At 68.8% G+C, this 56,893-nt stretch carries 54 protein-coding genes (2 of these 54 only partly in view); 17 read left to right on the top strand and 37 right to left on the bottom strand.

Features of this window, described 5'->3' with window-relative positions; genetic code table 11:
- A protein-coding gene (locus ACFYO1_RS05035; protein WP_387227302.1) for a protein kinase crosses the window boundary here: on the bottom strand, positions 1–310 show its start. It extends 1,508 nt beyond the left edge of the window; only the first 310 of its 1,818 coding nucleotides appear in the window; it begins with the start codon at positions 308–310; the stop codon falls past the left edge of the window.
- Positions 311–583: 273 nt separating this feature from the next.
- Here ACFYO1_RS05035 and ACFYO1_RS05030 point away from each other — a divergent pair, with 273 nt between their 5' ends.
- Complete coding sequence (locus ACFYO1_RS05030) at positions 584–1,486, top strand: hypothetical protein (protein WP_387227300.1); 903 nt, start codon at positions 584–586, stop codon at positions 1,484–1,486.
- Positions 1,487–1,493: 7 nt separating this feature from the next.
- Here ACFYO1_RS05030 and ACFYO1_RS05025 read toward each other — a convergent pair whose 3' ends face one another.
- Positions 1,494–2,159: a response regulator gene (locus ACFYO1_RS05025; protein WP_387227298.1), complete on the bottom strand. Its 666-nt coding sequence runs from the start codon at positions 2,157–2,159 to the stop codon at positions 1,494–1,496.
- Positions 2,160–2,201: 42 nt separating this feature from the next.
- On the bottom strand, positions 2,202–3,407 hold the full coding sequence (locus ACFYO1_RS05020) for a sensor histidine kinase (protein WP_387227296.1): 1,206 nt from the start codon (positions 3,405–3,407) through the stop codon (positions 2,202–2,204).
- Positions 3,408–3,574: 167 nt separating this feature from the next.
- Between ACFYO1_RS05020 and ACFYO1_RS05015 the strand changes: the two genes are divergently transcribed.
- From ACFYO1_RS05015 to ACFYO1_RS05005, 3 genes are all read left to right on the top strand, one after another.
- Entirely contained in the window at positions 3,575–4,369 is a 795-nt protein-coding gene (locus ACFYO1_RS05015; protein ID WP_387227295.1) for a hypothetical protein, read from the top strand.
- Between the two features lie 164 nt (positions 4,370–4,533).
- A complete protein-coding gene (locus ACFYO1_RS05010; RefSeq protein WP_387227293.1) occupies positions 4,534–5,829 on the top strand; it encodes an alpha/beta-hydrolase family protein in 1,296 nt (431 codons plus the stop codon).
- 34 nt (positions 5,830–5,863) lie between these two features.
- Complete coding sequence (locus ACFYO1_RS05005; RefSeq protein WP_387227291.1) at positions 5,864–6,307, top strand: SRPBCC family protein; 444 nt, start codon at positions 5,864–5,866, stop codon at positions 6,305–6,307.
- A 152-nt stretch (positions 6,308–6,459) separates the two neighbouring features.
- Here the strand turns inward: ACFYO1_RS05005 and ACFYO1_RS05000 are convergent, their stop codons facing one another.
- Positions 6,460–7,047, bottom strand: coding sequence for a TetR/AcrR family transcriptional regulator (locus tag ACFYO1_RS05000; protein WP_387227288.1), 588 nt, complete (start codon positions 7,045–7,047; stop codon positions 6,460–6,462).
- Between the two features lie 110 nt (positions 7,048–7,157).
- Here ACFYO1_RS05000 and ACFYO1_RS04995 point away from each other — a divergent pair, with 110 nt between their 5' ends.
- Positions 7,158–8,003, top strand: a complete 846-nt coding sequence (locus ACFYO1_RS04995) for an SDR family NAD(P)-dependent oxidoreductase (RefSeq protein WP_387227286.1) — start codon at positions 7,158–7,160, stop codon at positions 8,001–8,003.
- Positions 8,004–8,425: 422 nt separating this feature from the next.
- Here the strand turns inward: ACFYO1_RS04995 and gatA are convergent, their stop codons facing one another.
- Both gatA and gatC read right to left on the bottom strand, forming a co-directional pair.
- Complete coding sequence (gene gatA, locus ACFYO1_RS04990; protein ID WP_387227285.1) at positions 8,426–9,901, bottom strand: Asp-tRNA(Asn)/Glu-tRNA(Gln) amidotransferase subunit GatA; 1,476 nt, start codon at positions 9,899–9,901, stop codon at positions 8,426–8,428.
- On the bottom strand, positions 9,898–10,197 hold the full coding sequence (gene gatC / locus ACFYO1_RS04985) for an Asp-tRNA(Asn)/Glu-tRNA(Gln) amidotransferase subunit GatC (RefSeq protein ID WP_378719791.1): 300 nt from the start codon (positions 10,195–10,197) through the stop codon (positions 9,898–9,900). Before gatC ends, gatA begins: the two co-directional genes overlap by 4 nt.
- Before the next feature lie 572 nt (positions 10,198–10,769).
- Here gatC and ACFYO1_RS04980 point away from each other — a divergent pair.
- Positions 10,770–11,420 carry an amino acid-binding protein gene (locus ACFYO1_RS04980; RefSeq protein ID WP_379287915.1) on the top strand — a complete coding sequence of 217 codons (651 nt, stop codon included), beginning with the start codon at positions 10,770–10,772 and terminating at the stop codon, positions 11,418–11,420.
- Positions 11,421–11,955: 535 nt separating this feature from the next.
- Here ACFYO1_RS04980 and ACFYO1_RS04975 read toward each other — a convergent pair.
- From ACFYO1_RS04975 to ACFYO1_RS04965, 3 genes are all read right to left on the bottom strand, one after another.
- On the bottom strand, positions 11,956–12,483 hold the full coding sequence (locus ACFYO1_RS04975) for a GNAT family N-acetyltransferase (protein ID WP_387227282.1): 528 nt from the start codon (positions 12,481–12,483) through the stop codon (positions 11,956–11,958).
- A 118-nt stretch (positions 12,484–12,601) separates the two neighbouring features.
- Positions 12,602–12,949, bottom strand: coding sequence for a hypothetical protein (locus ACFYO1_RS04970; RefSeq protein WP_387227279.1), 348 nt, complete (start codon positions 12,947–12,949; stop codon positions 12,602–12,604).
- 40 nt (positions 12,950–12,989) lie between these two features.
- Positions 12,990–14,234, bottom strand: a complete 1,245-nt coding sequence (locus tag ACFYO1_RS04965) for an ATP/GTP-binding protein (RefSeq protein WP_387227276.1) — start codon at positions 14,232–14,234, stop codon at positions 12,990–12,992.
- Between the two features lie 215 nt (positions 14,235–14,449).
- On the opposite strand from ACFYO1_RS04965, the gene ACFYO1_RS04960 reads away from it, so the two are divergent.
- Positions 14,450–14,797: a hypothetical protein gene (locus ACFYO1_RS04960; protein ID WP_387227274.1), complete on the top strand. Its 348-nt coding sequence runs from the start codon at positions 14,450–14,452 to the stop codon at positions 14,795–14,797.
- Positions 14,798–14,851: 54 nt separating this feature from the next.
- Here ACFYO1_RS04960 and ACFYO1_RS04955 read toward each other — a convergent pair whose 3' ends face one another.
- From ACFYO1_RS04955 to ACFYO1_RS04930, 6 genes are all read right to left on the bottom strand, one after another.
- Positions 14,852–15,886 (bottom strand): S-adenosylmethionine:tRNA ribosyltransferase-isomerase, encoded by a 1,035-nt coding sequence (locus ACFYO1_RS04955; protein WP_387227272.1) that lies wholly within the window; start codon positions 15,884–15,886, stop codon positions 14,852–14,854.
- Positions 15,883–16,578 (bottom strand): SDR family NAD(P)-dependent oxidoreductase, encoded by a 696-nt coding sequence (locus ACFYO1_RS04950; RefSeq protein WP_387227270.1) that lies wholly within the window; start codon positions 16,576–16,578, stop codon positions 15,883–15,885. Before ACFYO1_RS04950 ends, ACFYO1_RS04955 begins: the two co-directional genes overlap by 4 nt.
- 57 nt (positions 16,579–16,635) lie before the next feature.
- Positions 16,636–18,765 carry an NAD-dependent DNA ligase LigA gene (gene ligA / locus ACFYO1_RS04945; protein WP_387227268.1) on the bottom strand — a complete coding sequence of 710 codons (2,130 nt, stop codon included), beginning with the start codon at positions 18,763–18,765 and terminating at the stop codon, positions 16,636–16,638.
- A 110-nt stretch (positions 18,766–18,875) separates the two neighbouring features.
- Positions 18,876–19,910, bottom strand: a complete 1,035-nt coding sequence (locus ACFYO1_RS04940; RefSeq protein WP_387231685.1) for a methionine synthase — start codon at positions 19,908–19,910, stop codon at positions 18,876–18,878.
- Positions 19,911–20,121: 211 nt separating this feature from the next.
- Entirely contained in the window at positions 20,122–21,246 is a 1,125-nt protein-coding gene (gene mnmA, locus ACFYO1_RS04935) for a tRNA 2-thiouridine(34) synthase MnmA (protein WP_387227266.1), read from the bottom strand.
- Positions 21,246–22,475 (bottom strand): cysteine desulfurase family protein, encoded by a 1,230-nt coding sequence (locus tag ACFYO1_RS04930; protein ID WP_387227264.1) that lies wholly within the window; start codon positions 22,473–22,475, stop codon positions 21,246–21,248. The genes mnmA and ACFYO1_RS04930 overlap by 1 nt, the downstream gene beginning before the upstream one ends.
- A gap of 339 nt (positions 22,476–22,814) precedes the next feature.
- Between ACFYO1_RS04930 and ACFYO1_RS04925 the strand changes: the two genes are divergently transcribed.
- Positions 22,815–23,162 (top strand): DoxX family protein, encoded by a 348-nt coding sequence (locus tag ACFYO1_RS04925; RefSeq protein ID WP_387227262.1) that lies wholly within the window; start codon positions 22,815–22,817, stop codon positions 23,160–23,162.
- Between the two features lie 71 nt (positions 23,163–23,233).
- Here the strand turns inward: ACFYO1_RS04925 and ACFYO1_RS04920 are convergent, their stop codons facing one another.
- The 3 genes from ACFYO1_RS04920 to ACFYO1_RS04910 all read right to left on the bottom strand — a co-directional run bounded on the left by ACFYO1_RS04920 (position 23,234) and on the right by ACFYO1_RS04910 (position 26,596).
- Positions 23,234–24,271, bottom strand: a complete 1,038-nt coding sequence (locus ACFYO1_RS04920) for a lysophospholipid acyltransferase family protein (protein ID WP_387227260.1) — start codon at positions 24,269–24,271, stop codon at positions 23,234–23,236.
- Entirely contained in the window at positions 24,268–25,095 is an 828-nt protein-coding gene (locus tag ACFYO1_RS04915) for a GNAT family N-acetyltransferase (RefSeq protein WP_387227258.1), read from the bottom strand. Before ACFYO1_RS04915 ends, ACFYO1_RS04920 begins: the two co-directional genes overlap by 4 nt.
- Before the next feature lie 208 nt (positions 25,096–25,303).
- Positions 25,304–26,596 (bottom strand): NAD(P)/FAD-dependent oxidoreductase, encoded by a 1,293-nt coding sequence (locus ACFYO1_RS04910; RefSeq protein ID WP_387227256.1) that lies wholly within the window; start codon positions 26,594–26,596, stop codon positions 25,304–25,306.
- A 111-nt stretch (positions 26,597–26,707) separates the two neighbouring features.
- On the opposite strand from ACFYO1_RS04910, the gene ACFYO1_RS04905 reads away from it, so the two are divergent.
- Positions 26,708–27,565 (top strand): LysR family transcriptional regulator, encoded by an 858-nt coding sequence (locus ACFYO1_RS04905; RefSeq protein WP_150405406.1) that lies wholly within the window; start codon positions 26,708–26,710, stop codon positions 27,563–27,565.
- A gap of 95 nt (positions 27,566–27,660) precedes the next feature.
- On the opposite strand, the gene ACFYO1_RS04900 is transcribed toward ACFYO1_RS04905, so the two are convergent.
- The 7 genes from ACFYO1_RS04900 to ACFYO1_RS04870 all read right to left on the bottom strand — a co-directional run bounded on the left by ACFYO1_RS04900 (position 27,661) and on the right by ACFYO1_RS04870 (position 33,875).
- Positions 27,661–28,422: an ABC transporter permease gene (locus ACFYO1_RS04900; protein WP_387227254.1), complete on the bottom strand. Its 762-nt coding sequence runs from the start codon at positions 28,420–28,422 to the stop codon at positions 27,661–27,663.
- Positions 28,419–29,426 carry an ATP-binding cassette domain-containing protein gene (locus tag ACFYO1_RS04895; RefSeq protein WP_387227253.1) on the bottom strand — a complete coding sequence of 336 codons (1,008 nt, stop codon included), beginning with the start codon at positions 29,424–29,426 and terminating at the stop codon, positions 28,419–28,421. Before ACFYO1_RS04895 ends, ACFYO1_RS04900 begins: the two co-directional genes overlap by 4 nt.
- Positions 29,427–29,496: 70 nt before the next feature.
- Complete coding sequence (locus ACFYO1_RS04890) at positions 29,497–30,099, bottom strand: PadR family transcriptional regulator (RefSeq protein ID WP_387227251.1); 603 nt, start codon at positions 30,097–30,099, stop codon at positions 29,497–29,499.
- 126 nt (positions 30,100–30,225) lie between these two features.
- The gene (locus ACFYO1_RS04885; protein ID WP_387227249.1) at positions 30,226–31,380 is read right to left on the bottom strand and encodes a hypothetical protein; all 1,155 of its coding nucleotides are present in this window, start codon (positions 31,378–31,380) and stop codon (positions 30,226–30,228) included.
- A complete protein-coding gene (locus tag ACFYO1_RS04880) occupies positions 31,377–31,946 on the bottom strand; it encodes a DUF4365 domain-containing protein (RefSeq protein WP_387227247.1) in 570 nt (189 codons plus the stop codon). The genes ACFYO1_RS04885 and ACFYO1_RS04880 overlap by 4 nt, the downstream gene beginning before the upstream one ends.
- Before the next feature lie 150 nt (positions 31,947–32,096).
- A complete protein-coding gene (locus tag ACFYO1_RS04875) occupies positions 32,097–33,053 on the bottom strand; it encodes an electron transfer flavoprotein subunit alpha/FixB family protein (RefSeq protein WP_387227245.1) in 957 nt (318 codons plus the stop codon).
- Positions 33,054–33,089: 36 nt separating this feature from the next.
- On the bottom strand, positions 33,090–33,875 hold the full coding sequence (locus ACFYO1_RS04870; protein WP_387227243.1) for an electron transfer flavoprotein subunit beta/FixA family protein: 786 nt from the start codon (positions 33,873–33,875) through the stop codon (positions 33,090–33,092).
- Between the two features lie 327 nt (positions 33,876–34,202).
- On the opposite strand from ACFYO1_RS04870, the gene ACFYO1_RS04865 reads away from it, so the two are divergent.
- The 3 genes from ACFYO1_RS04865 to ACFYO1_RS04855 are packed head-to-tail and all read left to right on the top strand — an operon-like array spanning position 34,203 to position 37,806.
- Complete coding sequence (locus ACFYO1_RS04865) at positions 34,203–34,976, top strand: class I SAM-dependent methyltransferase (RefSeq protein ID WP_387231683.1); 774 nt, start codon at positions 34,203–34,205, stop codon at positions 34,974–34,976.
- Positions 34,973–36,550 (top strand): 1,4-alpha-glucan branching protein domain-containing protein, encoded by a 1,578-nt coding sequence (locus tag ACFYO1_RS04860; protein WP_387227241.1) that lies wholly within the window; start codon positions 34,973–34,975, stop codon positions 36,548–36,550. The genes ACFYO1_RS04865 and ACFYO1_RS04860 overlap by 4 nt, the downstream gene beginning before the upstream one ends.
- Positions 36,547–37,806, top strand: a complete 1,260-nt coding sequence (locus tag ACFYO1_RS04855; RefSeq protein ID WP_387227238.1) for a glycosyltransferase family 4 protein — start codon at positions 36,547–36,549, stop codon at positions 37,804–37,806. The genes ACFYO1_RS04860 and ACFYO1_RS04855 overlap by 4 nt, the downstream gene beginning before the upstream one ends.
- Here the strand turns inward: ACFYO1_RS04855 and ACFYO1_RS04850 are convergent.
- The gene (locus tag ACFYO1_RS04850; RefSeq protein ID WP_387227237.1) at positions 37,803–38,348 is read right to left on the bottom strand and encodes a DUF1697 domain-containing protein; all 546 of its coding nucleotides are present in this window, start codon (positions 38,346–38,348) and stop codon (positions 37,803–37,805) included. The genes ACFYO1_RS04855 and ACFYO1_RS04850 overlap by 4 nt on opposite strands.
- Entirely contained in the window at positions 38,345–39,091 is a 747-nt protein-coding gene (locus ACFYO1_RS04845; protein WP_379287958.1) for an acyltransferase, read from the bottom strand. Before ACFYO1_RS04845 ends, ACFYO1_RS04850 begins: the two co-directional genes overlap by 4 nt.
- Before the next feature lie 318 nt (positions 39,092–39,409).
- Between ACFYO1_RS04845 and ACFYO1_RS04840 the strand changes: the two genes are divergently transcribed.
- The gene (locus ACFYO1_RS04840) at positions 39,410–40,705 is read left to right on the top strand and encodes a PQQ-binding-like beta-propeller repeat protein (protein WP_387227234.1); all 1,296 of its coding nucleotides are present in this window, start codon (positions 39,410–39,412) and stop codon (positions 40,703–40,705) included.
- Here the strand turns inward: ACFYO1_RS04840 and ACFYO1_RS04835 are convergent.
- From ACFYO1_RS04835 to ctaD, 10 genes are all read right to left on the bottom strand, one after another.
- The gene (locus tag ACFYO1_RS04835; protein ID WP_387227231.1) at positions 40,689–41,885 is read right to left on the bottom strand and encodes a class I SAM-dependent methyltransferase; all 1,197 of its coding nucleotides are present in this window, start codon (positions 41,883–41,885) and stop codon (positions 40,689–40,691) included. The two genes, ACFYO1_RS04840 and ACFYO1_RS04835, sit on opposite strands and share 17 nt — an antisense overlap.
- Positions 41,886–42,905, bottom strand: coding sequence for a class I SAM-dependent methyltransferase (locus ACFYO1_RS04830; protein WP_387227229.1), 1,020 nt, complete (start codon positions 42,903–42,905; stop codon positions 41,886–41,888).
- Between the two features lie 191 nt (positions 42,906–43,096).
- Complete coding sequence (locus ACFYO1_RS04825; protein WP_387227228.1) at positions 43,097–43,873, bottom strand: enoyl-CoA hydratase-related protein; 777 nt, start codon at positions 43,871–43,873, stop codon at positions 43,097–43,099.
- Between the two features lie 30 nt (positions 43,874–43,903).
- Complete coding sequence (locus ACFYO1_RS04820; protein WP_387231681.1) at positions 43,904–44,674, bottom strand: NUDIX hydrolase; 771 nt, start codon at positions 44,672–44,674, stop codon at positions 43,904–43,906.
- A 110-nt stretch (positions 44,675–44,784) separates the two neighbouring features.
- Positions 44,785–45,618 (bottom strand): ABC transporter ATP-binding protein, encoded by an 834-nt coding sequence (locus tag ACFYO1_RS04815; protein WP_150405390.1) that lies wholly within the window; start codon positions 45,616–45,618, stop codon positions 44,785–44,787.
- 61 nt (positions 45,619–45,679) lie between these two features.
- On the bottom strand, positions 45,680–45,847 hold the full coding sequence (locus ACFYO1_RS04810) for a transmembrane 9 family protein (protein ID WP_150405389.1): 168 nt from the start codon (positions 45,845–45,847) through the stop codon (positions 45,680–45,682).
- 163 nt (positions 45,848–46,010) lie between these two features.
- A complete protein-coding gene (locus ACFYO1_RS04805) occupies positions 46,011–46,817 on the bottom strand; it encodes an aminoacyl-tRNA hydrolase (RefSeq protein ID WP_387227225.1) in 807 nt (268 codons plus the stop codon).
- Entirely contained in the window at positions 46,817–47,263 is a 447-nt protein-coding gene (locus ACFYO1_RS04800; RefSeq protein ID WP_387227222.1) for a protease inhibitor I42 family protein, read from the bottom strand. Before ACFYO1_RS04800 ends, ACFYO1_RS04805 begins: the two co-directional genes overlap by 1 nt.
- Before the next feature lie 104 nt (positions 47,264–47,367).
- Positions 47,368–48,588 (bottom strand): phosphoserine phosphatase SerB, encoded by a 1,221-nt coding sequence (serB, locus tag ACFYO1_RS04795; protein ID WP_387227220.1) that lies wholly within the window; start codon positions 48,586–48,588, stop codon positions 47,368–47,370.
- A 121-nt stretch (positions 48,589–48,709) separates the two neighbouring features.
- Complete coding sequence (gene ctaD / locus ACFYO1_RS04790; RefSeq protein ID WP_150405386.1) at positions 48,710–50,452, bottom strand: cytochrome c oxidase subunit I; 1,743 nt, start codon at positions 50,450–50,452, stop codon at positions 48,710–48,712.
- A gap of 265 nt (positions 50,453–50,717) precedes the next feature.
- Here ctaD and ACFYO1_RS04785 point away from each other — a divergent pair, with 265 nt between their 5' ends.
- From ACFYO1_RS04785 to ACFYO1_RS04770, 4 genes are all read left to right on the top strand, one after another.
- Positions 50,718–51,521, top strand: coding sequence for a VOC family protein (locus ACFYO1_RS04785; protein WP_387227218.1), 804 nt, complete (start codon positions 50,718–50,720; stop codon positions 51,519–51,521).
- A 144-nt stretch (positions 51,522–51,665) separates the two neighbouring features.
- Positions 51,666–52,760 (top strand): ABC transporter substrate-binding protein, encoded by a 1,095-nt coding sequence (locus ACFYO1_RS04780; protein ID WP_387231679.1) that lies wholly within the window; start codon positions 51,666–51,668, stop codon positions 52,758–52,760.
- Positions 52,761–52,907: 147 nt separating this feature from the next.
- On the top strand, positions 52,908–53,363 hold the full coding sequence (locus ACFYO1_RS04775) for an AMP-binding protein (RefSeq protein WP_387227216.1): 456 nt from the start codon (positions 52,908–52,910) through the stop codon (positions 53,361–53,363).
- Between the two features lie 199 nt (positions 53,364–53,562).
- On the top strand, positions 53,563–56,893 hold the start of the coding sequence (locus ACFYO1_RS04770; RefSeq protein ID WP_387227215.1) for an amino acid adenylation domain-containing protein. The gene runs 10,076 nt beyond the window's last position; only the first 3,331 of its 13,407 coding nucleotides appear in the window; the start codon lies at positions 53,563–53,565; the stop codon falls past the right edge of the window.

Below are 56,893 nucleotides of genomic sequence, written 5' to 3'. Positions count from 1 at the left end.
GGTTGTGCGGGTTCACCGTGGCCGCGTCCACCCCGTCGACGTACTGCATGGAGATCCACAGCTGGTCGTCCTCGGTGCCGCGGTCGTAGACCGCGACGATGTTCGGGTGATCGAGCTGCGCGGCCAGATCGGCCTCGCGCTCGAACCGGGCCCGCACCTCGGTATCGGTGAACAACTCCCGGTTGAGCAGTTTCAGTGCGGTTTGCCGTGGCAATCGGGGATGCCGGGCCAGATAGACCGAACCCATGCCACCCTGACCGAGCAGCTTCTCGATGGTGAATCCGGCAAAAACCGCACCGCTGGTCAGCAACACATTCCCTTCAGGTCCACCGCGGCCCCCGGAAGTCACGTCCGAGCGCGTCGTACAGAGTTTGGAGCATAGCCGGTAACCCCGTGGCCACGCGGTTTCGAATTCTCGGGGGAAATCGGTGAAACTATGGAAGAGACATCATGGTCACGTCAACGAAGTACGGCGTGTTCATAATGGCCTCACGCCCGGTTGCCGATCGGGTCGACCCGATGAGCTAAATTTTGCACCGCCGACTGACAGCGATGACACGCACAATGGTGGTGGGGAGGACGCGTGGTGAAGTCGACGGGAACAGGTTCTGGCCTGCGCGGTGTGCTGCGCGGCACGGCCCTGGTCGCACTGCTCGGCCTGACCTCGTGCGCTCTGCTCCCCGGCGATCACGACAAGACCGATCGGCCCGCGGTCATCGTGGACACCGCCGGATCGTTCCGGCCCGGCCTGTCGGTGTCCATCCCCGACTCGCTGGCCGCCGACTTCACCCAGCTGCAACCCACCCTGGCCGGCCAGGTCGGCCTGGCTATCATGCCGGTCGGCGGCGGCCGGATGACCATCTTCGGCGACTGGACCAGCGGCATCGCCTGGTCCACGATCAAGGTCCCGCTGGCCATCGCGGCGCTGCGGCACGACTCGGACATGAGCATCTTCGAGGACGCCGAGGCCGCCATCACGGTCTCGGACAACGATGCGGCCGAAGAACTCTGGCAGTCGCTCGGCGACGGTCTGCAGGCCGCGCAGGCGGTGCAGGACGTGCTCGACGAGGGCGGCGACTCCACCACCGGGGTGGCCGGTCCGCGAACCAAGTTGGACTACACGGCTTTCGGGCAGACCGAATGGACCCTGGCCAACCAGGTGCGCTTCGCCTCCCGGCTGCCTTGCCTGCCACAGACTTTCAAGGTCACCGAACTGATGTCGGAGATCACGCCCGACCAGTCCTGGGGGCTGGGCACTTTGGCGGGCTCCGCGTTCAAGGGCGGCTGGGGACCGGACGACGACACCGGCATCTATACGGTCCGGCAGTTCGGTGTGGTGCCGACGCAGTCCGGCATGGTCGCCGTCGCCCTGGCGGCGCAGGCCGATTCGGGCACCTACGACGACGCCACCGCCATCCTGACCCGGATGGCCGTGCTGCTCGGCCGGCATCTGAGCGAGCTGCGCGGCGGAACCTGCTCGCACTGACCGGGTTTCAGCCCGGCGTGACCAGCCCGGACTCGTAGGCCAGCACCACCGCTTGCGCGCGGTCGCGCAGGTTCAGTTTCGAAAAAACCTTGGAGACATGCGTTTTCACGGTCTGCTCGGCGACGAACAGCGATTCCGCGATCTCGGTGTTGGACATGCCCTTCGCGATCAACTCCAGGACCTCGCGCTCGCGCGGCGTCAGCGTGGCCAGCGCGGGCGCGGGCTTGGCCCGGGCGGCGGAGCGGCGGCGGGTGACATCGGCGATGAGCCGGCGGGTGACCGTCGGAGCGAGCAGCGCCTGCCCGTCGGCAACCACGCGGACCGCGCGCACCAGTTCCTCGGCGGGCGCGTCCTTCAGCAGGAAGCCGCTCGCGCCCAGGCTCAGCGCCTCGTACACGTAATCGTCGATGTCGAACGTGGTGAGCATGAGCACCCGCACCGGCGGGTCGAACCCGGCGGCCAGGATGAGCCGTGCCGCGTCGAGCCCGTTCATCTCCGGCATCCGCACGTCCATCAGGACCACGTCCGGCCGCAGCCGCTTGGCCTCGGCCACCGCCGACTTGCCGTCCGGCGCGTCCCCCACCACGCTGATGTCGGGCTGGGCGGCGAGCAGGGCGCCGAAGCCCTGCCGTACCATCGCCTGGTCATCGGCGATCAACACGGTTATTGCCACGGACCTACCCTAAGGGGGCCTGCGCCCGCACAGCGAGACGGCTCAGTTACCGGCTTGACCCAGCAGCGCGGGGTCGAGGGTCACCGACTGGCTCAGCGGAATCCGCGCGTGCACCTCGAAGCCGCCGTCGGCGCTCGGGCCCGCGGTCAGCTCGCCGCCGACCGCCAGCGCCCTGGCCTGCATGCCCGCGATGCCGTGCCCGCCGTTGCCGACCGGGCGCGCGACCGTGGCGGTGGCGTCGTTGCGGACGATCAGCTCCACGATCGGCCCGACCCGCAGATGCACCTGGACCGCGGCCTCCGGCGCGTGCCGTGACGCGTTCGACAGCGACTCCTGGGTGATCCGGAACAGCGCGAGGCCCGCGGCGTCGGGCACGGTCTCCAGTTGGCCGTCGATCGTCCAGGCGATCCGCACACCGGCGCGCAGCGCGCCCTCGAACAGGGCCGGCACGTCGACGGCCTTGGGCTGCGGCGCGTGCTCGGGCGCCTGACCGTCGCTGCGCAGCACGCCCAGCATGCCCCGGATCTCGTTGAGCGCCTCCCGGGCGGTGGCGCCGATGGACTCGAATTCCGCACGGGCAGCCGGGGTTACGCCCTCGACCCGATAGGGGGCGGTCTGGGCCTGCACCACGACCAGCGACATGTGGTGCGCCACCACGTCGTGCAGGTCGCGGGCGATGCGGGCCTTCTCCTCCAGGATCGCCCGGCGGGCCCGCTCGACCTCGGTCACCTCTTCCTGCTGCACCAACTGCTTGCGCGACTGCACCAGCCAGCGCACCAGCAGGCCGAACAGCACCACCGCGCCGAGCGCGATCGGCCAGCCCCACACCGAGCCCGCGCCCTCGCTCACCATCGTGGTGCCGAGCAGCAGCGAGGTCGCGGCCCAGGCGACGCCGATGATCGGCACCGTCGCGCGGACCGCCACCGCGAGCAACAGCACGAACAGCGACAGGATGTGCACGACCTGGATCGGCATGTCGTTGTTCGGCTGGTGCGCGATCGCCAGCGAGATCAGCAGGCCCGAACCGGCCGAGATCGCCCAGCCGAGCGCCGGATTGATCCGCACCAGCAGGACCGGGAACGCGGCGAGCGCGGCGATGAACGGCTGCACCGCGCCCGGCACCGCGTGGGTGAGGTGCAGGGTCGGCCAGGCCACCGCGAAGAAGATGAGGGCGACCGTCACCGTCAACGCGTCGAACCACATCCGCCCGTTCATCCGCTTTCTCAGGGCACGGCTTCGCTGCTTCATACCTACGACCCTAGAAAGTCCAGCGTGCTGCCACGTCATACCCCTGGGTGATTTCCGACCCCGTACCCAGGTCCGAGGCCGTGACCCGGGTCCCCCGGCGGCGTGGCCACCGAAACCGGTCCTCGGCGTGAGGCCCGCGAGCGAGGCGGCTTCCTAGCGTCTAGATCATGAGCACACCGACCAACGCAGGACTCGCGACGGCGCGGTCCGCACAGGCCGCAGGCGCCCCCGTTTCTCCCTCCGCCCCAATCGGTTCCGGTACCCGGCGAGCCGCCGCGCTGACCGCCGCCGCGCTGACCACCATGGCGGCCACCGTCTTCCTGGCGCCCGCGCCGCACGCCGCCGCCGCGAGCGCGCCGGTGCCGGTCGAGAGCGCCATGGCCGGCGCGGCGGTCACCGAACTGACCTCGGGCGGGCCGGGCTCGCTCACCGCGATCCCGGACGACTTCGCGGCACAGTTCGGTTACCGGCCGAGCCTGCTCGACGGTCTGGTGGTGAATCCGCAGGGTGACTGCTCGTCACCGGTGACGCTGCCGGCCGAGTTCGAGACCGCGTGCAAGGCGCACGACCTGGGCTACGACCTGCTGCGCTACGCCGAGCAGCGCGGCGAGCCGCTCGGGGCGTGGGCGCGGCAGGCGCTGGACAGCACCCTCGATCGGCACCTGCACGAGTCGTGCGACAGCCGGGTCGATCCGTTCTCCCGGGCGCGGTGCAACGCCATGGCTGCCATCGCGAGCACGTTCGTCGATCTGAATTCGCGGCGGCAGGGTTACGGGGCGCCGGTGGTCGAGTCGGGATTCGGTGTGGCCGAGGTGGATTCGTCGAACAGCTGGAAGCTGCTCGGAGTGCTCGGTGCGGGGCTGGCCGGGCTCGGGGCGGTGCTGACGGTGCGGAACAAGAAACGCGAGCCGAACGGTGCGGCGCAGGTGAATTCGACTGGGATACCGGGGGTTGCGCGATGACCAGCACACTGCCGAGAACTCGACGGATCGAAGCCGGTGAGTTCGGGTTCGACGATCTACGATCGCGAACCTCATTGCGGGAGGGAAGAACTCGCTGGAGCCGCATCGGCACGGCGGCATCCACTGCGGCGCACCGCGTCGGGTGGCCGCGCGTCGGGACGACGATGGCGATCGGGGTCGGCACGCTGGCGTCGTTGTCGCCAGGGCTGCTGCCGCGGACTCCTGGTGCCCAGGCGATTCTGACCGCGTTGCTGGTGGCGCTCGCGTTGGGCGTTGCGGGGATGGTTCGATTCGTGTTGCGGCGCCGGGGTTTCGACATCAATCGGCGGCTGCCTCGGGTTCGCCTGCCGTTGCTGGGTGTGATGTCGGCACTGATCGCCGGCGCGGCGACGCTGGCCGGGCATTGGCAGAACCTGCTGCGGGCGGCGATGAGCACGGCGCCGATCGGGGCCGGCTACTGGCTGCGGTGGCTGATCGAGGCGGTGCTGATTGTCGGCGTGCTGGTGGGGATCACCCGCGGAGCGGGCTGGGCGCTGCGCAAGCTGGGTTGGGCGCGTGGGGTTTCGCTGGCCGTAGCGATGTCCGGGTTTCTGTACCTGGTCGCCGCGCCCGCGGTGGTCGGGTGGCGGCAGGCGACCTATGCCGGCGCCAATGCGACGCTGGATCCGGCGCTGACGCAACCGGTCTCGGCGGCCACGTCGGGTAGTGCGGCATCGGCGGTGAGCTGGTCCTCGCTCGGCGCGGAGGGACGCAAGTTCGTGAGCGGGGCGGGACCGGCTCGCGTCTACGTCGGCGTGGATTCGGCGCCGGACCTGGAGTCCCGGGTCGCGCTGGCCGTTCGGGAGCTGGAACGCTCCGGCGCCTTCGAGCGGTCGAACCTCGTGGTGATGGTGCCGACGGGTTCGGGATGGATCGACAGCAATGCCGTGCGCGGGTTCGATCGACGTTTCGGCGGCGACGTCGCCCTGGTCGGCCTGCAATACTCCTACGCGCCGAGCTGGGTGACCTTCGTTTTCGGCCGCGACCAAGCCGTCGACGCCGCCCGCGCGCTGTTCACCGCCGTCGAGAACCGGATCCGCACCCTCGACCACAAGCCCCAGCTGTACCTCTACGGGCAGAGCCTCGGTGCGATCGGCGGCAGCTCGGTATTCGCCGACGACGCGGACCAGGACCGCCGCACCTGCGCCGCCCTCTGGGCCGGACCGCCGGCCGGCCGGGTGCATCACGCCGGCGCGACCGTGCTGGCCAACAGCTCGGACCCGGTGGTGCACTGGTCCCCCGCCCTGCTGTGGCGTGCGCCCGACCTGACCGGCACCCGGCCGGATGCGCCACGCCCCCAATGGCTTCCGGTGCTCAGCTTCGTGCAGACGACCGCCGATCTGCTCGCCGCGCTCGACGCGCCCGCCGGCCACGGCCACCGCTACGGCACCGACCAGGGCACCGCGCTGGGCACGTGCTGACCGCGATGCCACATAGAACATGTTCTAATTGCCCATGGCCTTTGTCATCGACGCCACCGTGGACATCGACGCACCCGCCGACCTGGTCTGGCAGGTGATCACCGACTTCCCCCGCTACGGCGAGTGGAACCCCTTCGTCAGCGAATGCCGCAGCTCGCTGGTCCCCGGCGAGCCGATCGACATGGTCGTCAACCTCGGCCCGCGTCCGCGCCGCCAACGCGAATTCATCCGCTCGCACACCCCGGGCCACGAACTGAGCTATTCGATGAAGCCGGTCCCCCTCGGCACCCTGCACAGCCTGCGCTCCCACACCCTCACCCCACTCGGCGACAACCGCACCCGCTACGAGTCCCACTTCGAACTAGACGGCTGGCTGCGCCCCGTAGTGGTCGCGCTACTCGGCAAACACCTTCAACGCGGATTCGCGGGCATGACCGCAGGCGTCAAGAAACAAGCCGAGTCACTACACGTCAGCTGACCCCAACACGGGTCTGGACCGCCTTCATCCGCCGGTCGTGCCCATCGAAATGGAGTGAGGCCGCGCAGGAATTGGGGACCTGAACGTCCCGACGATAACCGCACCGATGACCGGAGCGGTGGAGTCGGCCGGCTCCAACTGCTCGGTCGTGGTCAGGGGCGCAGGTGGGCCAGGGCGGCGTCGAGGGCCGCGTCGGCGTACGCGTCGGTGAGGCCGCCGAGACCTAGGGACCAGCGGGATTGGATGGGGCCGAGTAGTAGGTCGGTGGCGAGTTCGAGGTCTAGGTCGGGGCGGAGTTCGCCGGATTGCACTGCGGCGCCGAGGCGTTCGGCGATGGCGGCGCGTTGCGGGAGCAGGAGCCGTTCGCGGTAGGCGGCGCCGATCTCGGGGTCCTGCTGGATTTCGATGTAGATCGCGCGGAGGAACGATTCGAAGCCGGAGTCGGTGAGTGCGGCGACCGAGCCGCGGAGCAGCAGACGCAGGTCGGCCGCGATGTCGCCGGTGTTCGGCAGCGCGAGACCGTCGGGGCCGGAGTCGAGTTCGAGCATCGCGTCGAAGACGACGGCACCCTTGGACGGCCACCAGCGGTAGATAGTCTGCTTACCGACGCCGGCTCGGGCGGCGATCGCCTCGACGCTCAGCTTTCCGTAGGGCAGCTCGCGGATCAGCTCGGCGGTGGCGGCGAGAATCGCGGCGCGCGCGCGTTCGCTGCGACGGAGAGTGCTGGGGGTGTCTGGCATGTGGTCAGCGTAACACCAGCGAGACGAACCGTCTCGTCTTGACATCGTGCGGGCGACCTGACATTCTTTCGAGACGAGACGGAGCGTCTCGCGACGAAAGGATCACTTCCATGACCAGAACTTGGTTCATCACCGGCGCCAACCGCGGACTCGGCCGGGCCTTCACTCGGGCCGCGCTCGCCGAGGGTGACCGCGTCGTCGCGACCGCTCGCGACCCGCATTCCATGGCCGACCTCACCGACGAGCGACTCACCGTGCTGCCGTTGGACGTTCGCGACCGCGACGGCGTAACCGCCACCGTGGACAAAGCTTTCGCGCTGATGGGCACCATCGACGTGATCGTGAACAACGCGGGCTACGGCCTGGTCGGCGCGATCGAGGAACTCACCGAGGCGCAGATCCGCGACCAGATGGACACCAACTTCTATGGTGCGCTGTGGGTTTCCCAGGCGGCCGTGCCGCATCTGCGCGCCCAGGGCTCCGGGCACATCGTGCAGATCTCGACCGTCGGCGCGGTCGGCAGTCTTCCGCTGTTCGGCCTGTACAACGCGAGCAAATGGGCGCTGGAAGGCTTCAGCGCCTCGCTCGCCGACGAGCTGCGACCGTTCGGCATCTCGGTCACCCTCGCCCAGATGGGCGGTTTCGACACCGACTGGGCGAAGACCAGCATGAAGTTCGGCAGCGGACTGCCCGCCTACGAGCAGGTGCGCACCGGAATTCTCGGCATGCCGGACTACCCGGACCCGAGCGCGCCGCCGCCGGCCACCGACTACGAATCCGAATGGAAGGAGGCCGCTCCCGAGGTCGGCGCCGCCGGGCTGATCGCGCTGGTGAACGACCCGAACCCGCCCGTACGCAAGATCATCGGCCCCGGCGCGCACCAGATGGTCGCCATGGCGTTGGACCAGCGCCGCCTGGACTACCTGAAGGACCCCGAATTCACCTGGCCCGCCTGAAGTCTGGGCAGGTCCGGCATTTCGGCACGCCTTCGCAGACCCACCTCCCCCTTCACACAGGCCACAACAGGCGGAAGGCTGTGCGAAGCCCCGAGGCGGTCTGCGAAGGCACGCTCTACGCGGCCGCCCGCGACCTCACCCGACCGCCTGAAGCTTCGGGGTCCCGACAGGTTCGAAAACCGCCTTCACAGGCCTACCTCGCCTTTCACACAGCCCACAACAGGTGAAGGCTGTGCGAAGCCCCGAGGCGATCTGCGAAGTTGCGTTATCTCGCCGATCGGTTCGATGAGCGTTCGGCTGAACTCCAGGGCTCGGCTCAACCCGGGGCGCGGCTCAACCGCACGCCCCCGCCTGGCCTCACACACTGGCCAGCTAGCTGACCGGTGTGCGAAGTTCCAAGCGGGGGTGCGGAGTTCGATCCGTCAGGCGATGGCGCCGCGGGCGGCTTCGTACGCCGCGCCGACGCGGTACAGGCGGTCGTCGGCGAGGGCGGGGGCCATGATCTGGAAGCCGACCGGGAGACCGTCGTCCTTGCTCAGCCCGGACGGGACCGACATCGCGGGGTGACCGGCGAGGTTGGTGGGCAGGGTGCAGAGGTCGGACAGGTACATGGCCAGCGGGTCGTCGACCTTCTCGCCCAGCTTCCACGGGGTGAACGGGCTGGTCGGCGAGACCAGCACGTCGACCTGCTCGTAAGCCTGGTCGAAGTCGCGGGCGATCAGCGTGCGGACCTTCAGCGCCTGACCGTAGTACGCGTCGTAGTAACCGGCGGACAGCGCGTAGGTGCCGATCATGATGCGGCGCTTGACTTCCGGGCCGAATCCGGCGGCGCGGGTGGCCGCCATGACCTGCTCGGCGCTGTGCTGCCCGTCGTCGCCGACCCGCAGGCCGTACCGCATCGCGTCGAAGCGCGCCAGGTTCGACGACACCTCGGACGGCATCACCAGGTAGTAGGCCGACAGCGCGTATTCGAAGTGCGGACAAGACACTTCGATCACCTCGGCGCCGAGTTCCTTCAGCACCGCGACCGCGGCGTCGAAGGATTCGAGCACGCCCGGCTGGTAGCTGTCGGAGTGAAGTTCCTTCACCACACCGACCTTCACCCCGCTGAGGTCGCCCTTGGCGCCTTCGCGGGCCGCGGCGACGACCGGAGCGACCGGCACGTCGCGCGAGGTGGAGTCGCGCGGGTCGTACCCGGCGATCACCTCGTGCAGCAGCGCGGTGTCCAGCACCGTCCGCCCGCACGGGCCGCCCTGATCCAGCGAGGACGCGCAGGCGACCAGGCCGTAGCGGGAGACCGTGCCGTAGGTCGGCTTGGTGCCGACGGTCGCGGTCACCGCGGCGGGCTGGCGGATCGAGCCGCCGGTGTCGGTGCCGATGGCCAGCGGCGCCTGGTGCGAGGCCAGCGCGGCCGCCGAACCGCCGCCGGAACCGCCCGGGATGCGGGTGGTGTCCCACGGGTTGCGGGTCGGGCCGTAGGCCGAGTTCTCGGTGGACGAACCCATGGCGAACTCGTCCATGTTGGTCTTGCCCAGGATCGGGATGCCCGCCGCGCGCAACCGGGTGGTCAGCGTCGCGTCGTAGGGCGAGACCCAGCCTTCGAGGATCTTCGACCCGCAGGTGGTCGGCATGTCCGTGGTGGTGAAAACGTCCTTGAGCGCCAACGGAACTCCGGCCAGCGGCGACGCGGGCGCGGCGCCGGCGGCGAGCGCGGAATCCACCGCGGCCGCGGCCTCGAGCGCCTGCTCCTGCGAGACGTGCAGGAACGCGTGGTACTCGCCGTCGACCTCGGCGATCCGATCCAGATGCGCCCGGGTGACCTCGACCGAGGACACCTCGCCGCCGTGGATCTTCTCGGCCAGTTCGGCCGCGGACAGCGTGGTCAGGTCGTCGCTCATTGGGACTCTCCCAGGATCTGCGGAACCACGAACTTCTGCTCCTCGGCCGCCGGGGCGCCGGACAGCGCCTGCTCCGGGGTCAGGCAGGGCACGACCACGTCGGGCCGGGTCACGTTCGTCGTCGGATTCGGCGACGCGGTGGCCGGGACATCGGCGGCGGCGACCTCGGAAATGGTCCGCACGTGGCTCAGGATCGAATCCAGCTGACCGGCGAACTGATCCAGTTCGGCATCGGACAGCGCGAGCCGGGACAGCCGGGCGAGGTGTGCTACCTCGTCACGGGAGATGGCGGGCACCGCGGGACCCCTTTCGGCTTCGGTTTCAACAGTTCACATCGTGTTCCGGCAACGCCATTGCGTACCGGCCACGCAACCCGTACAGCCTAGCCACCGGCCACCGCGCGACACCGACCGCCCATGCCTCGGTCCACGGGCATCCCGTCGCGCGGGCCGCAAATGCGATCCCGGTGATCCGATTCTCGATCCGGCGCGCGCTGCCCGCGCGCAACAGCGCGATATCCGCCGCTACTCGGCTGCTCAGCGCGAGCGTGCCGCAGGGACACAAAGGAATACAGCGATCCGGTCGAACATCGCATATCGGGCGCGGCCCGGCCACAACAGCGCGACACCCGCCGCTCGTGTCGGAGGGCGGCGGTAGGCTGAGCGTGCCGCGCATGACGCCGATTCGGGTCGATCCGGTTCGACGACACGGTTTCCCAACTAGCTCGACACGCCGTACTGTCACGAAATCGCCGCGTGGCGTACATCACTGGCCGTACTTCGAGTCGATTACCGGGGCGCGGGGGTGTAAGTATTGCGTGACCCGGGTATCCGTTGAGAGCCTCGGCCGCCCTAGGAAAGGAACGCACGTGTCGTATCTGCTCCGCGTGCAACTTCCGGATCGACCGGGAAGCCTCGGTGCCCTCGCGCTCGCACTCGGCTCCGTCGGCGCCGACATCCTCTCGTTGGACGTGGTGGAACGCGGCGCCGGCTTCGCCGTCGACGACCTCGTCGTCGAGGTGCCGCAGGGCGCACTGCCCGACACCCTGATCACCGCGGCCGAGTCGATCGGCGATGTGCGCGTCGACTCCATCCGCCCGTACTCCGGCGTGCTGGACACCCACCGCGAACTCGAACTGATCGACCAGGTCGCCAGCGCCAAGGACGACCGATTACAGGTGCTCGTCGACGGCGTGCCCCGGGTGCTGCGCGTCGGCTGGAGCACCATCATCGACATGGGCCCGCAGGGTGCCTACCGTGTGGTCGGCAGCCCCAGTGCGCCGGAGACACAAGCGGGTTCGGCGCCCTGGATGCCGCTGGAGAAGCCCGCCATCCTCGACCCCGAATCCGACTGGGTCCCCGAGATCTGGCGCGACATGGACACCAAGCTCGCCGCCGCCCCGCTCGGCAACACCGGCAAGGTCCTGTTGCTCGGCCGCCCCGGCGGCCCCGACTTCCGCCCGTCCGAGGTGGCCCGCCTCGGCTACCTCGCCGGAATCGTCGCCACCGTCCTCGGCTGACATTCGCCAAAGGCCCACGCGCAGAACGAGACACACCGGAAACGGACGCCCCGCCGCCTCCAACACCCAGCCCCGTCAGCCAACGGGATCTGCCAGCGGAGGCGAGCAGCCGCACCTTCACGTCCCACCCACCGACAACCCTCGACCACCAACGGAAATAGCAGCAGGAACGTCAAACACCCCCGCCCTGTCCCGTTCGGCAGCGGCTCTCACGGCCAATGGGACCTGACAGCGGGAAAGTACGAGTAACCACAACCTCACGTCCCGCTCAGCGGCAATGCTTGCCACGAAGGGGGGATGAGGTTGAAGTGGCCAGGTTCTGGTGTCCAGTTCGGCAACAACTCTCACGGCCGACAGGGCAAGGTCGAGGGGAGCGCGCGCGGCGGAACAGCCCTAGCGACCGCCTGTATCCCGTTCATCGGCAGCCCATTCGACGGTGTCCCTTACCGCCAACGGGACATGAGGGCGGGAAAGTACGAGTAGCCGCACGCTCATGTCCCGGTCGACGCTGACCCTCTCGGTTAGGGGAGGGGGGTTAGGTGGTGAGGTCTAGGCGGAGGACGGTGAGGAGTTCGCCGGCGGGGGTGTGCCAGTCGCGGGTGGGGACGGGGGTGAAGCCGAGGCGGTCGTAGATGCGGCGGGCGTCGGTCATGGCGGGCATGGTGGTGAGGGCTACGGCGTGGAAGCCTTCGGTTTTGGCGATGTCGATCACGGTGCGTACCAAGGCGGTTCCCGCGCCGAGACCGCGGGCGGCCTTCGAGACGGCGAGCATGCGGAACTCGAGTTCGCCGGGGAGCGCGATCTCCGCGTAGGGGGTGCCGGGGCGGGCGACGGTGAGGGATCCGACGATCCGCCCGGCATGCGTGGCCACCAGGAGTTGCGCGGACGCGCCGCGATGCTCGGTGTCGGCGAGTTCGGCCGCGTACGGGGTGTCGGCGCGGACGAAGCCCTCCCCGACATAGACGTCCACGGTGAGCTCGCTGATCGCCGCGTACTCGGATGGCTCGGCCGTCCGAATGATCAGTCCCACGTTCTCGCCACCGACACCGGCATTCGCATCCATACCAGGCATCGTGCCATCCGGCGTAGAACGGTCTACGTCACACACGCCTTCGTCCGCCACCTCGCCGCCGGCCGGCCGGCCCTGATCCTCGCCACGAAATGCGCGACGCACCTACCGGTCAGGAGCCGAGACCGGGCCGTGCGCCGGGATCCACGATCTGCCAGCGTTCCGGTTTGCCCGCGGGGTAGGCGATGGTGAGGAGATCGCCGATCGCCGGCCACGCGCTCACGTCCCAGGCGAAGCGTCCGTAGACGACGGCACCCTGCACGGTCGGCCCGGTCACGTTGCCGGTGATGGTCACGAACTGCTCGCCGACGGCGTCGTCCGGCCGCGGGCTCACACCCGTGACGTAGAGCGTGCCGGTCTCCCCCGGCGTGGAACGGAAGCCGCCGCGGCCGCGCAGATAGACCGCGACCACCCCGGCTACGGCGAGGACCATGATCAGCAGCATTCCGAACTCCAGCATGGCCCCCATGCTATTGCGCCCGGCCATGCCGAACCCGCAGCTATACCGTGGCGAGTTCGCTCGTGCCGTGATCGGTGCGGCGAACCTGCCAGACCGCGCTGCGGGTCCGCGCGGAACGCCCGTTGCCCCGATCGATCAGCGCGCGGTTGTTGGTCGTGTAGATCAATTGTGCGCCTCGGGAATTGGTCTCCGGATTCTGGAACAGCTGGATCAGGCGATCGGTCTCCTCGGCGGGCAGATGCGCGCCGATGTCGTCGATCGCGAGGACGCGGCCGGAGTCGAGCGCGTCCATCATGGTCGGCAGCACACGCAGCAGCGACTGGGTCGCGGTGGATTCGTCGGTGATGTCGAACGGATTGGCAATGCCGTCGTGCACCAGGCCGAGGCCGACGCCGCGGCGAGCCACCATGCGCGCGTACAGGGCGTCCCTGGCCGCCTTCATGTTGGTCAGTTCACGCTCCAGCAGCACGGGGGTGAAACCGTTCTCCCGCAACATCCGGTCGGCGAAGTCGGGCGAGGTGGCGCACAGTTCGATCTGCTTGCCGAGCGCGGCGATGTCGGCGTCCAGGTCGCGCAGGTAGTCCGCGTACATCGGGTCGTTCTCGGCGATGAGCAGATCGGTGATGCCGAGTTCGGCGGTGCGCAGCAGCATGAGCAGGCGCGCGGCGTTCTCCGGGGAGCGGGAGAGGTGACCGCCCAGCCGGTGTGCGATGGCGGCCGGATCGGCGGGGCCGAGTTGCACCTCCAGCATCGACTCGAACCAGCGGTAGGCGGGCACCAGCGCGTCGGCGTACATCTGCCCGGCGAGGCTGAGCAGCAACGCATTCGGCCGCACCAGCGGCACCAGCGCGGCGATCCCGTAGCGGGCGGCCTCGAACATCGGGCCGATCTTGATCTGTTCGCCGTTGCGCTCGAACACGATTCGCTTACGCGAGCGGGGTTGCGTGTAGAGCCACTCGGCGGTCACGTCGGCGTTGTCGAGCCGGAAGCCGTAGGTGTAGGGCACGCCCTCGGCGACGAAGCCGGCCACGAATTCCGAAGGGCGGTCCGGGAATCCGAGGTGCGGCGACCTGGCCGGCCCGGCATAGGGATCCCAGCCGGTCACCGAATGCAGCACCGCGTCACGCATCTGCGCGAGCGCGTCGATCAGGTTCGTCTTGCCCGCCGCGGCCGAACCGTGGATCGCGGTCACCGGCACCGCCACCTGTCCCCCGCCCTTGGTCAGCCGTAGTTCCTGCTCCTCGGCCAGCGATCTGTGATTCGTCACCTGAAAACTGCGCAGCATCCCGCCATCCTGTCGTCCCGGTCGCCATGCCGCGACAGCAGGGCGGGCCGATCACCCCGGAGGGAATTGATAGCCGATACGCATAGCGCGAGCGTGAACCGGTGGTGCGGGCAGATCGTCCGACAAAGACCCTGGTTACGGGTTAGCATGCTGGACGCCACGACTTGTTCGTGTGCCGTTCTTGCTGCAAACGTTCGAAACTGATGGGTAACGATATGACGGTTCGTCGTCTGGTAATCCGAAGCTCCATCGCCGGCGCCATCGCCCTGGGGTCGGTCGTGGCGGTCGCACCGCATGCCGCCGCCGAGACCTGCGCCGACGGTTCCGCGCGCATCTTCTTCTCCAACGCCGAACCCCGCTGTCAGACGGGGACCGCGACCTACACCGCCGAGACGATCTCCAAAGTGTGCTCGATGACGGGCGCCGACGTGGTCGCCGAGGCCGGCTACCTGAACTACAAGAAGAAGATCGTCACCACCCGGCACGAGTTGAGCAACGGAACCTGCGGGCGGTTCGACATCGTGGGGCAGCAGAGCGCCACCGTGTCCGTCACCCCGAACTGACCGCCGCGGCGCCTCTTTCGTCCCGCCGCGCGACTGCCCGAGGACCTGCGGGGCTCACAGCCCGCGCAGGAGCAGTGCGCTGTCGCCGAACTCGTGCCACAGGTACCCGGTGTCCAGCGCCGCCGCATACGCCTCGTGAACGGTGGCCTCGCCGGCCACGGCGACCAGCAGATCCAGATGTGACGCACCCGGTGCGTGCCAGCCGGTGATCAGCCCGTCGACCACGTGCGCCGGGCGTTCGCTGCCGAGTACCAGCTCGGTCCAACCGTGCGCGGCGTGCACCCGGCCGGACTCGTCGGCCGCGGTTTCCAGAGCGCGAGTGACCGTGGTGCCGACCGCGATAACGCGTTTGCCCGCCGCCTTCGCGTCGTTCACCGTACGGGCGGTCGAGTCCGAGACCGTGAAGCGTTCGGGGCTCGGCGGTTCGCCCGCCTCCGGTGAGGAGACCCCGGTGTGCAGGGTGATCGGCGCGATGGCGACGCCCGCCGCGATCAGGTCCAGAACCAGGCGTTCGGTGAACGGCCTTGCCGCGCTCGGCATTTCCGCGCTGCCGGGGATGCGGCCGAAGACCGTCGAGTAGTACGACGCGGACCAGCGTTGCGGCACATAGGAATAGGTGATCGGGTAGCCGTAAACGTCCAGCAGGCAACGCGGGTCGGTGGTGACGTCGACGATCCACAACCGGCGGGCTCCGGCCAGCCATGGCGCGCGGAGCGTGGCTCGTGCGCCCTCCGGTAGCTGGATGACCATTCCGGACGAAAGCTGTTCCGCGGGAAACGGAGTGCGCGAGGTCGTCCGGACTTCTACCACCCAGCCGCCGTCGTCCAGCCAGGTCGCGAAGTGCAGCGCGATCGGCGTGCCGGCCATCCGGCCGTCGACCGCCGCGGCGAGGGTCGCCGAATTGTTCACCACCACAAGGTCGCCCGGTGTCAGGTGACGCGGCAGTTCGCGGAACTGCGCGTGCGTGAGCCGGTCTCCGGCGACGAGTAACCGGACCTCGTCGCGGGCGAGACCGCGCGCCTCCGCCGGGGCGACGGCATTGCGTTCGGGCGGCAGGGTGAAGGCGGGCTGCGCCAGCGTGACCGTCATGAGGCGTGCCCCACCGCGAAATCGGCTGCGGCATAACGCGCGTTCTTGGGTTTCTCCTCGAGCAACCGCAGCAGCGCGGGCACCACCGTGTCGGGTTCGGGCCGGTCGGAGATGTCGTGACCGGGGAACGCGGCCTGGTGCATCTCGGTGCGCATGTCGCCGGGATCGAACGCGTAGATCGACCGGTCAGGGTGCTCGGCACCGAGGATCGCGGTGAGCTGATCGAGCGCGGCCTTGGACGAGCCGTAGCCGCCCCATTCGGGATACGACTCGATCGCGGCGTCGGAGCTGATGTTCACCACACTGCCGCCGGGCGCCAGCAGCGGCAGGGCGAACTGCATGACCGCGAGCGGGGCGAGGACGTTCGTGCGGTAGACCAGCTCCAGTTCGTCGAGCGGGTAGTCGGCGAGACGGACGAGCGGACTGGGACCGAGCCGGCTCGCGTTGTTCACAACCAGCGCGAGTTCTCCCGCGCTGCTCGCTGTTTCGGCGAGCAGCGCGCGGTGGGCCGGATCGGTCACGTCGCCGGGGACCGGGATGAACGCGGCGCCCAGCTCCTCGGCCGCCCGCGCCAGTCGTTCGGCGCGGCGGCCGGTGCCGATCACTCGCCATCCGCGTCGGACGAGTGCGCGACTGAGCGCCAACCCGAATCCGGCGGACGCGCCGGTGATCAGTGCGGTGGGACGAGCCATGGGAACCTCCTGGTAGTTGCCTACCCGCTCATCCTCATACCTGAAGTGAAGTTCAGGTCAAGCGTTGTTCGCGTCCGCGTCGGCCGTCGCGGGCGTCACCGCCTCCGGCCCGGACTCCAGCAGCAGCCGGAATCCGTCCTCGTCGAGGATCGGCACGCCGAGCTCCTCCGCCTTCGCGGCCTTCGTGCCCGGCGAGTCACCGATCACCACGAAGGCCGTCTTCTTCGACACCGACCCCGCGGCCTTGCCGCCGCGGATCAGGATCGCCTCCTTGGCGCCGTCGCGGGAGAACCCCTCCAGCGAGCCGGTCACCACGATGGACAGACCTTCGAGGTTGCGCTCGATGGACTCGTCGCGTTCGTCGGCCATCCGCACGCCGGCGTCGCGCCACTTGTCCACGATCTCGTGATGCCAGTTGACGGTGAACCATTCCGCGACCGCGGCGGCGATGGTGGGGCCGACGCCGTCCGCCGCGGCGAGTTCTTCGACCGAGGCGTTCTGGATCCGGTCGAGGCTGCCGAATTCGCGGGCCAGGACGCGGGCCGCGGTGGGGCCGACGTGCCGGATGGACAGCGCGACCAGCACCCGCCACAGCGGCCGGTTCTTCGCCGTGTTCAGGTTTTCCAGCAGCCGCTTGCCGTTGGCGGACAGCTCACCGTCCTTGTTCACGAACAGCGTGGTGGTCAGCAGGGTCGCCTCGTCGAGGTCGAACAGGTCGCCCTCGTCGGTGATCGCGTTCGACTTCAGCAGGTCGTTGGCGGCCTCGTAGCCGAGCGACTCGATGTCGAACGCGCCCCGACCGGCGACGTGGAACACCCGCTCCCGCAGCTGGGCCGGACAGAACTGCTGGTTGGGACAGCGGATATCGGCGTCGCCCTCCTTCTGCGGCGCCAATTCGGTACCGCATTCCGGGCAATGCGTCGGCATCACGAATTCGCGCTCGTCGCCGGTGCGGGCGTCGACCACCGGCCCGAGCACCTCCGGGATCACGTCGCCGGCCTTGCGGATGGTGACCGTGTCACCGATCAGCACGCCCTTGCGCTTGACCTCGGAGGCGTTGTGCAGGGTGGCCATCGAGACGGTCGAGCCGGCGATGGTGACCGGTTCCATCACCGCGAACGGGGTGACCCGGCCGGTGCGGCCGACGTTCACCTCGATGTTCAGCAGCTTGGTGGTGGCCTCCTCGGGCGGGTACTTGTAGGCGATCGCCCAGCGCGGGGCCCGCGAGGTGGAGCCGAGGCGCCGCTGCAACGCCATCTCGTCGACCTTGATCACCTGGCCGTCGATCTCGTGCTCGATATCGTGGCGGTGCACGCCCCAGTACTCGACGCGCTCGATGACCGCGTCGATGCCCTGCACCAGCTTGGTGTGCTCGGACACCGGCAGGCCCCAGGCGGCCAGCGCGCGGTAGGCCTCGTGCTGCGAGGCCGGCGCGTACCCCTCGATTCGGCCGAAGCCGTGGCAGATCATCCGTAACCGGCGGCGCGCGGTGACCGACGGATCCTTCTGCCGCAGCGAGCCTGCCGCGGTGTTGCGCGGATTGGCGTACGGCGGTTTGCCCTCGGCCACGATCGAGGCGTTGAGCGTCTCGAAATCCTCCAGCCGCATGTACGCCTCGCCGCGCACCTCGAGCAGGGTCGGCACGGGGAACTCGTCGGTCGGCGTCAGCTCGCCGGGGATGTCGTCGATGGTGCGCGCGTTGAGCGTGACGTCCTCACCGGTCCGCCCGTCGCCGCGGGTGGCGCCGCGCACCAGCCGCCCGTTCTCGTAGACCAGGTTCAGCGCGACCCCGTCGATCTTCACCTCGCACAGATAATGCAGGTCGGGGCCGGTCTCGGCCTCGACCCGGCCGGCCCAGGCGCGCAGCTCGTCGAAATCGAACACGTTGTCCAGCGACAACATCCGCTCGAGATGATCGACCGCGGTGAAGTCCGTCGCGAACCCGCCGCCGACCAGCTGCGTCGGCGAATCCGGGGTGAGCAGGTCGGGATGCTCCTCCTCCATCGCCTGCAACCGGCGCAGCAACGTGTCGAACTCACCGTCGGTGATGATCGGTGCGTCCCGCACGTAATACCGGAACTGATGCTCGCGCACCTCGTCCGCCAGCCGCTGCCACTCGACGCGCTGCTCCGCCGTAGCCGCCGCCACCGCGCCCGCTTCACTGTTCACCGCACCGCTGTCGCTCACCCAACGCACATTAGCCGAGCCCACCGACATCTCCCGGCAGTGTTACCGCACGTCGCCGCACTGATCGCGAGGCCGGCCGAGCTGGTCGGCCGACCGGCGGGACGCGAACGTCAGGCGGGGGCCGAGGGCTCGGCGAAGGTGAGTGAGTCGGGGTCTTCGGCGTAGGCGCGGGCCACTTCGGTGGCCAGGGAGAGCGCTTTGCGGGCCCATGGGAGCGGGGTGGAGCCCAGACCGCAGGCGGGGGTTACCAGGGTTTGGTTGGCAAGGGTGCGGCGGGGGAAGCCCAGGCGGTCGATGAGGCGGACGCCGGGTTCGGCTATGTCACGCCAGCTCGGTGGGGCGCTGGGCGCGGTGGTGGGGACCAGGCCGAGGAGGAGGTGTTTGCCGGTGTCGAGGAGTTCGCCGACGCTGTCGAGGTCGCGGGTGGCGATAGTGGCGAGGTCGAAACCGATTGCGGCGGCAGCACTTTTGCGCAGGAAGGCGAGCGCGGGCGATTCGGCGCAGCTGTGCACGAGAACCGGGGCGGACTGGGTGGCGATGACCCGGTCCAGGATAGTGAGGGCCTCGGGTTCGGGCAGCGCGCGGACGCTGTCGAGCATGCTGACGGCGCTCAGGGAGCCCTCGAGGACGGCGGTGAGGGACGGTTCGTCCAGTTGCAGAAGGACTTCCGCGCCGAGTCGCCGGCGCACCTCCGCGACGTAGGTCACCATTCCCTCGGCGAGGGATTCCGAAAGATCGCGCAGCGCACCGGGATCGGTGAGCACCACGTGCCCGTTGGGCAGTTCGACCTGCGCGGCGAGCGTCAGCGGACCGGCTACCTGCAGCTTGATCGGGCGGCCGGAGCCTGCCGAACCCGCTGTCTCCCAGGCTTCTTCGAGCGCGTCGAGGTCGCCGCGGAGCAGATCGCGGGCCCGCCGGGACACTCCCCCCGGCCGCGGCGCGAGCCGGTATCCGCGCGTCGTGGTGTCGAACCGCATGTCGACCAGCAGCGCCGACATCCGCCCGATCATGTCCGAACCGGGCCCGCGACCCGGAAGTTCCACCAGGTGCGGCAGATCCGGCAGTTCACCCAGAATGGTGGTGGCGGCCTCGCGGGCGTCGGCGCCCGGCCAGGAGCCGACGCCGGTCGCGATACCACCGCGCAATCCGCTCACCGGCCGGTCCGCTGCGTCGATTTCTGTGCCTTTCGCGTTGTGATACACCCGTTGTCAGCTTCCATCGATCGATCGTGGTGCGCGCACCCGGAGCCCGGTTGCGGTCTGATCAGTGTGCGCGGCAGGCGGATTCGCCGACCGGCGCGAGCCGGCGGGACAGTCGGTTCCGGGTAACCCTCGCACATCGAGGCGAAGGACGAGCTCACCGCGTGGCAGCAGACTCCGCGTCACTGCCGACGGCCGCACCGCCGGAGCCACCGGTCCCGGAGATGGTTCCGCTGCCGATCACCAAGTCGCCCAGCTCATCCGGCCGGTACAGCACCACCGCCTGGCCGCGCGCGACACCGGTCAACGGCTCGCGCAGCCGGACGATCAGCCCGTCGCCGACCGCCTCGGCCACCGCGGCAGCCATGCCGCCGTGCGCCCGAACCTGCGCGACACACTCGATCGGCCCGTCCGGCGTGACACCGGAGGTCCAGATCGCGCGCTCCGCCTCGACGGTCCACACCTGCAGGTCCTCGACCGAGCCGACCCGGACGGTCCCGGAATCGGGATCGATCCCGGTCACGTACCGGGGCTTTCCGTCCGCGGCCGGTCCCGGCAGCCCGAGCCCCTTGCGCTGACCGATCGTGAACCCGTGCACGCCTTCGTGATCCGCGAGTTTATGTCCGTCGGCGTCGACCACGGCGCCCGGCCGGATGCCGATCTTCGCACCGAGGAACGCCTGGGTGTCCCCGGACGGAATGAAACAGATGTCGTGGCTGTCCGGCTTGTTCGCGACGGCCAGCCCGCGCTCGGCGGCCTCCTCGCGAATCCGCGGCTTCGGGGTGTCTCCGACCGGGAACATGGCGCGCGCGAGCTGCTGCGCGTTCAGCACGGCGAGCACGTAGGACTGGTCCTTGTCGGCGTCGACGGCCCGGCGCAGCACGCCGTCGTCGAGCCGCGCGTAGTGCCCGGTGACCACGGCGTCGAAGCCGAGCGCGAGCGCGCGATCGGCCAGCGCGGAGAACTTGATCTTCTCGTTGCAGCGCAGGCACGGGTTCGGCGTCTCACCGGCCGCGTAGGCGGCGACGAAATCGTCGATCACGTCTTCCTTGAACCGGTCGGCGAAATCCCAGACGTAGAACGGGATCCCGAGCACGTCGGCGGCTCGCCTGGCGTCGCCCGCGTCCTCCTTGGAACAGCAACCACGCGACCCGGTACGCAATGTGCCCGGCGACGCGGACAGCGCGAGATGCACGCCCACCACCTCGTGACCAGCGTCGACAGCACGTGCCGCCGCCACCGCCGAATCAACACCACCACTCATCGCGGCGAGTACTCGCATCAAACACCTCCCTTCGCACCGGCCAGACCCGCGGCCCTGGCCCGATCCACAACCTGGGGCAAGACCGCCAGCAACGCGTCCACATCGGCACGAGTCGAGGTGTGCCCCAACGAAAAACGCAGCGAACCGCGGGCCTGCCACGGTTCGACACCCATCGCGATCAACACGTGGCTCGGCGACGCGACGCCCGCGGTGCAGGCCGAACCGGTCGAACACTCGATCCCCGCCGCGTCCAGCAGCATCAGCAGCGAATCGCCTTCGCAGCCGGGGAAAGTGAAGTGCACGTTGCCGGGCAGTCGCCGATCGCCGGGCGCGCCGTTGAGCACCGCCTCCGGCGCGATCGCCAGCACGCCGTCGATCAGCGCGTCCCGCAACGCGGTCAATTCCGGGGTGCGCGTGGGCAATTCGGCGGCCGTCTGATGCAACGCGGTGGCGAGTCCGACCACGGACGCGGTATCCGAAGTGCCGGAACGCAGGTCGCGTTCGTGACCGCCGCCGTGCAGCAGCGGCACACACGGCACCTGCCGCCCGAGCAGCAGCACGCCGACGCCGTGCGGCCCACCGACCTTGTGCCCGGCGAAGCTGGCCGCGGACAACCCGCTCGCGGCGAAGTCGATCGGCAGCTGCGCCGCGGCCTGAATCGCGTCGCTGTGCATGGGCACACCGAATTCCTGTGCCAGGGCGGCCAATTCACCGATCGGCTGAATGCTGCCGACCTCGTTGTTGGCCCACATGATGGATACCAGCGCGACGTCATCGGGGCCGTCCGACAGCGCGGCCCGCAACGCACGGGGGGAGACCACGCCCTCGGCATCGACCGGCAGCCAGGTCACCCGGGCGCCCTCGTGCTGCTCGAGCCATTCGACCGTGTCGATCACCGCGTGATGCTCGACCGAACTGACGATGATCCGGGTCCGGCGCGGGTCGGCGTCGCGACGCGCCCAGTAGATGCCCTTGACCGCCAGATTGTCGCTCTCGGTCCCGCCGGAGGTGAAAATGACCTCCGAGGGCCGGGCGCCCAGATCGGCGGCGATCGACTCGCGCGCCTCCTCCAGCGTCCGCCGGGCGATCCGACCGGAACCGTGCAGCGACGACGCGTTGCCGGTGACCCCGAGCGCAGCCGTCATCGCCTCGATCGCGGCAGGCAACATCGGTGTGGTGGCCGCATGATCGAGGTAGACCGTATGGGCCGCCGCACCGTGGACCGGACCCGAGAAACCCGCCTTCATGACCGAATAAGCCTATCCCAGCGTTGACCTGCGCATCTTGGGGGTGCCCCCGCGTTGCCTTCGATTTGTCTTCGATTCACCCACGATGCGCAACCCGACGACCGGCCGCCGATATTCCCGCCACCGGCGCGTCCCCGCGCTCGGCCGCCGTGTTCCGGGACCGGTCGCTCGCGTCGCGGTGCGCCTTGCGCGGGACCGCAGTGCGCGACCGACATCTCCCTGGATTGAGACCTGCGTCTCGTTTCCGCCGCCGCCCGGAATCGCTGTCACACCCGGGCAGCCTGCGTCGTCAACCCAGCAACCACGCAGACACGCTGCGGAAAGAACAAAGGAACTCCAATGAACGTGGCTTACTACATCGTCGGTGTGCTCGCTGCCCTGTGGATCGGCTTCTCGGGTTACTCGCTGGCCGCACAGAAGCAGTTCGTCGTCGAGCCGCTCCAGCAGTACGGGGTGCCGAAGGCGTGGTGGAACTGGCTGGCGCTGGCCAAGTCGGCCGGTGCGCTGGGACTGATCGTGGGCTTCTTCATCCCGGCCATCGGCGTCGCCGCGGCGGTCTGCCTGATCGCCTACTTCCTCGGTGCCTCGGCCACCGCCATCCGGGCTCGCTCGTACCAGACCGCCATCTTCCCGGTGCTGTACCTGGTCCCGGCCGCCGCGACCCTCGCCCTGCAACTCGCCCGGTAAACGCGGGCCGCTCGGCCAACAGCCGCAGGCAATCGCCTGCGGCTGTTCTGCGTCATCCGGGCGGTTCTCCCTTACTCGGCCGCCGCGTCGACTCGTCGCTCCCTGCGCAACATCGGTCGCCGACGGCGGGCCGGCCGGCGAACCTCCGGTGCGTCGGCGGCGATGGACGGGTCCTGCACGCGGGTCTGGCCGGCCTCGATCCACACCGTGGCGTCGAGAGATCCGTGCCGGGACGGTTCCGCGCCGCGGATCGCGGCTTCGCAACGACGCGCCAGATCACGGCGATCGGTGCCGGGCTGCTGCACCGATTCGAGCACCACCTCGGCGACCATGCCGCGCGAACGCAGCACCCGGCGGGCGGACGAGCCGAAGCTGTCCTCCCCGACGAAGCCGGGCACCGTGCACTGGACGCCGTGCCGGTCCAGGTAGCGCAACCGCACCGGCTGCACCGGGGTCGCGGTGTCGACGGCCGCCTGGAACAACGCGGGCCGCATGCTGCCGTAAGCGCGACCGCACCAGGTCGTTCCCTCGGGGAACACGGCGATCCGCTCGCCCGCGGTGAGCCTGGCACTGATCTGCGCGATCACCTCGGGCAGCGCGCGCAGCTTCTCCCGCTCGATCGGGATGACCCGCATCAACCGCGCCAGCTTGCCGAGCACCGGCCAGTCGACCATGTCCGCCCTGGCCACGAAGCCGAGCGGCTGCACCGCGGCCAGCGCGACGATGTCGGTCCAGCCGATGTGCCCGACGACGACCATCACCCCGGTGCCGGACGGCGCGTAAACGGCGGGCGCGGTGCTGCCCTCATCGACAGCACCGCGCCCGTTCGAGTCGATCCGGCGATCGACGATCCGCAATTCCATGCCGAGACAACTCAGCAGCGTGCGCGCGTAACCGCGCTGCACGCGTTCGCGCCTGCCCGCCGGCGTCACCAGATTCACCAGCGGGAAGCTGATCAGCAGCCCGGCCACGCCGAGCAGCCTGCCGACGACCCGGCCGGTTCCGACCTGGTCGATCGACTCGATGCAGCCGGGCCCACACGGGCTCGACGGCATCCACGCGTGTGCGGTGGCCTGTGCGGGCGGCGCGTCGAACACCACAGTCCTCACCGTCCCCCGTCGAAGGTCGCGGCCGCGTCCTGTAATCGGTTGAGGTAGCGGGTGTTGATGGTGTCCAGGCCGAGCACGGCGACGAAGTCGGCGACGCCGAAGTCCGGATCGTGCGCGGGCTCGCCGCAGATCTCCGCGCCGAGGCGCAAGTACCCGCGCAGCAGCGGCGGCAGCTTGGGCCGGGCGGGCGGAGTCATGTCGTCGAGGGTCCTGCCGTCCACCACCACCGGCCGCAGCGGGCGCACCCGCTGTTCCGGATCCGAGCCGTGCCGGCCGAGCAGCAGGTCGCGCACGCCGCGCACGTTCACGCCGGGCTCGTCGGCCGGGTCGTCCTGCATCGGCACCGAGACGCAGCCCATCACCCAGTCGTAGCCGGTGAGCTGGATGTAGTGCAGGATGCCCGCCCACATCAGGGTCAGCACCGAGCCGTTGCGGTGGTCGGGCACGACGCACGCGCGGCCCATCTCGACGATCCGGCGACCGGCCGGATCCAGTTGGGCCAGATCGAATTCCGTGGCGGTGTAGTAACCGCCGGCCGCGGCGACCTGGTCCGGCGGCAGCATCCGGTAGCAGCCGACGAAGTCATCGGTCAGGTCGTCACGAACCAGCAGATGGTCGCAGTGCTCGTCGAAACGGTCGGCGTCGAGGCCGGTGCCGTTGTCGGGGATGTGGAACCCGGGCTCGCTCGCGAAGACGCCGTAGCGCAGTCGCTGTGCCGCCACGCGGTGCTCGGCATCGGACGAAACGACCAGCGAGTACCGTGACCGTTCCACCCCGGAGTCCGTCGAGCGCGCCGGGGCTGTCAACACGGACGTAATAGTCATATCGTCAATGAACCCAGCCGGACACTGCGCCGGAGCGACCTCGAAGTGTCGCGCCGATGCCGGTTCAGTGAACGAGATGATGATCACACCGAGCGTTCACCGGACCGTCGCGCCCCGTTCGCGCCCGCGCGCCGTAACCGCGGCGCCGTCATCGAGAAAGCCGCGGTACGAGCTGCTCGTGCCGCGACTTTCAGCGAATGAACGGACCTCAGGCCGCCGTTTTCTCGGCGACGCGTGGTCGCTCGGCGGCCTTGGTCACCTCGGCGAAACCGGGCCGCCCGGTGCCGATGAAGGCGACCAGCCAGGACGCGACCGCGGCGAAGCGGTTGCGGAAGCCGACCAGGTAGAACAGGTGCACGGCGAGCCACATGACCCAGGCGATCAGGCCGCGGAAGGTGATCTTGTCGTTCAGCTTGGTCACCGCGCTGAACCGGCTGATCACCGCCATGCTGCCCTTGTCCCAGTACTTGAACGCGGTGCCCGCCTGCTTCTTCCGGCGAATGATGTCCGCGGCGTGCCTGCCCTCCTGCATGGCCACCGGCGACTGGCCCGGGTAGCCGTTCAGGGAGGTCATGTCGCCGATGGCGTAGATGTCGGCGTAGCCGCCGACGGTCAGGTCCGGATTGATCAACAGCCTTCCGGCCCGGTCGGTTTCGACGCCGGTGGCCTCGGCGAGGACCTTCGCGAACCCGCCGACCTGCACGCCCGCCGACCAGACGATGGTCTCGGCCGCGATGCCGCGCTCGACGCCGCTCTTGTCCTTGACGGTGACCTTGCCCTCGTCGATGTCGGTGACGAAGGTACCGAGCAGCACGTCGACGCCGCTACGGGTCAACGACTTCTTCGCGTACTCCGAGAGTCCGCCGCCGAACGGGGGCAGCACCTCACCGGCGCCCTCGACCAGGGTGACCGAAACCTCTTGGTGGTAGTACCTTTTCGCGAGTTCCTTCAGCTGCCCGGCCACCTCGACGCCGGTCGCGCCCGCGCCGACCACGACGAAGCTCAGCAGCCTGCGCCTGGTCTCCTCGTCGGCGCCCGCGGCCTCGGCGAAGACCCGCTGGATCTGTGCGCGCAGGAGTTTGGCGTCGTCGATGGTCTTGAGCGAGAAGGTCTTCTCGGCGAAATCGTCACGGCCGAAGTAGGACTGGCTGGCGCCGGTGGCGGCGATCAGCGAGCCGTACCGGATGCGGCGCTGCTCGCCGTCGTGCTCATAGGTGACGATCGCCTTGTCCGGATCGATGGCGACGACTTTGCCGAGGCGCACGTCCGCCTCGCGGTGGCGGCGCAGAATGGAGGCGATCGGCGGTGCGATCTCCTCCGATGCCAGCACACCGGTCGCTACCTGGTACAACAACGGTTGGAACAGGTGCTCCGGCGTGCTGGAGATCAGCACGTAATCGATACCCGACTTGGCAAGTTGCTTGGCGGCGGAGAGTCCGCCGAACCCCGATCCGACGATGACGACACCCGCGGTTTCGATTCCCGCATCCACGTACTGCATGACAGCCTCCTTCTCTCATTACCAACCGTCATCGGGAACGAGGATATTTCAGGAGTTAGGGCGCATAATTCAGATGACTCTTATCTCGATCCGTCATTAATCGGAGGCGCTGTGGAACTTCGGCAGCTCACCTACTTCGTGGCCGTCTGCGAGGAGCTCAGCTTCAGCGGAGCGGCCGCGAGGTGCTTTATCTCACAGTCCGCGATCAGCCATCAGATCTCCCGGCTCGAGCGCGATCTCGGCGTGCAGTTGTTCGAGCGCTCGACAAGATCAGTGGTGGCCACCGACGCCACCGCACGGCTACTTCCCCTTGCGAAACAGATGCTCAGCCTCGAATCCGCCATCCGGGCGGCCGTGCGTACCGTCGGTCCGCGGATCCGGCTCGCCGCGAACATGTCCTTCGCGACCCGATCGCTGTCCGCCATCGCCGGCGCCCGGGCGACGCATCCCGAGGCGGAGATCGAGTTCGTGATCAAGCCGTTCCGGCAGCGGATCACCGCGGTGGCCGACGGCGACTGCGATCTCGCGCTCATCCGCGGCAGCGTCGATCAGCCCGGGCTGGAGGTGGAGCAGCTGTGGGTGGAGGATCTGGTGATCGCGACCTCCAGCGCGCATCCGCTGGCCACCAGGGAGACGGTGACGCTGTCGGATCTGAGCAGGTATCCACTGCTGCTGCCGCCGGAGCAGGAACAGGTGTTGTTGCACACCGTGATTCGGTCCGCCTTCGCCGAGCTGCCGACCGGGCCGACGTTCGGTCCGCCGATTCCCCCCGATCACACCGCGACCCTGGAGCTGATCAACCGGCCCGACGCGTGGACGGTGCTCTACGCGGAGAGTTCCACCGAGGGCCTGGTCGTGTTGAAGCTGGCCGAGCAGAAGCTCCGCATCCCGGTCTCCGCGGTGCTGCGCAGCGATGTGCGCCGTTCCCCGATTCTCACCACGTTGCTCGCCGGACTGCATCGGCCCTGATCGACACTGCATCGGCCTTGATCGACAGGGAACGACCCCGAGCGTGAACTCGGGGTCGTTCGCGATGAATCACGCAGTGCCCTGGCCGGTTCGACTCAGGCGTTCTCCCTGGCGAAGCCGCGGGCGCCGATCACCATGAGCACCAGCGCGACCGCCACGGTGACGCCGGTGCCGAGGTAGACGTCGGCACTGCCGAAGTCGCCGCGGAACAGCGCTCGTGCGGCATCCACGGTGTGCGAGAACGGGTTTGCCTTCGCGATGTATTGCAGCCAGTTCGGTCCGACGGCCATCGGCAGCAGGATTCCGGACAGCAGCATGATCGGCAGGGTCAGCGTGTTGAGCACCGACGCGAGCGTGCCCTCGTCTCTGGCCCACAGACCCAGCGCGTAGGACGCGGCCGCGAGGCCGGCCGCCATCACCGCGATCAGCAGCACCGACAGCGTCAAACCCAGTGGGTCGGGGCGCAATCCGAAGGCCAGCACCGCCACCGCCACCAGGATCAGGGCCTGCACGATCAGCACCACCATGTCCTTGAGCACCCGCCCGAGCAGCAGCGCTCCCCGATCCGCGGGCGTAACCCGTTGTCGCTCTATGACACCCGCGCGCAACTCGGAGATGATCGCGAATCCCGCATACAGCGAACCCATCAGCCCGGTCTGGATGACCAAGGCCGGCGTGAGGATCTTCCAAGGGTCGATGTCGGTCCCGAGCGCGGGCGCGATGCCCTTGATCAACGGACCGAACAGCACCAGATACAGCACCGGCTGCGACAGACCGATCAGCACCCACATCGGGTTGCGCAGGTTGCTCCGCAATTGGGACCAGAAGATCAGGCCGGTGTCGTGGGCGAATCTCATGACCGGTTCCCTTCGCGCAGTGAACGTCCGGTGATAGTGAGGAAGACATCGTCGAGGCTCGGTCGCTTGACCGTGATGGCGCCCGGCGTTATCCCCTGTTCGTCCAAGGCCCGAAGCAGCGGCACCACGGCGGCGTCGCCTCGCTCGACCGTCAGGTGCACGACCGTCGCGCCCGCGTCCTCGGCTCTGACCCCCGACCGCACATCGAGCGCCGTCTCGGCCACCCGCAACGCGAGATCCGCTTGCTCGTCGGCGAGTTCGAGACTGACCACGTCGCCGGAGATGCGGCGCTTGAGTTCGTCGGGCGTGCCCTCGGCGACGATGTCGCCGTGATCCATCACCAGCAGCCGGTCGCAGAGCGCGTCGGCCTCGTCGAGATAGTGCGTGGTCAGCACGATGGTGGTGCCCCGATCCCGCAGTCCCCGAATGTGTTCCCACAGATTGGCCCGGCTCTGCGGATCCAGGCCGCTGGTCGGCTCGTCCAGATAGATCAGCTTCGGGCCGTGCACAAGGCCGAGCGCGATGTCCACCCGGCGACGCTGCCCGCCGGACAGCTGCGAGCACTTGCGCCCGCCGAGTCCGTCCAGGTCCAGCGCGGCCAGGAGTTCCTCGGCATTGCTCGTCGCCCGGGGCTTGCTCAAGCCGAAAAGCCTTGCCTGAAGGATCAATTCATCGATCACGAGTTCGAGGTCGTTGGTCATGTTGCCCTGCGCGACATACCCGATGCGCGACCGCACGAGTCGCGCCTCGGTCCGTAGATCCGCGCCGGAGATGCTCGCCTCGCCCGCGGTCGGCGCGATCAGCGTGCTGAGCATGCGCAGGGTCGTCGTCTTGCCCGCGCCGTTCGGACCGAGGAGACCGAGGATTTCGCCGTCGTGCACGGCGAAATCGACCCCCTTGACCGCCTCGACGGGACCGGTTCCGGTGTTGAAGGTTCGGGCAAGCCCACGCACCTCGATGACCGCGGTACGTGTGCGGCCACGAACAGTGTCGATCGTTTCCACACCGCTTACGGTAGGAACGATCGACCAAATAGTCAAGCTTTACTATTCAGGCTTGACCAACTGCCCGGCTTCAGGGGTTGATCGGCGCGTTCACCCCGCTCCACGCGTCGAGCTCGCCGGTTTCGATGCGCTCCAACGTCTTTCGCGACCAGTTCAAGTCCGCTCGGAGATGATCGGCGGACAGGCGCATCGCGTCGGCGACGTGGTGCGGCTCGGCCTCCGCGGGATCGCCGCTGCCGGCCAGGATTCGGTCCACCTCACGTTCGATGAAGACCAACTCGGCCTCGAACTTGAGAATCCGGCTGTTCAACGCGGCGATGACTTCGTCGCGCGGCGCGGCCGGAAACAGCGCGACCGCGGCGAAGTACGGGTTCTTCGGCTGCTCAGCCGAGAACAACGACTCCCGCAGCATCTCGCCGAACTCCTTCTCCCCCTCCGCGGTCAGCCGATACGTCGTCCGCTCCGGCCGCGCCCCCTCCTGCCCCACCCCCTCGACCGCGATCAACCCATCCCGCTGCAACGTATTCAACGCACCGTAGATCGACCCCGGCTTCACATTCGCCCAATCATCGGCATGCCAGGACAGCAACTCCCGCCGAACGTCATACCCGTGCACCGGTTGCAGCAGCCGGACGATAGCGAGCACCAGCATCCGAGTGGTAGGAACAGCCATACTCGCAGGCTATCGCACCCACGGCAGCTGTTTGGAAGACGTTCCCGCACAGCCCGTTCCAGCTACAGAGACTCGAACGCCAGGCTCGGACACCCCCCGACGGCGGCGGTTGATCATGGACAGCGATCAGATTCGGCGGTCCAAAAAGGTGGGATCTACATTGATTGTTCCGGTCAACCGCCAAAGACCACGCTCGAATATAAGATCACCTGAAACCACAATGGGCTGCTTACTCAGATGCGCACGGACCGCCCAGGTATATTCCTCGCCGGTCAAAGGGACATGCACCTTTCGCGGACGGCCGTCCACATGCGTAGATAGAACGATGCTGCTGGCTTCTCGATCCTCGTCATCGGACTCGTCTCGATTAAGAGTACGAACTGTGCCGAGTAACGTCACGTGGCGAGGGGGTTCCTCGCGCCGAACCAATCTTTCCCGCACGCGGGGCAGGCCTGCCATCGCATTGCGATCGACGATGATTCGCGAAGTACCGATATCGGGGCGCGGCTCGGCGGCGGCCCAATCGAAAGACAACTCCAATGCGCGAAGCGTTTCCGGCTGCGTGAGTTCCAGCACCGATTCCACCAAGCCTGCACTCAGGCCCAACTGTCCCGCTCGGTCGAGTGCGCTTTCGTCCCAATCGAGCGCAAGCTGCCGAGTCGACTGTAGGCCCGTAGCCAGCGTTGTCATTACCTTGCGCGGAAAGGGCACAGCAGGCGAGCCGTCCTCGTGCGGTGGTAGGACGTCACCGAGACGGGTTACGACAGTGAATACAAAACTTCCTCTTTTTGTGTGCCCCAGTCGAATATCTTCTTCGAGAAAGTCGGTAACAATTGCCGACCTTCTGCCGCGATGTGAATGTGTTGGATCGTCAGCAGTCGTAGCGGCAGCCCGCATCATCGTGAACAATGCTTCCAGCGACTTCTCGGCTTGCCGAAAGGGAATTGTCCCGTCCGTCATCTTCTGGTCGAGCCGCACGAAGAATAGATCAGCACGTGCCGCAGCGATGCGTTCGGCGAGTTGCCCGAGATTCCAATCATAGATAGTCGCGAGAGCTTGAAGCGTGTCGCGAAATCGCACTGGGAAGTCGACGTAGTCGGTAGCCAACGGCAGCATGACACGGCCGAGCGGACCGTCCGCGCCCGGAAGCCGCCAAATTTCTCGGACGTCCTGGTCCCGGGCCTCTAGCTGCCAATCGTGGCTCGCCAGGTACTGGGACACGGCTGGCGGCGACAAGGTCGACGCGACCTCTTGGAGACCGTCGAGCGGAATTTCATTCACCACTGACCTCCTTCGCCGATTACTTGCATGATGCCCTGCAGGCTGCTGACGTCAAACAGGTTGGTTCTGGGCAGATGGACGGTCTTGCTTGCCCTGCCTTCCTCGATCTCGCCGAGCTCTCTCGCATGCTGCCAGTACATTCGGCTCGAACTGACCAGGCCTGCCTCGGAAAGGTCCAGAAGTCGCTCAGGATCTTCAGGGACAAGCAGCACGCCGAGCAATGCCGGTGCGAACCGTTTCGGGTTCACCAGCTTGAGAAACCGATCGCGCTCCAGCGACCATGCCAGGTGTTCGGCGCCGAGCAGCCGCGACTGTGTCGTGCACTTGAGCTGCATCTCGAACTCAGGGCAGTAGTAGCGCACGTACTCAGCCGACGAAGCAATCGTGATGTCGACCCCGTCATAGTCGGTCAGATGGCTCTTGATGGAACAGCCCGCGGCGGCCGCGACCATATGAACGAAGGCAAGACTGAACTGTTCCTGTCGAGCGGTAATCGGCAGACCACCCTCCGGCGCCAAAGAAACCGCAGCTGGAAGGGGACCCCTGCTGCCGTCGACGTCCACCACGCAACCCTCCCCCTGATTCCCCAGAATATGCACCGTGTGGCACCCCACGCAGACAATAGCTGTCTCGGACCGTTTGCCGAGGCTCAAACAAAAAGGTGGCCCCGACTGAGTTCTCAGTCGGGGCCACCTTCTCCGCTCGAACCGGGCGAATCAGCCCTTGTGGGACTTGACCGCTTCGGTCAGCTGGGGGGCGACGTTGAACAGGTCGCCGACGATGCCGTAGTCCGCGATCTCGAAGATCGGGGCCTCTTCGTCCTTGTTGACCGCGACGATGGTCTTCGAGGTCTGCATGCCGGCCCGGTGCTGGATGGCGCCGGAGATGCCGAGGGCGATGTAGAGCTGCGGCGAGACCGTCTTACCGGTCTGGCCGACCTGGAACTGACCCGGGTAGTAGCCCGAGTCGACCGCGGCACGCGAGGCGCCGACGGCGGCACCGAGCGAGTCGGCCAGCTCCTCGACGACCGAGAACTTCTCGGCGGAACCGACGCCGCGACCACCGGAGACGACGATGTTCGCCTCGGTGAGCTCGGGACGGTCGCCCGCGACGATCGGCTCGCGCGCGGTCACCTTGACCACGCCGTCTTCCTGCGCGGGCACCTCGACGGTGACCTTCTCGCCGGCACCGGCCTGCGCGGAGGCCTCGACGGCGCCCGGGCGCACGGAGATCACCGGCACGTCGCCGGTGGCCTTCGCGTCCACGGTGAACGCGCCACCGAAGATGGAGTGCACGGCGGTGCCGTCGGACTTCACGTCGATGACGTCGACCAGCAGGCCGGAGCCGATGCGGGCGGCGAGGCGGCCCGACACCTCCTTGCCCTCGGCCGAGGCGGCGACGATGACGGCGGCCGGGGAGACCTGCTCGGTCAGCGCGGCGAGCACGTCGATCTTCGGGGTGAGCAGGTAGTTCTCCACGTCGTCGGACTCGGCGATGTAGATCTTCTCCGCGCCGGCCGCGGCGAGCGCCTCGGCCAGCTTCTCGCCGGTGCCCGCGGTGCCGAGCACCACGGCGGCCGGCTCGCCCAGGTTGCGGGCGGCGGTCAGGAGCTCGGTGCTGACCTTCTTGATCGCACCGTCCGCGTGCTCGATGAGCACAAGTACTTCAGCCATTTGTGTTCTCTCCTAAGCAGTCTCAGACCGGCGAAATCAGATGATCTTCTGACCGACGAGGTACTGGGCGATCTTGGTGCCGCCGTCGCCTTCGTCCGCGATCTTCTCGCCCGCGGTACGCGGCGGCTTCGGGGTGGCTCCGGTGACAGTGCTGCCCGCGTTCGCGACACCGACGGTCGACGGGTCGACGCCCAGGTCGGCCAGCGTGAAGGTCTGCACTTCCTTCTTCTTCGCGGCCATGATGCCCTTGAAGGAGGGGAAGCGCGGCTCGTTGATCTTCTCGGTCACGCTGACGATGGCCGGGAGGGTGGCCTCCAGCTTGAAGACACCGTCATCGGTCTCCCGCTCGCCGGTGATCTTGTCCCCGTCGACGGTGAGCTTGCGCAGGTGCGTGAGCTGCGGCAGGCCGAGGTATTCAGCGATGATCGCGGGGACCGCACCGGCGCGACCGTCGGTCGCCTCGTTGCCCGCGATGACCAGCTCGACACCTTCGACCTGGCCGAGCGCGCTCGCCAGCACCCAGGCGGTCTGCACGGCGTCGGAGCCGTGGATCGCCGGGTCGTTGATGTGGATGGCCTTGTCGGCGCCCATGGACAGCGCCTTGCGGATGGCCTCGGTGGCCCGGTCGGGACCGGCCGCCAGGACGGTGACCTCGCCGCCCTGCGCCTCCTTGATCAGCAGCGCTTCTTCGACGGCGCGCTCGTTGATCTCGTCGAGGACGGCGTCGGCGGCTTCGCGATCGAGGGTGTAGTCACCGTCGGTCAGCTTGCGCTCGGACCAGGTGTCGGGAACCTGCTTGATGAGTACGACGATGTTCGGCATCGGTCTTCGTCGACCTCCTGTTCTGGTTACACGTATGGAGTGGTCGCACAGGCGGCGCCGTACGTCCGTGTGAGTAGCTCAGGGCGTGACACTACCCTACGTTAAGTTACTCGTGGGTAACTTAACCGCTTCTCTCTCACAACGCCAGTGCCGGCGATATCGTGCCGGGCTGGAGCCCACCCGCGCGACCTGCGCCGAACGGCCCATCCGCACTGGGTAGAGGCATCCCGGTGACCGGGTGCGGGTATCCCGCAAACCTTCGGTACCAGTAACGTCGGAATGATGAGCGAGGCTGTGATCCCTGCCGCAGTGGACGACCCGACGGGCATGACCGGCGCCCCGGCGACCACCACCGGCGCCGTCGAACCGCTGCCGTTGACCGGCGAACGGACCGTCCCCGGCATTGCCGAGGAGAACTACTGGTTCCGCAGACACGAGATCGCCTATGCCCGCCTGCTCGACCGCTGCGCCGGAAAGACCGTGCTGGAGGCCGGATCCGGCGAAGGCTACGGCGCGGACATGATCGCCTCGGTGGCCACCAAGGTCACCGGCGTGGACTACGACACCGGCGCGGTCGAGCACGTGCGCGCGCGGTACCCGCGGGTGGAGATGATCCAGGGCAACCTGGCCGAGCTGCCGCTGCCCGACGCCTCGGTCGACGTCGTGGTGAACTTCCAAGTGATCGAACATCTTTGGGATCAGGGCCAGTTCCTGCGCGAGTGCCTGCGGGTGCTGCGTCCCGGCGGCGAGCTGCTGATCAGCACGCCGAACCGGATTACCTTCTCCCCCGGCCGCGACACCCCGCTCAACCCGTTCCACACCCGGGAGCTGAACGCCGCCGAACTGACCGAACTGCTGGTCGACGCGGGCTTCGAGGTCGCGCAGATGACCGGCGTGCACCACGGCCCGAGCCTGAAGGCGTTGGACGCCAAGCACGGTGGCTCGTTCATCGACGCGCAGATCGAGCGCGCGCTGGCCGGCGAACCGTGGCCGGCCGACCTCACCGCCGACGTCGCCGCGGTCACCATCGACGACTTCACCCTGATCGCCGACGACATCGACGCGAGCCTGGACCTGGTCGCCATCGCGGTGAAGCCTTGAGTGACGCGGTTCCCGGCCAGTTCAGCCTGGTCCTGCACTCCCATCTGCCCTGGTTCGCCCACCACGGCCGCTGGCCGGTCGGCGAGGAGTGGCTGTACCAATCCTGGGCGGCGTCTTACCTTCCGGTCGCGCAGGTGCTGAGAACGCTTGCCGCCGAAGGGCATTCACATCTGCTCAGCCTCGGCATCACGCCGGTGCTGGCGGCCCAGCTGGACGACCCGCACTGCCTGGCCGGCATGCACCACTGGCTGGGCAACTGGCAGCTGCGCGCGGACGAGGCGGCGATGGCCGGCAACGTCGCCCTCGGCCGGCACGAACATCGTTTGGCCACAGCGGCTTTGGTGGATTTCGAGGAACACTGGCGGCACGGCGCGGCGCCGGTCTGGCGGGAGCTGATCGACGCCGGGACCATCGAATTGCTCGGCGGTCCACTGGCACATCCGTTCCAGCCGCTGCTCGATCCGCGACTGCGCCAGTTCCAGCTCACCGAGGGCCTGAGCGACGCGCGCCATCGCTGGGGCCACACCCCCACCGGCATCTGGGCGCCGGAATGCGGCTACACCCCGGGCATGGAGATCGGTTACGCCGACGCGGGTGTGACCCATTTCATGGTCGACGGGCCCGCCTTGCGCGGCGACACCACCCTCGGCCGCCCGGTTCGCGAGTCCGACGTGGTGGCGTTCGGCCGCGATCTCCAGGTGAGCTACCGGGTCTGGTCGCCGAAATCGGGCTACCCGGGCCAGAGCGCCTACCGTGACTTTCATCACTATGACCACGCGACGGGTCTCAAGCCGTCCCGGGTCACCGGCAAGACCGTCGCCGGTCCGGACAAGGCCCCGTACGACCCGGAACTCGCGGCCGCGGCGATCGGCCGCGATGTGGACGACTTCGTCCAAACCGTGCGCCAGCGACTGATCAGCGAATCCGCGCGGATCGGCAGACCGGCGCTGGTGGTGGCCGCGTTCGACACCGAACTGTTCGGTCACTGGTGGCACGAGGGCCCGCAGTGGTTGGCCCAGGTGTTGCGGGCGCTGCCCGAAGCCGGCGTCGACGTCGGCACGCTGGCCGACGCGCGGGAGCGCGGATTCGTCGGGGAGCCGGTGCCATTGGCCGATTCGTCCTGGGGCTCGGGCAAGGACTGGCGGGTCTGGGCCGGAGACCAGGTGCAGGACCTGGTCGAACTCAACGACGACATCGTGCGGCTCACCCTGGACACGGTCGACAAGATGCGCCCGGCCGACGGCGCGTTCGCGCTGCGCGACACCGTCGCCGATCAGTTGCTGCGCGAAGCCATTCTCACCGTGTCCAGCGACTGGGCGTTCATGGTCAGCAAGGACTCCGCCGCGGGTTACGCGCGCGACCGCGCGCACCGGCACGCGCACGCCGTGCGGGAGATCGCGGCCGCCGTCGGAGCGGGTCAACTCGCGAAAGCACAGCAGTTGGCGGCAGGATGGGGGTCGGCTGACGGACTCTTCCCCGGTATGGACGCGCGACGACTCGGGAGCGCCGGGTCCGGAGGAAGCTTCGCCGCGGCTGCCGAGCACGCCGCGTCCAGCGCAGAAGGACATGCATGAAGATCTTGATGGTGTCGTGGGAGTACCCGCCGGTCGTGGTCGGCGGGCTGGGCAGGCATGTGCACCACCTGGCGACCGAGCTTGCCGCCGCCGGTCACGAGGTGGTCGTGCTGGCCCGCCGCCCCTCCGGCACCGATTCCTCGACCCATCCCACGCATTCCTTCATCGCCGAGGGTGTGCTGGTGGTCGCGGTCGCGGAGGACCCGCCGGTCTTCGATTTCGGCGAGGACATGCTGGCCTGGACGCTGGCCATGGGACACGCGATGGTGCGGGCAGGCATCGCGCTGGGCAAGCCGGGCATCGGTGACGGCTGGGCGCCCGACGTGGTGCACGCGCACGACTGGCTGGTCGCGCACCCCGGCATCGCGCTGGCCGAGTACTACGACGTGCCGCTGGTGTCGACCATTCACGCCACCGAGGCCGGCCGGCACAGCGGCTGGGTCGCGGGCAAGGTCAACCGGCAGGTGCATTCGGTCGAGTGGTGGCTGGCCAACGAATCCGACGCGCTGATCACCTGCTCGACCTCGATGCAGGACGAGGTGGAACGCCTCTACGGGCCGGAGCGGGTGCCGATGATGGTGATCCGCAACGGAATCGACGTGGGCGCGTGGACCTTTCGGCCGCGCTCGCCGCGCACCGGACCGCCGCGGCTGCTCTACGTCGGCCGGCTCGAATACGAGAAGGGCGTGCAGGACGCCATCGCCGCGCTACCGCGCATCCGCCGGGCGCACCCCGGCACCACGCTCACCATCGCAGGCGTCGGCACCCAGTTCGAGTGGCTGCGCGAGCGCGCCCGCGTGCACCGGGTGGCCCGTGCGGTGAACTTCGCCGGCCAGCTCGACCACGCCCAGCTGCTGAGCTGGCTGCACGGCGCCGACGCCATCGTGCTGCCGAGCCGCTACGAACCCTTCGGCATCGTCGCGCTCGAGGCCGCCGCCGCGGGCACCCCGCTGATCACCTCCACCGCGGGCGGACTCGGCGAGGCGGTCATCGACGGCGTCACCGGCGCCTCGTTCGCCCCCGCCGACGTCGATGGCCTGGTCGAGGCGGCCCGCGCCACCCTCGACGACCCGGTCGCCGCCCAGGATCGCGCCTACGCCGCCCGCGAACGGCTCACCGCCGATTTCGCCTGGGACGTGGTCGCCGCGGAAACCGCGCAGGTCTACCACTCCGCCAAGCGCCGCGTCCGCAATCCGCTCGGCCGCCCGAGCATCGTCGAACGCCCCCTCCCCGAACGCGACCCGAAGCCGCTCTAGGCGTCCATCTTCTTGATGATGCGCTGGACGGTGAGCCACGTGCGCGTGGTCAGGTTCTTGCCGTAGGTCTTCTCGAGCCAGCCCATGTATTCCGGTGTCTTGCCGGATTCGCGGTTGTCGATCACCGCGAGAAACGCGCTGCACGGTATGTCGTAGCCGACGATTCGGGTGAGCGGGTCGAGCTGGCCGGGCAACTTGCCGGGCTTCGTCGTGCGATCCTTGGCGAACGTGGCCACCAGGTAGGTGCCGCGTTCGTGGGTGAGGCCGGGGAACGGGTCGGTGTCGAGCAACGCCTGCAGCTCGTCGCGGGTGCGGATGATCGTGCCGCCGGCGATGCCGAGTTCGGCATTGAGCGCCCGCTGGATCCGGTCCTCGAGCTCACTGACGTCGGTATCGGCGCTGCGGAACACGATATTGCCGCTCGACAGCACCGATGCGACCTTGTCGAACCCGAGCCTTTCGAACACGCCACGCAACTTCTCGTTGGTCATGTTCGGGTTGCCCGGGCCGATCCCGCGCAGCAGGGCCGCGTAGCGGTTCACGCCGTCTTCGCGCCGTTCTTCTTGCGCTCGATATCTTCCAGCGCCGCAAGGTATTGCGCCCGCTCCTCGGCACTCGCCTCCCAGGCGGCCTTGCGATTCTTGACCACCTTGGCGGGCGCGCCGACCGCGATGCTGTAGTCCGGGATCTCCCCCTTGACCACGGCGTGCGCGCCGAGCACGCAGCCGCGGCCGACGCGCGTCTCGCGCAGCACCGTCACCTTGGCCGCGATCCAGGTGTCCGGGCCGATCCGGACGGGGCTCTTCACGATGCCCTGGTCCTTGATCGGCAGGGTGATGTCGTCCATCTTGTGGTCGAAATCGCAGATGTAGCACCAGTCCGCGACCAGCGTCGATTCGCCGATCTCGATATCGAGGTAGGTGTTGACCACGTTGTCCTTGCCGAACACCACCTTGTCGCCGATGCGCAGCGAACCCTCGTGGCAGCGAATGGCATTGCCGTCGCCGATGTGCACCCAGCGGCCGATCTCCATCCGGCCCAGCTCGGGTGTCGCGTGCACCTCGACCCGCTTGCCGAGGAAGACCATGCCGCGCAACACGATGTGCGGGTTGGCCAGCCGGAACTTGAGCAGCCGGTAGTAGCGCACCAGGTACCAGGGCGTGTACGCGCGGTTCGCGAGCACCCAGCGCAGCGACGCCGCGGTCAGAAAGCGCGCCTGCTGCGGATCCCGGCGGCGCGATCCCCGCCAGCGCGAGCGCAGCGGTGCGCCCCACATGCTCGTCACGAACGGATCTCCTGTCGTGGTCCAACGGCTGGTCGCCACGTCAGCGGCGACGGGTAGAGCATAACGGGCGCGGTCCGGCCCGATCCGGCCGCCGACCGGACCGCAACGGCAGGACTCGGAACACGCGCGCGAGCCCCTCCCGTACAGTGACTGCTGCGCCGAGGGCGGCGCCCCCCGAATCCACACGCGTACACCCGAACCGGGTCGCTCCAGAGTTGTGGGTCGGCACGCTTTAGTCTCGTGCGAGCGGAAACGACGACAGGAGTGCAGCAGGTGCGAAGCGGCGTACTGGCTAGTTCCAGGTGGCGACCGTCCCGGGTGCGGGTTGTTGCGTCGCTGGCCGCGGTCGGTGCGCTGGTCCTGAGCGGTTGCGGCACCGATGTCGACGACATCGCGGTCGGCCCGGGCAAGGGCTGGCCCGCCGCGTATCACGACGGTCGCAACGGTGGCAGCAGCCCGGTGACCGGCGCCAAGAGGATCGCGCTGAGCTGGACCCGCCCGATCGGCGGACCGGTCGCCGAACCGGTCACCATCGGCCCCGACGGGCAGATGTTCCTGACCACGAACACGCCGACCTGCACCCTCTACTCCTTCCAGATGGCCACCGGGCGCAAGCGTTTCTGCAGTGGGCTCGGTCCCACGGCGATCGCGACACCGTCGGTGGTGGACGGCATGACGAATGTCTATGTCGGCGACGACAAGGACAACGTCGGCGCGGTGATCTCGTTCAACTACCTCGGCCAGCCGCGGTGGCGCACGACGGTGGCGGGCGCCCCGGTCTCGACCCAGTTCACCGGCGACGGAAACCTGTTGACCGTCACCCAATCCGGTCAGGTCGACGTGCTCTCCCGGCAGACCGGCCAGCGCGTCGTGTCCACCGTGCAGTTGCTCGGCCAGCCGGACTTCCTGAGCAACCCGAACCTCACCTGGCCCGCCGCCGCGCAGGGCCTCGACGAGTGCCGGGCCGGCGAGCCGCAGTGCCCGGTCGCGAACATCTCCGCGGTCGACACCGCGACCGGCCGCTTCTTCGTCACGGTATGGAAGCCGGGTCAGCCGACCGCCGCGCTGGTCGCGCTTCGCTACGCGGACAACAAGATCCAGCAGGAATGGAGCGCCGACCTGCTGTTCGGCGGCAGCGCCACCAGCCCGACGCTGTCCCCCGACGGCAAGACCATCTACGTGGGCGACAACACGAACCGCTTGATGGCGGTGAATGCCGCCGACGGACGCACCAAATGGGTGCAGCCGCTGGAATTCACTCCGCGCGGCGGCATTTCGGTGTCCAGCGACGGCCTGATCATTCCGTCCGGCGACGAAGGCTACCTGCTCGCGCTGCGCGACAAGGGTGACGCCGCCCAAGTCGCCTGGGAGCGTAAGGATCTCGACCTGCGCGGAACTCCGGTGCAGACCGCGGGCGGCACCGGTTACACCGCCGCGGCGATCGGTGAAGGGCTGAACCTCATCACCTTCGACACCAAGACCGGCTCGACCATCGACTCCGATGTGCTGCCCGGCGCGCAGGGCAGCACCACCGGGACGTCGATCGGCGCCCAGGGCGAGGTCATCGTCGCCACCCGCATCGGCGAGCTGTTCGTCTTCAAGCCCGAGCGCTGACCTCGAGCGGGGTCGCGGCGACGGCGGTGCACAGGAAGACTGTCGGGGTGCGGTCTATTCGGGTGATTACCAGGGTGAGTGGTTGAGTGCCTTGGGGTTTCAGGGTTCGGCGTAACTTGTCCGGGTCTACGTCGACGCCGCGGGCCAGGATTTCCAAGGGGCCACAGTCGTGGCGGCGGAGTTCGGCGCGCAGGGTCTTCTCGCGGTAGTCGAGGCGATCGAGGATGCGGAAGCCGCGGGTTCCCGGCGGGACGGCGTTGCCGGTGAGGTAGGCGATGCGGGGATCCAGCTGCCAGAGGCCGTGTTTCGCGGCGTAGTGGCGGACCAGGCCGGCGCGGACGACGGCGCCGTCGGGATCGACGATCCAGTCGCCGGGTTCCCGGTCGGGGATGCCGTCCGGTTCCGCGTCGGTGAGGGTGAAAGATGCTCCGGCCGAAGACAATACGGTCGCGCGGCGAGTAACCGCGGGGTCGGCCAGGCCGGCCGACCAGAGGCAGGCCTCGCGCACCGCGCCGTCCAGGGAGACCACTTCGACCTCTCCGGACCAGTCGAGCCGGTCGAAATCCAGTCCGGGCGCGCACTTTACGGCGATATCGCGATCGGGATAGGCGGCGAGCAGGTCCGGCAGCGGCGGTTGCAGCTTGGCCGGGTCGTGCGTGCGCTTTCCGTCCGCTCGCCGCGCGGGGTCGGCGATGACGACGGTGTCCCTGCTGACCGGGACGAGCGCATCGGCCTTGGCGAGCAACACATTCCGGCGACCGGCCAGGTTATGCGCGGCCATGGACAACCGCGCGTCAGCCAGGTCGCTGCCGATGACCGCTGGACACACGCGCGCCAGTTCGGCGAGCTCCGCGCCGATCGAGCAGGTCACGTCGTGCACGGCCCGCCCGGCCAACCGAGCGGCCCGCTGCCGGGCGACCAGCGTCGGGGTCGCCTGCTGCAACGCGTCGTCGGTGAACAACCAGTCCCCCGCGTCGACGAGCTTCGCCCCCGCCTTGCGGCGCAACCGCACCGTCTCGACCAGTGCGGCGGCCCGGTCACCGTAGGCGCGCCGCACCGACGCCAGGTCACGCAGGTGCGACGCCTGGGTCAGCTCCAGCCGAGCCACCTCGGTCAGCGCGGCGGTGCCCGCCGGACCGCCGAGGTAGGCGACATCCTCGCGGCTGAAGCCGTAGCCCACTTACTTGGCGGACGAGCTGAACTCACCCGCCCCGGCGGCTCCGCCGCCTTCCAGCCCCTTGGGCTTCACGCCGGTGATCATCGCGTTGTAGAAGAACTGACGCGGCACCACCCGGCGCATGACGTTCTCGTCCAGCCAGCTCAGGCGCAGCCACGCCTTGTACATGGCCAGGCGGTAGCCCATGGTCAGCTTCTCGTCCGGCACGGCCGCCTCGAAGGTGCGCACCGGCCAGCCCCACAGCGCGGCCGCGAACTCCTCGGTGGACGCCTTCACCTCGACCGCGCCGGCGGAGCCTGCCATCCGCTCCAGCTCGCTCGGATCGAACGTGTGCAGGTCGACGACCGCCTCCAGCGCGGCGGCCCTGGAGGACTCGTCCAGCTCGGTTTGCGGCCGCCGCCAGCCGGACAGCTGCGGCAGCTTGGTGACGGTGGTGGTGGCCTTCCAGGTGATCCGGCCGAGCCAGCGGGCGTAGAAGTTGCCCGCGGTGGTCGGCTCACCGGCGAAGACGAAGCGCCCGCCGGGCTTGAGCACGCGCAGGCATTCCTTCAGCGCGAGTTCGACATCGGGGATGTGGTGCAGCACCGCGTGCCCGCAGACGAGATCGAAGGTGTTGTCCTCGTACGGGATGGTCTCGGCGTCGGCGACCCGGCCGTCCACGTCCAGGCCGAGGTGCTCCGCGTTGCGCAGCGCGACCTTCACCATGCCGGGCGACAGGTCGGTGACCGAGCCGGACTTGGCCACGCCGCCCTGCATCAGGTTCAGCAGGAAGAAGCCGGTGCCACAGCCGAGCTCGAGGGCGCGCTCGTAGGGCAGCGGCGCCGGGCCGACGGCGGCGTCGAACCGGCCGCGGGCGTAGTCGATGCAGCGTTCGTCATAGGAAATCGACCATTTGTCGTCGTAGGTCTCGGCTTCCCAGTCGTGATAAAGCACCTGGGCGAGCTTCGTATCCTTGCGAGCTGCTTCGACCTCCGCCTCGGTGGCGTGCGGGTTAGGCGCGGGGTCGTCGGGACGTACCGTCATGGAGGCCAAGCCTAGCCTGTCCGCCGCTGCGCGCATTTCGCCGGTCGTGTGTACCGCTAACTTCATCGACCGGTCCGGCGGTCAGGTGCGAAATCCGTGCCGGACGTACCCGACGAGTCACCCATGTACGCACGAAATCAGCTGTTACGGCGGGCAGGACGAGCTGGAGGTACCCCAGCGTCGCCTGCCGCTCAGCGACCGACGAAAGCCGCCGAGCCGGGGCCGTCGGCGAGGTAGGACTCGGTGCCGATCCGGCGGTCCTCGGTGCCGAACAGATCAGACCATTCGGTCTGCGCCCGGTCCAGTCCATGCGGACCCGCCTCGAACACCGCCTTCGCGGCGGCGAGCGCGCGCGCCGGGCCGTCGGTGAACCGCTGAGCCCAGTGCACCGCGGCGGTGTACACGTCGTCGGGCGGCACGACCTCGTCGACCAGACCGAGCGTGCGCGCCTCGTCGGCCTCGACGAACCGGCCGCTGTAGACGAGGTCCTTGGCCGGCCCAGGGCCGATCAGCAGCGACAGCCGCCGGATCCCGGCCAGCGGGATGAGCCCGGCCTTGATCTGCGGCAGGCCGAGCTTGACGTTGTCGCCGATGATCCGCCGGTCCGCGCCGAGCGCGAGTTCGAGGCCGCCGCCGAGGCAGTAGCCGGTGATCGCGGCGACGGTCGGCTGCGGCAACCGGGCCAGGCAGCCTAGATCCCGCTGCAGATCGCCGGCCATCGCCCGGGCCTGGTCGGCACTCAGCCCGGCCAGCTCGGTCAGATCGTCACCCGCCGAGAAGACGCGCTCGTCGCCGTAGAGCACGACCGCGGCCACCGCCGGGTCCGCGGCCACCGTGTCGGCCGCCCGCGCCAGCTCCCGCGCCAGCTGCGCGTTCACCAGGTTCATCGGCGGGCGGGCGATCCGGAGGACGGCGACGCGGCGCGCGGGAGCACCCTCGAGCAGATCCAGGGTCACGAATTCGGCCATGGGACGCCACGCTACCGGCCCGGCGCCGCCTTACTTGCGCACGGATCCCTTGAGCCTGCTCGCATCCGGCAGACCGGCGAAGTAGCGCTCGCCGTCCGGGAAACTGAGCATGCGCTCGCCGGTATCGGCGGACAGCACCGGCATGATCGGCTCGATGGCCGGCTCGGCGGCGAAAATCTCGGCGGTGGAACCGAATTCACCGAGCGCGTCCAACTGCGACCAGGTGGGCGGCAGCAGGATGTCGGTGCCGGCCCGCCAGCGCTCCAGCGCCTCGGCCGGGGTACGCCACTGCACCTCGGCCGCCTCGGAGGTGGCGCCGTCGGCCAGCTGGCCCTGCGGCAGCACCGCCACGAAGAACCGGGTGTCGTAGCGGCGCGGCTCGACCACCGGGGTGATCCAATTCGCCCACGGCCGAAGCAGATCCGCGCGCAGCACCAGTTTCTCCGCGGCTAGGAAGCCGGCCAGCGACAGCTCGCGGCGTTCCAGCTTGCCGCGGGCATCGCGGTATCCGGTGGTATCGGAGACGACGGTGTCTGCGGTCGGGCCGGCCAACAGCACACCGCATTCCTCGAACGTCTCGCGCACAGCGGCACAGACCAGCGCCTTGGCCCGCGGCTCGGTGGTGCCGAAACGCTCGGCCCACCAGGCGGGTTCGGGTCCGGCCCACTCGATGTCGGCGGTGCCGTCGGAGGGATCGACGCCGCCGCCCGGGAACACCGTCATCCCCGCCGCGAAGGCCATCGCGCCCACCCTGCGCTGCAGGAAGATCTCCGGACCGGATGCGCCGTCGCGCACCAGCATCACCGTCGACGCGTCCTTGGGCGACGGAGCCTGAGAGTCACCAGGCACATTTGTCTCACTCACTCCTGCACGATAACGCGCGCCCGGTGAGCGCCGTCACGGGCAGCGGTTCAGCGGTGGCGGTGTTTTCCGGCGCGCCGCGCGCGGCGGGCGAAGTAGCGGCCGTCCACCCGGTCGAGCGCGATGGCCTGACGGAAGGCGTCGCTGAGGTTCTCCGAGGTGAGGACGTCGGTGAGCAAACCTTGCGCGATCACTTCGCCCTCGTTGAGCAACAGTCCGTGGGTGAAGCCGGGCGGGATCTCCTCGACGTGGTGGGTGACCAGCACGATGGCGGGGGCGTCGGGGTCGGCGGCGAGGTCGCCGAGTCGTTCCACCAGTTCCTCGCGGCCGCCGAGGTCCAGGCCCGCGGCAGGCTCGTCGAGCAGCAGCAGTTCCGGGTCGGTCATCAGCGCGCGGGCGATCATCACCCGCTTGCGCTCGCCCTCCGACAGCGTGCCGTAGGTGCGGTCCGAAAGGTGTTCGGCGCCTAGGCTTTCCAGCATGTTGATGGCCCGGTCGGTGTCGACGTCGTCGTAGCGTTCGCGCCAGCGGCCCAAAACCGCGTAGCCGGCCGACACCACCAGGTCGCTGACCTTCTCGTCGCGCGGTACCCGCCCGGCCACCGCGGCCGAGGACAGGCCGATCCGCGGCCGCAGCTCGCTGACGTCCACCTTGCCGAGTACCTCACCGAGCAGATGGGCGATGCCCGAGGTCGGGTGCATCTCGGCGGCGGCCATGCGGAGCAGTGAGGTCTTGCCCGCGCCGTTGGGGCCGAGCACGACCCAGCGTTCGTCGAGCTCGACCTGCCAGGTGACCGGGCCCACGAGCGTGTGGCCCGAGCGGCGAACGGTGACGTCGGTGAAATCGATGAGCAGATCGGGATCCGGTTGCGGCACGCGGTCCATCTTGGCCCACCCGCCCGACTACTCGCCAACGCGGGCGGGTGTGAAAAGCGTGTCGCTCGGGTCAGCGGCGGCGGCCCAGCGCGAAGAGATCGCGAAGCCGCTGGTCGTCGGGTTGATCCGGATGATGATGGTCCTCGTCGTCCGACTTGTGTAGCAGCCGGGCAACGATGAGTGCCAACGGAACCGACAGGAGCACCCACAGGGCGAGAATCACCAGCAGCGTCGTCATAGCTGGTCCTTCCTTCGGTCGGCAAGGCCGCGATGCCGATATCTCCAGCCTCCGCCCGGGTGGCTCGGTGGGGGTAGGGCACAACGTCCTCGGTGAAGTTGCTTAGAGAGATACCCCGTTCGAACCCGCGCGACGCGCATTCGGCGCGGGTGTTTTCCAGCGGTTACGAGGATCGGGCCTGCACCGCGATCACCGTCATCGAGCCGGGCGCGACCTCGGTGAACCCGGCGTCGCGCACCGCCACCGCCGTGCCGCGCGCGACCTCATCGGTCAACTCTTTCCATTGTCGCGCATCGGCTTCCCGTACGGAGCAACGGAATTCCCGTTCGGCCCAGTGCAGCGCCTGCTCCGCAGTCAGCGCGCCCGCCAGCAACATGCTGGCGTGCCCCACCTGCGCGGCCGCCTTGCCCAGCGTCATGCCCAGTCGCGAATCCACCCACAGCACCGGCAATTCCGGGTCGGCGGGCCCCGGATCGTCGTGCTCGAGGTCGGTGCCGCCGATCTGCAACCGCCGGATCCGCGGGTCGACGTCGCCCACCGGTCCGGGAACGAACGCGCGCGCCTGCGCACCGTCGACCTCGACGGTGACGCCGTCCACCTCGTTCGCCGCGAGCCACTGGGCGCCCCGCGCGCGCCGGCTCACCTTGCGGATGCGCGAGCGCTTCCAGGCCAGATAGCGCTCGGCCCACTCGCCGCCCGGACCGACCCGCGGGTCCAGGCACAGCGCCACCGACGCGGTCGCCGCCGCGGCGAGCAGCGCGCTGCGCGGCGGCGGATCCACCTTGGGCAGGTGCAGCACGATCTGCATCGCCTGCACCAGGGCCGGGTCGTCGGGGTCACCTGCCCCGCCGTAGCCCTGCGCGAGTTCCGCGTGCCGGACGCGGAAGCCCTCCTCATCGCACTGCACCGGCTGTTCAGGGTTCTCCAGGGCGTCCCGGACTCCGGCACCGCATTCCGGGATGCTCGACATCACTCCACCTTGATCGTCATCGAAAACTTTTGCGCGGGTTCGATTCCCTGCTCCCACGGCCGCAGATAGTCCATCGAGAGCCTGGTGCTGCCCGCGGCCTTACCGACGAAGGTCCACACCGAACCACCGCCGGAACCGGGCGCGACCGGCACGTTCGGGTCCGGCTTGAACCCCGGATCGCCCTGCGCCTGAAGCAGATTCGCGTCCAGCTCGGTGATCTGCCACAGATATCCGGTGGACGGGTTCGCGGGCAGCGTCACCACCAGCGACTGCCCGACGGCGAGCGTCCGCTCCTGCCCGTTGTCGGCCTCGGTGGCCGTCACCGCGGCGGGCCCGGGCGCCGACGTCGGTGCGGCCGTGGAGCTCGCCCCCGAGTCGGTCGAATCGTTCTTGCCGCACCCGGCAACAGCCAATCCGAGCAGCAGCACAAGCAGAGATTTCCGCAACGCACCCTCCGATTTCGCCCCGACGATCTGGTCCGCGCCAGCCTACCGACGGCGACCGACGAACTCGGCCATCGACACCGGCGCACCGATCGGGGGCGCCGCCGTCACTGTTCGAGCGGCACGCGACGGATCAGTCCGTCCCGCGCGTCCGCGGCCTCCACCTCGTGCCGGGTGACGCCGAGGATGTACAGCACGGCGTCCAGGTAGGGATGCGACAGCGCGGTATCGGCGATCTCGCGCAGCGCCGGCTTGGCATTGAACGCCACACCGAGCCCGGCCGCGTTGAGCATGTCGATGTCGTTGGCGCCGTCGCCGACCGCCACCGTCTGCTCCATCGGCACGCCCGCCTCGGCCGCGAACTTGCGCAACGCGGTCGCCTTCGCCGCGCGGTCGACGATCTCGCCGACCACCCGCCCGGTCAGTTTGCCGCCCTGGATCTCCAGGGTGTTGGCCTGCACGAAGTCCAGCTCGAGTTCGTGCGCCAGCGGCTCGATCACCTGCCGGAAACCACCCGACACCACGCCGCAGCGGAACCCGAGCCTGCGCAACGTGCGAATCGTCGTGCGCGCGCCGGGCGTCAGCTCGATCTGGTCGGCCACCTCCTCGATCACCGACTCGTCCAGACCCGCGAGCGTCGCGACCCGCTGCCGCAGCGATTCGCCGAAATCGATCTCGCCGCGCATGGCGGACTCGGTGACCTTGCGGACCTCCTCCTCCACGCCCGCGTGCGCGGCGAGCATCTCGATCACCTCACCCTGGATGAGCGTCGAGTCGACGTCGAACACGATGAGCCGCTTGGCCCGGCGGGCCAGCCCGGCCCGCTCCACCGCGATGTCCACCTGTTCGGCGACCGCGACCTCGGCCAGCGCCGTGCGCAGCCGCGAGTCGGTGTCCGCGCCCGTGTCGGTCGCGGTGACCAGCAGCTCCATCCCGGTGACCGGGTAGTCCGCGACGCCGCGGATGGTGTCGATGTTGGCGCCGAGCGCGGCCAGCTGCCGCGACACCGCGCTGAACGCGTGCGCGGTGACCGGGGCGCCGAGGATGACCACCGCGTGGGTGGACATGGGCTGACGGCCGATCGCCGCGTCGACCTCCACGTCGACGTGCACGCCGACGGTGTTCATCGCCTCTTCGAGCTCGTCCTGCAACGACTCCGGATCACCCGGGCAGGTGACCAGCACGCCCAGGGTCAGTCGCCCCCGGATGACGACCTGCTCGACGTCCAGCAGGCTCACGTGGTGCCGCGACATCGCCGCGAGCAGCACGGACGTCACACCGGGACGGTCGGGTCCGGTGACGGTGACGAGAACGGTGGTGTCGGCCAACTGATCCACTCCAGGTTAGAAGTTGCGCTTGACCTCGTTGTCACGTCGCTCCGGTACTGCACAAACGAGTGTGCACCCGCTGTCACCAGCAGGTGCACACTCGTGGTCGTAAATGAAGTTCCTACTTGGTGGCCACAGCGCCTTCGTGAACGTCCGTGGCGTGCTTGCCCGAGCCCCAGCCGACGTGCGCCTCGGCGCGCATCCGCTCGACCATGTGCGGGTAGTGCAGCTCGAACGCCGGCCGCTCGGACCGGATCCGCGGCAGCTCGTAGAAGTTGTGCCGCGGCGGCGGGCAGGTGGTGGCCCATTCGAGCGAGTTGCCGTAGCCCCACGGGTCGTCCACGGTGACGACCTCGCCGTAGCGGAAGCTCTTGAAGACGTTCCAGATGAACGGCAGCATCGAGGCGCCCAGGATGAACGCGCCGATGGTGGAGATGGTGTTCAGCGTGGTGAAGCCGTCGCTGGGCAGGTAGTCCGCGTAACGACGCGGCATGCCCTCCGCGCCCAGCCAGTGCTGCACCAGGAACGTGGTGTGGAAGCCGACGAACGTGGTCCAGAAGTGCCACTTGCCCAGGCGCTCGTCCATCATCCGCCCGGTGATCTTGGGGAACCAGAAGTAGATGCCGGCGAAGGTGGCGAACACGATGGTGCCGAAGAGCACGTAGTGGAAGTGCGCGACGACGAAGTACGAGTCGGTGACGTGGAAGTCCAGCGGCGGGCTGGCCAGGATGACACCCGAGAGACCGCCGAAGAGGAAGGTCACCAGGAAGCCGATCGACCACAGCATCGGCGTCTCGAAGGTCAGCTGCCCGCGCCACATGGTGCCGATCCAGTTGAAGAACTTCACACCCGTCGGCACGGCGATCAGGAACGTCATGAACGAGAAGTACGGCAGCAGCACGGCGCCGGTGGCGTACATGTGGTGCGCCCACACCGCGATCGACAGCGCGGCGATGCCGAGCGTCGCGTAGACCAGCGTGGTGTAGCCGAAGATCGGCTTACGCGAGAACACCGGGAAGATCTCGGACACGATGCCGAAGAACGGCAGCGCGATGATGTACACCTCGGGATGCCCGAAGAACCAGAACAGGTGCTGGTAGAGCAGCACACCACCGGTGGCCGGGTCGTAGATGTGGCCACCGAGGTGACGATCGTAGGCGAGGCCGAACAGCGCGGCGGTCAGCAGCGGGAAGGCAAGCAGGACAAGCACGCTGGTGACGGCGATGTTCCAGGTGAAGATCGGCAGCCGGAACATGGTCATGCCGGGGGCCCGCAGGCAGACCACGGTGGTCAGCATGTTGACGCCACCGAGGATGGTGCCCAGACCGGAGACGGCGAGGCCGAGGATCCAGAGGTCGGCGCCGACGCCCGGCGAGTGCAGGATGTCGGTCAGCGGGGTGTAGGCGGTCCAGCCGAAGTCGGCGGCGCCACCCGGGGTGATGAAGCCCGCGGTCGCCATCGTGCCGCCGAACAGGTACAGCCAGTAGCTGAACGCGTTCAGTCGCGGGAAGGCGACGTCGGGGGCGCCGATCTGCAACGGCAGCACGATGTTCGCGAACCCGAACACGATCGCGGTCGCGTAGAACAGCAGCATGATCGTGCCGTGCATGGTGAACAGCTGGTTGAACTGCTCGGGCGAGAGGAACTGGAGGCCCGGGCGGGCCAGCTCGGCGCGCATCATCAGCGCCATCAGTCCACCGACGAGGAAGAAGCTCATCGCGGTCACCAGGTACATGACCCCGAGCACCTTGGGGTCGGTGGTGGTGACCATCTTGTAGAGATACGAACCCTTCGGCCCGGTCCGTGCCGGATACGGCCGAGTCGCTTCCAACTGCTGGACTGGCTGGGGCTCTACCGCAGTCACTGATCCTCCTGAAGGTGCCTTTAGGTTCGCTCCGCAGGCTCCGCTGCTTGCATCCATCCCCGGGACGGAACAGACGACAGTTCGCTTGCGCTCCTGGAATCGTAAACCGTGCTGCCGCAGCAATCCGCACGGGTCCTACTCTGTGTCGTATTTCGTTGGTCCGGGCACCGCGTCGGTGCCGACGGACCGGCAGCAGCGATGAGTTTCGTTCGTGGCAGGCGTCTCTACCGGTGACCAGTGTTCCATCCCTGTCCAGGAGACCAGCATGAGTGACCAGAATCAGCCCAGGCCCGGCGATCCCTGTTGGATCGACCTCTACACCTCCGATGTCGACCGCAGCATCGCCTTCTACGGCGAACTGTTCGGCTGGACCGCTGAGCGCGCCGACGAATTCGGCGGCTACGTCACCTTCCGGCAGGACGGTCGCGCGGTCGCGGGGGCCATGGGGCACACCGAAGATGACGCCGAGGCGCCCGAGCAGTGGACCGTCTATCTGGCCAGCCCCGACATCCAGGCGACCACGGACAGGGCGGTCGCGCGGGGCGGCAGCGTGGTGGTACCGCCGATGCCGGTCGGCGAGCTGGGCAGCATGGCCGTGCTCGGCGACGCGGGCGGGGTCGGCATCGGCGTCTGGCAGGCGGGCACGTTCCGCGGCATCGAGACGAACGCCATGGTCACCGGCGGGAAATGGGGCGACAACGAGGGCGTGCCGTCCTGGTTCGAACTGCATACCCGCGCCTACGACGCCGCACTGGACTTCTACCGCGACGTGTTCGGCTGGCAGGACCCGTTCACCATCTCCGACGCCGACGAGTTCCGCTACACCACCATTCATTCGGACAGCCCGATGCTGGGCGGCGTCCTCGACGCGTCGACGTTCCTGCCCGCGGGCGTGCCGGGCGCCTGGTCGGTGTACTTCGGCGCGAACGATGTGGACAAGACGGTCGCCAAGGTGGTCGAGCTGGGCGGTTCGGTCATCCGGCCGGCCGAGGACAGCGAATTCGGCAGGCTGGCGACCGTCACCGATGTCACCGGCGCGCGGTTCAGCATCGGCGGGGACAAGGCTTGAGCCCGTGGTCCGCGCGGAACTCCCTGTCCGGCAGTGAGATTCCGCGCGGCCAGGACCGCGGGCTCGGACGCGGCGGGCAAGCAGGCGCACGACCGCACTGACCTGTCCCGCTCGGCCGCCGCGCACGCATGTACCCTCACCCGCATGCCGCTGAGCGCCTTCGTTCGCACCCGAAACCGCACAGCTTCACCCCGATCCGGCACCGCCCGCGTGGCGCGCCGGACGGTCGCCGTCGCCGCCTTGTGCGCGACCGTGGTCGCGGCGGGCTGCTCCAGCAAGCCCGACGACGCGAGCAGCATCGTGCGCACCACCACGAACATCGCCGGCGCGGGCGTCATCGGGCTCGAGCGGGACACCACCAAGGCCTGTGCCCTGCCGAGCGCGCCCGATCCGGCGAGCGGCGGTACCCGCACGGTCACGCACGCCGCCGGCGTCTCCGAGGTGCCCGCCGACCCGCAGCGCATCGTCGTGCTCACCACCTCCGCGCTGGACGCGGTGTGCGCGGTCGGCCTGTGGGAGCGGGTGGTCGGCGCGGTCACCCTCGACGGCCCGGACCCGCAGCCCGCCTACCTCGGCACCGGTGTGCTGAAGATCCCCGGCGTCGGGACCGCCGCCCAGCCGAATCCCGCGCTGATCGCCGACCTGCACCCCGATCTCATCCTCGGCGATATCCCTACCGCCACAACGAGTTACGACGCACTCCGGGCGATCGCCCCCACCGTGCTGGTCGGCGCGAACAACAGCTGGCAGGCCGAATTCACCGCGCTCGCAGCGGGATTGGGCCGCAAGACGGCCGCGGACACCGCGCTGGAGAACTACCGCACCGAGGCGACCGACATCGGCAACGCGATCTCGGCCGGTCAGACTCAAGCCTCGCTGCTGCGATTCACCGCCGATACCAACGAGGTTCAGGGCAGCAACAGCTTCGCGGGCCAGGTCGTCGGCGATGTGGGCGTGCAGCGACCGACCGCGCAGCGCGGACCGTCGTTCACGGTCGAACCGGACCAGTTCGCCACCAAGGTGGAGGGTGATCTGATCTACGTGATCCTCGCCGGTGCGGCGGGCAAGGAGCACGGCGAGAAGGTCATGCGCACCGACGATTTCAAAGATCTCGGCGCCGCGACCGACAAACGCGTCTTCGCCGTCGAGGACACCGTCTGGCACGGCAACGGCCTGGTCGCCGCCCGCGCACTGCTCACCGACCTCAACGGCACGCTCAACGGGTTCGTCACCGATTAGCTCCGCGGTACCCCCTGGGGTGAAATTTTCCCCACCCTGGGAGGTACCACCACCAGCGCTTGGGTTGCTGTCGAAGTTTCCCCTCGTAGACGAGATTTAGAGGTACGCAAGAGAACCTCTTCACCGAGACTTCGAGGGATAACCACCATGCACACGCTGACCGATACGCTCGCCGGCAACATCCGCCACCTGCCGCTCGCGCGGCCCGTCGCCGAGGTCGATCCGAACGCGGTCGTGGTTTCCACCGGCGACTGTGCCCTCACCTACGCCGAGCTGGACCGCTGGTCGAACCGGCTGGCCCGGCTGCTGCTCGGCCTCGGCGCCGGCTCGAGCACCCGGGTCGCGATCGCCATCGACGACGAGATCGAATCCGTGGTCGCCGAGCGCGCCATCGTCAAGCTCGGCGGCCTGCCGGTGCCCGCCGCCGCGGACGGCACGTTCGTGCTGGGCACCACGGTCGGCGTGACCACCAAGGCGCGGCGCGGCGCGCTCACCGACACCATCTCCTGGCTGGTGCTCGACGATCGCTCGACCCTGCAGCGCTACCTGGCCGGTTCCGACGCACCGCTCACCGCCGCCGATCAGCTGCCCATGTCCGCCTGACCCCTGGGCGCTCCCGACCAGGTTCGGGCGCGCCCAGCGGCATGTTTGCCACACATGTCCGCAATCGGCATCGGTGCACACGTCATCGGTTCAGAATGAATCCTGTCGCGAGCTGTGCGGCGGGGTACTACCACTACCGCAGTGGCTAGGCGGCGGTCACTCCGCGGCAGCTGCGGGCGGTAAGAACGTAGGACTATTCATGCAACAGCCTCTCCCCTCGCCCCTCGAGACCGGCGGAGCTCTGCCCGAAGGCGCCTTCGCGCTGTCGGCAGCCCAGCGCGGCATCTGGTTCGCCCAGCACATCGCCGGCGACACCCCGATCTCCATCGCCCAGTACGTCGAGCTGACCGGTCCGATCGACCTCGATCTGCTCGCCGACGCGGCCCGGCAGGCGGGGCGCGAGTTCGGCACCGGATACCTGCGGCTGATCGAGGTCGACGGCCAGCCGTACCAGTTCGTCGACACCACCCTGGACGACAGCCTGCTCACCCTGGACCTGCGCGGCGAACGCGACCCGGAGGCCGCCGCGCGCGCGTGGATGCGCGCGGAGTACGACGCGCCGCTGGACCTGACCAGGGACCGGCTGGTGCGCGTCGCGATGCTGCGCCTCGCCGACGACCGCTGGTACTGGTATTCCCGGATCCACCACATCGTGCTCGACGGCATGGGCGCGCTGACCGTGGTGCAGCGCACCGGCGAGCTGTACAACGCGGCGATCGAGGGCAAGCAGCCGCCCGCCGCGAAGGCCGAGGATCTGCGCAAGATCGTCGAGGCGGATCTGGCGTATCGCAATTCGGACCGGTTCGGGGCCGACCGGGAGCACTGGCTCGAACATCTCGACGGGATGGCGGATCCGGTCAGTCTGGCCGGTCGTACGGCCGAGGTGGACGCGCATCCGAGCCGGGTCGCGGGCGCGTTGCCGCCGGAGACCACGCAGTTGCTCGATTCGGTCGCGAAGGCGGCGTCCTCGGGCGTCGCGCCGACCGTGGTCGCGGCGTTCGGCGCGTATCTCGCCGCGATGACCGGCGCGCCGGAAGTCGTTCTGAGTCTTCCTGTTTCGGCACGGACGACGGCGATACTGCGGCGTTCCGGCGGGATGATCGCCAATGTTGTTCCGCTGCGGCTGCGGTTGACGCCGAAAACCACGGTCGGCGAGGTGATCCAGGCGGCGCAGGGCGAGCTGACCGGGGCGTTGCGGCGGCAGCGGTACCGCCAGGAGGACATCTTCCGTGATCTCGGCTGGCCGATGGACGAGGCGGCGTCGTTCGGTCCGTCGGTGAACCTGATGATGGTGGACACCAGGATCCAGCTCGGTGCGGTGACCGGGCGGCTGCATGTGCTCACCTCCGGACTGATCGATGACCTGTTCGTCAACGTGTATCCCGGCGTGGGCGGCGAGAGCACCCACATCGACTTCCAGGGCAACGGAAACCTGTACAGCGACGCCGAATTGGCGGCGCAGCACGCTCGGTTCCTGTCGTTCCTGCACGCGTTCCTCGCCGCCGGGACGGAGGCGGCGCTGTCGACGGTTCCGGTGGTGTCCCCCGATGAGCGGGCCGAATTGGCGCCGGCCCGTGGCCCCGCGGGTGTCACACCGCGCACCTTGCCCGAAATCCTCTCGGCCGGCGCGGCACTCGATCCCGACGCGGTGGCGATCCGGGCGGGAGCGGACACGTTCACCTACCGGCAGGTCGACGAACACGCGAATCGTCTGGCCCGGGTGCTCATCGCGGCCGGTGCGGGACCTGAACGGACCGTAGCCATTTCGATTCCGCGCTCGGCCGAGTCGGTGCTCGCGATGATCGCGGTGGCCAAGACCGGTGCGGCGTTCGTGCCGATCGATCCGACCTATCCCGCCGACCGGATCGAGCACATGGTCGGCGACAGCGGCGTGGTCGCGGGGGTGACCGTCGCGGCGGCACGGAAGTCGCTGCCGGACCGGGTGAACTGGCTGATCCTCGACGACGAGACGACCGCGCGCAGGGTGCGCGAGCAGGACGCGTCGGCGGTCGCCGTTGCTTCGGCGCACCTCGATCAGGTGGCGTACATCATCTACACCTCGGGCTCGACCGGGTTGCCGAAAGGCGTGCTGGTTTCGCATCGCGGGCTGGCGAACCTGGCCACCGGCTCGGCGGCCGGATTCGGAATCAGCGCGGATTCCGTTGTGGCGCACGCGGTATCGCCGAGCTTCGACATCTCCGTCGAGGAGATCCTGGTGACCCTGGCCAGCGGCGCCACGCTCGCCGTCGTGCCGCCCTCGGCCTACGCGGGCGAGGAGATGGCGCAGGTGCTGCGCGCCCATCGCGTCACCCACCTCAATGTCACGCCTACGGTGGTGAGTTCGCTCGACCCGGCCACCCTGCCGGACCTGCGCACGGTGATCGTCGGCGGCGACGCGTGTCCGCCCGAGCTGGTGGCCAAGTGGTCCGGGCGCACGCTGTTGAACGGGTACGGGCCCACCGAAACCACGGTGACCGTGACGTTGAGTCAGGCGCTCGCGCCCGCCGCGCCGGTGACCATCGGCAGTCTTGTCCGCGGCGTCTGCGCGGTCGTGCTCGACCCGTGGTTGCGGCCGGTGCCGCCCGGCACGATCGGCGAGCTGTATCTGGCGGGCGCCGGGCTGGCCCGGGGCTACCACCGGCGCAACGGGCTCACCGCGGGCCGTTTCGTCGCCAATCCGTACGAGGCCGGTGCGCGGATGTATCGCACCGGCGACCTGGTGCGCTGGCGCACGCGCGGTGACCGGCTCGAGCTGGAGTACCAGGGGCGCAGCGACTTCCAGGTGAAGGTTCGCGGGTTCCGGATCGAGCTGGGCGAGATCGATGCCGCGCTGCAACGGCAGCCGGAGATCGACTTCGCGATCACCCTCGGCGCTGAGACCGCCGCCGGGGCAACCGCATTGGTGTCTTACGTACTGCCCAAGCCCGGAGTCGAGGTGCACCCCGAGGCGCTGAAGGCCGCTGCCGGCGAGACCCTTCCGGCGTACATGGTGCCTTCCGTCGTGATGGTGCTCGACCACATCCCGCTCACTCCGCTGGGCAAGGTGGACCGTAAAGCCTTGCCCGCACCGGATTTCGGCGCGCGGACGATCGTCAGCCGGGCGCCGTCCACTCCGCGCGAGGAGGCCCTGGCGGCGCTGTTCGCCGAGGTGCTCGGGCTGGACGCGGTCGGGGTCGACGAGAGCTTCTTCGCGCTCGGCGGGGACAGCATCGTGTCCATCCAACTGGTGTCGCGGGCCAAGGCCGCCGGCATAGGGCTCAGCGCGCGGGATGTGTTCGAGCGCAAGACCGTTGCCGCGCTGGCCGCCGTCGCCACCGAGGTACGGGCACAGGTGGTGCACGAGTTGCCCGGTGGCGGCGTCGGCGCGGTCGAGCTCACGCCGATCGTGCACGCCATGCTCGAGCAGGGTGACAGCTGGCAGCGGTTCAGCCAGGCGGTGCTGGTCGGACTGCCCGCCGGCTTCGGCCGGGGGCAGCTCGTCGCGGCGGTGCAGGCCTTGCTCGACCATCATGACCTGCTGCGCTCGACGC

Origin of the sequence: Nocardia sp. NPDC006044 (assembly GCF_042871115.1) — a bacterium.
GTDB lineage: Bacteria > Actinomycetota > Actinomycetes > Mycobacteriales > Mycobacteriaceae > Nocardia.
This window is presented reverse-complemented; position numbering and strand designations above follow the sequence as displayed.

Bases quoted from the DNA above. Each gene is read 5' to 3' on its own strand.
- ACFYO1_RS05020 (WP_387227296.1), bottom strand. From the start codon at position 3,407: ATGAAGCAGCGAAGCCGTGCCCTGAGAAAGCGGATGAACGGGCGGATG.
- ACFYO1_RS05015 (WP_387227295.1), top strand. From the start codon at position 3,575: ATGAGCACACCGACCAACGCAGGACTCGCGACGGCGCGGTCCGCACAG.
- ACFYO1_RS05010 (WP_387227293.1), top strand. From the start codon at position 4,534: ATGGCGATCGGGGTCGGCACGCTGGCGTCGTTGTCGCCAGGGCTGCTG.
- ACFYO1_RS05005 (WP_387227291.1), top strand. From the start codon at position 5,864: ATGGCCTTTGTCATCGACGCCACCGTGGACATCGACGCACCCGCCGAC.
- ACFYO1_RS05000 (WP_387227288.1), bottom strand. From the start codon at position 7,047: ATGCCAGACACCCCCAGCACTCTCCGTCGCAGCGAACGCGCGCGCGCC.
- ACFYO1_RS04995 (WP_387227286.1), top strand. From the start codon at position 7,158: ATGACCAGAACTTGGTTCATCACCGGCGCCAACCGCGGACTCGGCCGG.
- gatA (WP_387227285.1), bottom strand. From the start codon at position 9,901: ATGAGCGACGACCTGACCACGCTGTCCGCGGCCGAACTGGCCGAGAAG.
- ACFYO1_RS04975 (WP_387227282.1), bottom strand. From the start codon at position 12,483: ATGGATGCGAATGCCGGTGTCGGTGGCGAGAACGTGGGACTGATCATT.
- ACFYO1_RS04970 (WP_387227279.1), bottom strand. From the start codon at position 12,949: ATGCTGGAGTTCGGAATGCTGCTGATCATGGTCCTCGCCGTAGCCGGG.
- ACFYO1_RS04965 (WP_387227276.1), bottom strand. From the start codon at position 14,234: ATGCTGCGCAGTTTTCAGGTGACGAATCACAGATCGCTGGCCGAGGAG.
- ACFYO1_RS04960 (WP_387227274.1), top strand. From the start codon at position 14,450: ATGACGGTTCGTCGTCTGGTAATCCGAAGCTCCATCGCCGGCGCCATC.
- ACFYO1_RS04955 (WP_387227272.1), bottom strand. From the start codon at position 15,886: ATGACGGTCACGCTGGCGCAGCCCGCCTTCACCCTGCCGCCCGAACGC.
- ACFYO1_RS04950 (WP_387227270.1), bottom strand. From the start codon at position 16,578: ATGGCTCGTCCCACCGCACTGATCACCGGCGCGTCCGCCGGATTCGGG.
- mnmA (WP_387227266.1), bottom strand. From the start codon at position 21,246: ATGCGAGTACTCGCCGCGATGAGTGGTGGTGTTGATTCGGCGGTGGCG.
- ACFYO1_RS04930 (WP_387227264.1), bottom strand. From the start codon at position 22,475: ATGAAGGCGGGTTTCTCGGGTCCGGTCCACGGTGCGGCGGCCCATACG.
- ACFYO1_RS04925 (WP_387227262.1), top strand. From the start codon at position 22,815: ATGAACGTGGCTTACTACATCGTCGGTGTGCTCGCTGCCCTGTGGATC.
- ACFYO1_RS04915 (WP_387227258.1), bottom strand. From the start codon at position 25,095: ATGACTATTACGTCCGTGTTGACAGCCCCGGCGCGCTCGACGGACTCC.
- ACFYO1_RS04910 (WP_387227256.1), bottom strand. From the start codon at position 26,596: ATGCAGTACGTGGATGCGGGAATCGAAACCGCGGGTGTCGTCATCGTC.
- ACFYO1_RS04900 (WP_387227254.1), bottom strand. From the start codon at position 28,422: ATGAGATTCGCCCACGACACCGGCCTGATCTTCTGGTCCCAATTGCGG.
- ACFYO1_RS04890 (WP_387227251.1), bottom strand. From the start codon at position 30,099: ATGGCTGTTCCTACCACTCGGATGCTGGTGCTCGCTATCGTCCGGCTG.
- ACFYO1_RS04875 (WP_387227245.1), bottom strand. From the start codon at position 33,053: ATGGCTGAAGTACTTGTGCTCATCGAGCACGCGGACGGTGCGATCAAG.
- ACFYO1_RS04870 (WP_387227243.1), bottom strand. From the start codon at position 33,875: ATGCCGAACATCGTCGTACTCATCAAGCAGGTTCCCGACACCTGGTCC.
- ACFYO1_RS04865 (WP_387231683.1), top strand. From the start codon at position 34,203: ATGACCGGCGCCCCGGCGACCACCACCGGCGCCGTCGAACCGCTGCCG.
- ACFYO1_RS04855 (WP_387227238.1), top strand. From the start codon at position 36,547: ATGAAGATCTTGATGGTGTCGTGGGAGTACCCGCCGGTCGTGGTCGGC.
- ACFYO1_RS04830 (WP_387227229.1), bottom strand. From the start codon at position 42,905: ATGACGGTACGTCCCGACGACCCCGCGCCTAACCCGCACGCCACCGAG.
- ACFYO1_RS04825 (WP_387227228.1), bottom strand. From the start codon at position 43,873: ATGGCCGAATTCGTGACCCTGGATCTGCTCGAGGGTGCTCCCGCGCGC.
- ACFYO1_RS04820 (WP_387231681.1), bottom strand. From the start codon at position 44,674: ATGCTGGTGCGCGACGGCGCATCCGGTCCGGAGATCTTCCTGCAGCGC.
- ACFYO1_RS04815 (WP_150405390.1), bottom strand. From the start codon at position 45,618: ATGGACCGCGTGCCGCAACCGGATCCCGATCTGCTCATCGATTTCACC.
- ACFYO1_RS04810 (WP_150405389.1), bottom strand. From the start codon at position 45,847: ATGACGACGCTGCTGGTGATTCTCGCCCTGTGGGTGCTCCTGTCGGTT.
- ACFYO1_RS04805 (WP_387227225.1), bottom strand. From the start codon at position 46,817: ATGTCGAGCATCCCGGAATGCGGTGCCGGAGTCCGGGACGCCCTGGAG.
- ACFYO1_RS04785 (WP_387227218.1), top strand. From the start codon at position 50,718: ATGAGTGACCAGAATCAGCCCAGGCCCGGCGATCCCTGTTGGATCGAC.
- ACFYO1_RS04780 (WP_387231679.1), top strand. From the start codon at position 51,666: ATGCCGCTGAGCGCCTTCGTTCGCACCCGAAACCGCACAGCTTCACCC.
- ACFYO1_RS04775 (WP_387227216.1), top strand. From the start codon at position 52,908: ATGCACACGCTGACCGATACGCTCGCCGGCAACATCCGCCACCTGCCG.